49 protein-coding genes and 1 tRNA gene (2 of these 50 cut by a window edge) are annotated in these 57,671 nt (G+C 35.5%); 24 read left to right on the forward strand and 26 right to left on the reverse strand.

Going from position 1 to position 57,671, the window contains the following annotated elements; genetic code table 11:
- Positions 1-65: the beginning of a pantoate--beta-alanine ligase gene (gene panC / locus OMO38_RS11515; RefSeq protein WP_264750321.1), read on the reverse strand. 784 nt of this gene lie to the left of the window's left edge; only the first 65 of its 849 coding nucleotides appear in the window; its start codon is at positions 63-65; the stop codon falls past the left edge of the window.
- 168 nt (positions 66-233) lie between these two features.
- On the opposite strand from panC, the gene OMO38_RS11520 reads away from it, so the two are divergent.
- From OMO38_RS11520 to OMO38_RS11555, 8 genes are all read left to right on the forward strand, one after another.
- Positions 234-1,004, forward strand: a complete 771-nt coding sequence (locus OMO38_RS11520) for a glycogen/starch synthase (RefSeq protein WP_264750322.1) — start codon at positions 234-236, stop codon at positions 1,002-1,004.
- Between the two features lie 11 nt (positions 1,005-1,015).
- Positions 1,016-2,584 (forward strand): DUF4270 domain-containing protein, encoded by a 1,569-nt coding sequence (locus tag OMO38_RS11525; RefSeq protein ID WP_264750323.1) that lies wholly within the window; start codon positions 1,016-1,018, stop codon positions 2,582-2,584.
- Positions 2,585-2,611: 27 nt separating this feature from the next.
- Positions 2,612-4,465 carry a glutamine--fructose-6-phosphate transaminase (isomerizing) gene (gene glmS, locus OMO38_RS11530; protein WP_264750324.1) on the forward strand — a complete coding sequence of 618 codons (1,854 nt, stop codon included), beginning with the start codon at positions 2,612-2,614 and terminating at the stop codon, positions 4,463-4,465.
- Positions 4,466-4,572: 107 nt separating this feature from the next.
- Entirely contained in the window at positions 4,573-5,985 is a 1,413-nt protein-coding gene (porK, locus tag OMO38_RS11535) for a T9SS ring complex lipoprotein PorK/GldK (protein WP_264750325.1), read from the forward strand.
- A 63-nt stretch (positions 5,986-6,048) separates the two neighbouring features.
- The gene (porL, locus tag OMO38_RS11540) at positions 6,049-6,741 is read left to right on the forward strand and encodes a type IX secretion system motor protein PorL/GldL (RefSeq protein WP_264750326.1); all 693 of its coding nucleotides are present in this window, start codon (positions 6,049-6,051) and stop codon (positions 6,739-6,741) included.
- Between the two features lie 40 nt (positions 6,742-6,781).
- The gene (gene porM, locus OMO38_RS11545; RefSeq protein WP_264750327.1) at positions 6,782-8,374 is read left to right on the forward strand and encodes a type IX secretion system motor protein PorM/GldM; all 1,593 of its coding nucleotides are present in this window, start codon (positions 6,782-6,784) and stop codon (positions 8,372-8,374) included.
- Between the two features lie 22 nt (positions 8,375-8,396).
- Entirely contained in the window at positions 8,397-9,335 is a 939-nt protein-coding gene (gene porN, locus OMO38_RS11550) for a type IX secretion system ring subunit PorN/GldN (RefSeq protein ID WP_264750328.1), read from the forward strand.
- A 54-nt stretch (positions 9,336-9,389) separates the two neighbouring features.
- The gene (locus OMO38_RS11555) at positions 9,390-10,439 is read left to right on the forward strand and encodes an NAD(P)/FAD-dependent oxidoreductase (RefSeq protein WP_264750329.1); all 1,050 of its coding nucleotides are present in this window, start codon (positions 9,390-9,392) and stop codon (positions 10,437-10,439) included.
- A gap of 16 nt (positions 10,440-10,455) precedes the next feature.
- Here the strand turns inward: OMO38_RS11555 and OMO38_RS11560 are convergent, their stop codons facing one another.
- The gene (locus tag OMO38_RS11560; protein WP_264750330.1) at positions 10,456-10,833 is read right to left on the reverse strand and encodes a hypothetical protein; all 378 of its coding nucleotides are present in this window, start codon (positions 10,831-10,833) and stop codon (positions 10,456-10,458) included.
- Positions 10,834-11,079: 246 nt separating this feature from the next.
- Here OMO38_RS11560 and OMO38_RS11565 point away from each other — a divergent pair, with 246 nt between their 5' ends.
- The 6 genes from OMO38_RS11565 (at position 11,080) to OMO38_RS11590 (ending at position 19,100) form a co-directional block, all read left to right on the forward strand.
- Entirely contained in the window at positions 11,080-11,469 is a 390-nt protein-coding gene (locus OMO38_RS11565) for a hypothetical protein (protein WP_264750331.1), read from the forward strand.
- Positions 11,470-11,614: 145 nt separating this feature from the next.
- On the forward strand, positions 11,615-12,697 hold the full coding sequence (locus OMO38_RS11570) for an efflux RND transporter periplasmic adaptor subunit (protein WP_406567317.1): 1,083 nt from the start codon (positions 11,615-11,617) through the stop codon (positions 12,695-12,697).
- A gap of 73 nt (positions 12,698-12,770) precedes the next feature.
- Positions 12,771-15,968 carry an efflux RND transporter permease subunit gene (locus OMO38_RS11575; protein ID WP_264750333.1) on the forward strand — a complete coding sequence of 1,066 codons (3,198 nt, stop codon included), beginning with the start codon at positions 12,771-12,773 and terminating at the stop codon, positions 15,966-15,968.
- On the forward strand, positions 15,952-17,394 hold the full coding sequence (locus OMO38_RS11580; protein WP_264750334.1) for a TolC family protein: 1,443 nt from the start codon (positions 15,952-15,954) through the stop codon (positions 17,392-17,394). The genes OMO38_RS11575 and OMO38_RS11580 overlap by 17 nt, the downstream gene beginning before the upstream one ends.
- Before the next feature lie 132 nt (positions 17,395-17,526).
- The gene (locus OMO38_RS11585; RefSeq protein WP_264750335.1) at positions 17,527-18,180 is read left to right on the forward strand and encodes a hypothetical protein; all 654 of its coding nucleotides are present in this window, start codon (positions 17,527-17,529) and stop codon (positions 18,178-18,180) included.
- A 224-nt stretch (positions 18,181-18,404) separates the two neighbouring features.
- Positions 18,405-19,100 carry a hypothetical protein gene (locus OMO38_RS11590; RefSeq protein ID WP_264750336.1) on the forward strand — a complete coding sequence of 232 codons (696 nt, stop codon included), beginning with the start codon at positions 18,405-18,407 and terminating at the stop codon, positions 19,098-19,100.
- Between the two features lie 371 nt (positions 19,101-19,471).
- Here OMO38_RS11590 and OMO38_RS11595 read toward each other — a convergent pair.
- Both OMO38_RS11595 and OMO38_RS11600 read right to left on the reverse strand, forming a co-directional pair.
- A tRNA-Ser gene (locus OMO38_RS11595) sits at positions 19,472-19,558 on the reverse strand.
- A gap of 58 nt (positions 19,559-19,616) precedes the next feature.
- Positions 19,617-20,633: an asparaginase gene (locus OMO38_RS11600; RefSeq protein ID WP_264750337.1), complete on the reverse strand. Its 1,017-nt coding sequence runs from the start codon at positions 20,631-20,633 to the stop codon at positions 19,617-19,619.
- 83 nt (positions 20,634-20,716) lie between these two features.
- Here OMO38_RS11600 and OMO38_RS11605 point away from each other — a divergent pair, with 83 nt between their 5' ends.
- Complete coding sequence (locus tag OMO38_RS11605; RefSeq protein ID WP_264750338.1) at positions 20,717-21,388, forward strand: TrmH family RNA methyltransferase; 672 nt, start codon at positions 20,717-20,719, stop codon at positions 21,386-21,388.
- Between the two features lie 8 nt (positions 21,389-21,396).
- On the opposite strand, the gene OMO38_RS11610 is transcribed toward OMO38_RS11605, so the two are convergent.
- The 3 genes from OMO38_RS11610 to tsaD all read right to left on the reverse strand — a co-directional run bounded on the left by OMO38_RS11610 (position 21,397) and on the right by tsaD (position 23,714).
- The gene (locus OMO38_RS11610; protein WP_264750339.1) at positions 21,397-22,095 is read right to left on the reverse strand and encodes an RsmE family RNA methyltransferase; all 699 of its coding nucleotides are present in this window, start codon (positions 22,093-22,095) and stop codon (positions 21,397-21,399) included.
- Between the two features lie 40 nt (positions 22,096-22,135).
- Positions 22,136-22,546 (reverse strand): hypothetical protein, encoded by a 411-nt coding sequence (locus OMO38_RS11615; RefSeq protein WP_264750340.1) that lies wholly within the window; start codon positions 22,544-22,546, stop codon positions 22,136-22,138.
- Between the two features lie 151 nt (positions 22,547-22,697).
- Entirely contained in the window at positions 22,698-23,714 is a 1,017-nt protein-coding gene (gene tsaD / locus OMO38_RS11620; RefSeq protein WP_264750341.1) for a tRNA (adenosine(37)-N6)-threonylcarbamoyltransferase complex transferase subunit TsaD, read from the reverse strand.
- 4 nt (positions 23,715-23,718) lie between these two features.
- On the opposite strand from tsaD, the gene OMO38_RS11625 reads away from it, so the two are divergent.
- From OMO38_RS11625 to OMO38_RS11635, 3 genes are all read left to right on the forward strand, one after another.
- Positions 23,719-28,506, forward strand: coding sequence for a translocation/assembly module TamB domain-containing protein (locus tag OMO38_RS11625; protein WP_264750342.1), 4,788 nt, complete (start codon positions 23,719-23,721; stop codon positions 28,504-28,506).
- Positions 28,507-28,640: 134 nt separating this feature from the next.
- Positions 28,641-29,111, forward strand: coding sequence for an Lrp/AsnC family transcriptional regulator (locus OMO38_RS11630; protein WP_047446659.1), 471 nt, complete (start codon positions 28,641-28,643; stop codon positions 29,109-29,111).
- A gap of 68 nt (positions 29,112-29,179) precedes the next feature.
- Positions 29,180-29,569 (forward strand): hypothetical protein, encoded by a 390-nt coding sequence (locus tag OMO38_RS11635; RefSeq protein ID WP_264750343.1) that lies wholly within the window; start codon positions 29,180-29,182, stop codon positions 29,567-29,569.
- 302 nt (positions 29,570-29,871) lie between these two features.
- Here OMO38_RS11635 and OMO38_RS11640 read toward each other — a convergent pair whose 3' ends face one another.
- The 8 genes from OMO38_RS11640 to OMO38_RS11675 form a co-directional block, all read right to left on the reverse strand.
- Complete coding sequence (locus tag OMO38_RS11640) at positions 29,872-30,084, reverse strand: hypothetical protein (RefSeq protein ID WP_264750344.1); 213 nt, start codon at positions 30,082-30,084, stop codon at positions 29,872-29,874.
- A gap of 225 nt (positions 30,085-30,309) precedes the next feature.
- The gene (locus OMO38_RS11645) at positions 30,310-31,257 is read right to left on the reverse strand and encodes a transketolase family protein (RefSeq protein WP_264750345.1); all 948 of its coding nucleotides are present in this window, start codon (positions 31,255-31,257) and stop codon (positions 30,310-30,312) included.
- An 87-nt stretch (positions 31,258-31,344) separates the two neighbouring features.
- On the reverse strand, positions 31,345-32,196 hold the full coding sequence (locus OMO38_RS11650) for a transketolase (protein ID WP_264750346.1): 852 nt from the start codon (positions 32,194-32,196) through the stop codon (positions 31,345-31,347).
- A gap of 893 nt (positions 32,197-33,089) precedes the next feature.
- The gene (locus OMO38_RS11655) at positions 33,090-33,911 is read right to left on the reverse strand and encodes a hypothetical protein (protein WP_264750347.1); all 822 of its coding nucleotides are present in this window, start codon (positions 33,909-33,911) and stop codon (positions 33,090-33,092) included.
- A gap of 110 nt (positions 33,912-34,021) precedes the next feature.
- Positions 34,022-35,596, reverse strand: a complete 1,575-nt coding sequence (locus tag OMO38_RS11660; protein ID WP_264750348.1) for a sodium:solute symporter — start codon at positions 35,594-35,596, stop codon at positions 34,022-34,024.
- A 267-nt stretch (positions 35,597-35,863) separates the two neighbouring features.
- Positions 35,864-36,145, reverse strand: coding sequence for a GNAT family N-acetyltransferase (locus tag OMO38_RS11665; RefSeq protein ID WP_264750349.1), 282 nt, complete (start codon positions 36,143-36,145; stop codon positions 35,864-35,866).
- A gap of 1 nt (position 36,146) precedes the next feature.
- Entirely contained in the window at positions 36,147-36,545 is a 399-nt protein-coding gene (locus OMO38_RS11670; RefSeq protein ID WP_264750350.1) for an OsmC family protein, read from the reverse strand.
- A gap of 474 nt (positions 36,546-37,019) precedes the next feature.
- On the reverse strand, positions 37,020-37,550 hold the full coding sequence (locus OMO38_RS11675) for an NADPH-dependent FMN reductase (RefSeq protein ID WP_264750351.1): 531 nt from the start codon (positions 37,548-37,550) through the stop codon (positions 37,020-37,022).
- Between the two features lie 270 nt (positions 37,551-37,820).
- On the opposite strand from OMO38_RS11675, the gene OMO38_RS11680 reads away from it, so the two are divergent.
- A complete protein-coding gene (locus tag OMO38_RS11680) occupies positions 37,821-38,216 on the forward strand; it encodes a hypothetical protein (protein WP_264750352.1) in 396 nt (131 codons plus the stop codon).
- 56 nt (positions 38,217-38,272) lie between these two features.
- Here the strand turns inward: OMO38_RS11680 and OMO38_RS11685 are convergent, their stop codons facing one another.
- From OMO38_RS11685 to OMO38_RS11730, 10 genes are all read right to left on the reverse strand, one after another.
- Positions 38,273-39,172 (reverse strand): pirin family protein, encoded by a 900-nt coding sequence (locus OMO38_RS11685; protein ID WP_264750353.1) that lies wholly within the window; start codon positions 39,170-39,172, stop codon positions 38,273-38,275.
- A 78-nt stretch (positions 39,173-39,250) separates the two neighbouring features.
- Entirely contained in the window at positions 39,251-39,568 is a 318-nt protein-coding gene (locus OMO38_RS11690) for a GNAT family N-acetyltransferase (protein ID WP_264750354.1), read from the reverse strand.
- A gap of 123 nt (positions 39,569-39,691) precedes the next feature.
- Positions 39,692-40,567, reverse strand: a complete 876-nt coding sequence (locus tag OMO38_RS11695; RefSeq protein ID WP_264750355.1) for a pirin family protein — start codon at positions 40,565-40,567, stop codon at positions 39,692-39,694.
- A gap of 210 nt (positions 40,568-40,777) precedes the next feature.
- Positions 40,778-42,181: an MFS transporter gene (locus OMO38_RS11700; protein ID WP_264750356.1), complete on the reverse strand. Its 1,404-nt coding sequence runs from the start codon at positions 42,179-42,181 to the stop codon at positions 40,778-40,780.
- Between the two features lie 47 nt (positions 42,182-42,228).
- Positions 42,229-44,643 (reverse strand): erythromycin esterase family protein, encoded by a 2,415-nt coding sequence (locus OMO38_RS11705; RefSeq protein ID WP_264750357.1) that lies wholly within the window; start codon positions 44,641-44,643, stop codon positions 42,229-42,231.
- Between the two features lie 85 nt (positions 44,644-44,728).
- Positions 44,729-45,586: a GLPGLI family protein gene (locus OMO38_RS11710; protein WP_264750358.1), complete on the reverse strand. Its 858-nt coding sequence runs from the start codon at positions 45,584-45,586 to the stop codon at positions 44,729-44,731.
- 84 nt (positions 45,587-45,670) lie between these two features.
- A complete protein-coding gene (locus OMO38_RS11715; RefSeq protein WP_264750359.1) occupies positions 45,671-46,483 on the reverse strand; it encodes a hypothetical protein in 813 nt (270 codons plus the stop codon).
- A gap of 143 nt (positions 46,484-46,626) precedes the next feature.
- Positions 46,627-48,294, reverse strand: coding sequence for an asparagine synthase B (gene asnB, locus OMO38_RS11720; protein ID WP_264750360.1), 1,668 nt, complete (start codon positions 48,292-48,294; stop codon positions 46,627-46,629).
- A 319-nt stretch (positions 48,295-48,613) separates the two neighbouring features.
- Positions 48,614-50,278, reverse strand: a complete 1,665-nt coding sequence (locus OMO38_RS11725; RefSeq protein ID WP_264750361.1) for a GLPGLI family protein — start codon at positions 50,276-50,278, stop codon at positions 48,614-48,616.
- Between the two features lie 98 nt (positions 50,279-50,376).
- On the reverse strand, positions 50,377-51,582 hold the full coding sequence (locus OMO38_RS11730; protein ID WP_264750362.1) for an RsmB/NOP family class I SAM-dependent RNA methyltransferase: 1,206 nt from the start codon (positions 51,580-51,582) through the stop codon (positions 50,377-50,379).
- A 208-nt stretch (positions 51,583-51,790) separates the two neighbouring features.
- Here OMO38_RS11730 and OMO38_RS11735 point away from each other — a divergent pair, with 208 nt between their 5' ends.
- A complete protein-coding gene (locus OMO38_RS11735; protein WP_264750363.1) occupies positions 51,791-52,135 on the forward strand; it encodes a zinc ribbon domain-containing protein YjdM in 345 nt (114 codons plus the stop codon).
- Positions 52,136-52,408: 273 nt separating this feature from the next.
- Here the strand turns inward: OMO38_RS11735 and OMO38_RS11740 are convergent, their stop codons facing one another.
- The gene (locus OMO38_RS11740; protein WP_264750364.1) at positions 52,409-53,344 is read right to left on the reverse strand and encodes a sulfate/molybdate ABC transporter ATP-binding protein; all 936 of its coding nucleotides are present in this window, start codon (positions 53,342-53,344) and stop codon (positions 52,409-52,411) included.
- Between the two features lie 74 nt (positions 53,345-53,418).
- On the opposite strand from OMO38_RS11740, the gene OMO38_RS11745 reads away from it, so the two are divergent.
- The 4 genes from OMO38_RS11745 to OMO38_RS11760 all read left to right on the forward strand — a co-directional run.
- Positions 53,419-54,078 (forward strand): YceI family protein, encoded by a 660-nt coding sequence (locus OMO38_RS11745; RefSeq protein ID WP_264750365.1) that lies wholly within the window; start codon positions 53,419-53,421, stop codon positions 54,076-54,078.
- A gap of 534 nt (positions 54,079-54,612) precedes the next feature.
- On the forward strand, positions 54,613-55,623 hold the full coding sequence (pheS, locus tag OMO38_RS11750) for a phenylalanine--tRNA ligase subunit alpha (protein ID WP_264750366.1): 1,011 nt from the start codon (positions 54,613-54,615) through the stop codon (positions 55,621-55,623).
- Between the two features lie 88 nt (positions 55,624-55,711).
- A complete protein-coding gene (locus tag OMO38_RS11755; RefSeq protein WP_264750367.1) occupies positions 55,712-57,430 on the forward strand; it encodes a sensor histidine kinase in 1,719 nt (572 codons plus the stop codon).
- A protein-coding gene (locus OMO38_RS11760) for a response regulator (protein WP_264750368.1) crosses the window boundary here: on the forward strand, positions 57,427-57,671 show its start. It continues 400 nt past the right edge of the window; 245 of the gene's 645 nt are visible here — the first part of the coding sequence; it begins with the start codon at positions 57,427-57,429; its stop codon lies beyond the right edge, outside the window. Before OMO38_RS11755 ends, OMO38_RS11760 begins: the two co-directional genes overlap by 4 nt.

Here is a 57,671-nt window from a genome sequence, read left to right on the forward strand (position 1 = left end):
TTTCCCATTTCTCTTTGTCTTTCAATAAAGTCTTGAAGCGTTTTTTTGTTTCTTAGTACTTCCATAATTTATTTTAATAGCAATTCAAAAATACTAAAATATCTTGTATAAATTTTTAAGATTTAGCAGTTTGATTGTGATGATTATCGTAAAAAAATGTTAATTAGATTGATGTTGGATGTTTTTTTGTAATTTTGCAACTTATAGCATTATTTAAATTATATAAAAATTATATGCCCAATCAGAAAATACTGTACATTACCACAGAGATGTACCCTTATCAGGAAGACACCAATTTAGGAACCGTGGTAAACAAAATGGCACTTAAAATGCACCAAGAAGGCAATGATGTAAGAGTTTTTATGCCACGATTTGGACAGATAAGTGAAAGGAAATTCCAGCTTCACGAGGTAATCCGCCTTTCTGGGATGAATATTATCATCAACGATTTAGATCAACCCCTTATTATTAAAGTAGCATCCCTTCCGGGAGAAAGACTTCAGGTTTATTTTATTGATAACGAAGAATATTTCAAAAGAAAACAATATTATTTTGATGACGAAGGCGTAGCTTTCCCTGATAATGATGAACGTGCGATTTTCTTTGCAAGAGGAGTAATCGAAACGATTAAAAAATTAAACTGGGTACCTGATGTTATTCACCTTAATGGCTGGATGGCTTCATTTATTCCTGTTTATCTAAAAACATTCTATCAGTCTGATACTTATTTCAAAGACGCAAAAATTGTTCTGTCACTGTATAATGAGAAAGATGCTCCTTTAGATAAAGGTATTGCAGAAAAATTACAGTTTGATAATATTTCAGGTTTAGATGCGTTGAATAATCCAAGCTTTCAAAGTTTTGTGATTGAAAGTATGAAGTACGTAGATGAAGTTGTAAAAGGTGACGAATTTTTGGATGGAGATTTAGATGTTGCTTTCAATGAAACGACAACTTCAAAATCTGAATATCTAGACGTAGATTCTATCAATAAACTATATTAAAAGAAATTTTGATGATTTATAATATGAAAAAAGCCTTCACTATACTATCGATGGTGATTTTTGGCGGAATGCTGGTATACAATTGTGAACCAGATCCGGATTCTCTTGGCGAACAATTATTTTTGGACGGAGCAGCAAATGGTAATGAAGTTGCTTATGATGTCATTGCATATAATATTGATAATAAAGATAGTATACAGAGTGATGCTTCAAAAATTTTAAGTTCAGCAACCTTAGGTGCTTTTTCTACAAGCCAGTTTGGAATGCAGAAAGCGGCATATTACACACAATTGAGACTGCCGGCGTATGACCCTGATTTTGGGGCAAGTGCACAGGTAGATTCTGTGGTACTCGTTATTAAACCACAATATGCTTCAGATTCTATCACAACAACTACTGATGAAAATTATGTCTATCCAGATGGATCAGTAGCCGCAAAAAAAGTGGTAAATACATATCCTGCAACCAAATATGGTAAAACGAAGGCGAATGGAGGAAATTTAACTGTTAAGGTACATGAAGTTACTGAATTTTTAAATGGTTATAATGATATAGCTTATTCAAATACAGTTTATCAGACTGGACAAGAATTAGGTTCTAAAACTTTTAATGGTTCTGTAAATTCTATCGTTATAACGAAGGATTCTGATGCTAGTTCACTATTCACTTCAGAAGTTGGATTTAGGATACCATTGTCAGCATCTTTCTTTAAAACTAAAATTATCGATAAAAAAGGTCAGCCTGAATTAAAAGATGTTTCAGCTTTTATTAGATATTTCCGAGGTTTGAAAATATCTGTAACTGAATCTGATGGATATTTAGTGCAGTTTTCACCATCAACTGCTGAGTTAGTGATGTACTACAAATCTATTGATACAGGCGCTACTGCAAGTACTCAGAAGAAATATGCATTCTCGATAGGAACTGGAAATGTTCATATCGGAAATTATAATTATGAACGAAAGGACTCTGCGGTAGGAGCTGCGAATTTAGCCAGTAATACAGCAACTGGTGATGGTACTCTTTTCGCTCAAGGAATGGGAGGTAATTCGATTGGGGTTAAATTTCCTGAGGCTACAATTAATACCTTAAAAAATTTATATCAAAACAATAAAGCAGCAATTATTAGTGCAAAAATCAGAATTTTTACAGATAAGGTTGAATCAGCTAAATTCCCTAAGCCGTCTTTGATGACTATAGTGCAGAGAGATTTAGACGTGACAGATCTTGCTAACCCCAAAGTGACTACAGCTTTCACAAGTGATCTTCTGCTGTTATCAGGTACACCTAATTTTGCTTACCTTAAAGCTTATGATTTAGATAAAAATCCTGCATACTACGATTTTACAGTTACTCAATCGTTAAAAGATATAGTGGAATCTACAAAAGGATATGAATATTACAAAAATAGATACTTTAAGATAGACATTGGTAGTTTTTTACCTTCTTCTACAACAGGTGCTTTGGCGGGATATCAATATACTACGAGACCTTTTTCTTTAGATAGAGCTGTATTCAAAGGAACTGTGCCTAATGATCCTTATGAAATTAAATTAAGAGTTACTTACGGTACAAAATAAAAAAAATAAAAAACACTCAAATAAGTTATGTGCGGAATAGTAGGTTATACAGGTTTTCAAGATGCTTACGATATAGTTATTAATGGTCTTAGAAGATTAGAGTATAGAGGTTATGACAGTGCCGGAATTGTTTTGGAAGGTGAGAATAGTGCATTCGAAGTTGAAAAAACAAAAGGTAAGGTTGATGATCTTGTAAATATCTCAAGTAAGCTAAAAGGATATGCAAAAGTAGGAATGGGACATACCCGTTGGGCTACACATGGTGTACCAAGTGATAGAAACTCTCACCCTCATGTGTCAAACAATGGAAAAATTGCTATAGTTCATAATGGAATTATAGAAAATTACGATACAATAAAAATAATGCTTACGGATAAAGGCTTCACTTTCAAGTCAGAAACTGATACCGAAGTTTTAGTGAATCTCATCCAGTATTTTATGAATGTGAACGCTGAAACAGATTTTCCTACAGCAGTAAGATATGCTCTAAATGAAGTGTATGGTGCTTATGCAATTACCGTAATGCACGAAGATTATCCCGGGGTTTTGATTGTTGGAAGACTTGGTTCTCCATTGGCAATTGGAATTGGTGATAAAGAGTATTTTATTGCTTCTGATGCATCTCCCTTTGTTGAATTTACAAAAGAAGCTATATATTTAGAGGAAGGTCACATGGCCATTCTTTCTTTAGAAAATGGCGTAGATATCAGAACTATAAATGATAACTCTAAAATTGTTCCTGAAATTCAGGAACTTAAATTAAATTTAGAGCAAATCGAAAAAGGCGGATACGAGCATTTTATGCTTAAAGAAATCTTTGAACAGCCGAAATCTATTCATGATACCATGAGAGGTAGACTTCTCGTTGAAGAAGGAATTATCAAAATGGCTGGAATTTGGGATCATCTTGAGAGATTCAAAAATGCTAACAGAATCATCATTATTGCTTGCGGAACTTCATGGCACGCAGGTCTTATCGGTGAATATTTGATTGAAGAATTTGCAAGAATTCCTGTAGAAGTTGAATATGCTTCAGAATTCAGGTATAGAAATCCGATTATTACAGATAAAGATGTGGTGATCGCAATCTCACAGTCAGGTGAAACTGCAGATACAATGGCAGCTTTAAAACTTGCAAAAGAGAGAGGTGCATTTATTTATGGTATCTGTAACGTAGTTGATTCATCCATTGCAAGAATTACAGATGCGGGTTCATATACACATGCTGGTCCTGAGATCGGTGTGGCTTCTACAAAAGCGTTTACTGCTCAACTCACGATTCTGTCGCTTATCGCATTAAAATTAGGTAAGCACAATGGAAATTTAGGAAATGCAGAATTTATGAGCTTGGCAGCTGAATTAAGTGCTATTCCTAAAAAGATTGAAGAAGTTTTAGAAGCTACCCATGAGCTAACTCAGGAAATTGCAAAAGATTTTATCAGTGCAACGAATTTCCTTTACCTGGGAAGAGGTTACAATTACCCTGCAGCTTTGGAAGGAGCGTTAAAACTGAAAGAAATTTCTTACATCCATGCAGAAGGGTATCCTGCAGCAGAAATGAAGCACGGCCCCATTGCATTAATTGATGAGAATATGCCAATTGTTATTATTGCACCTAAAAAAGGTCATTATGATAAGATTGTGAGTAACGTACAGGAAATTAAAGCAAGAAAGGGGAAAGTTATCGCTGTTGTTAATAAGGGAGATACTCAGGTAAAAGCTATGGCAGATTACGTTATTGAGATTCCTGAGACTTCAGAGTGTTTTTCACCTATCGTTGCGTCGGTTCCTTTGCAGCTACTGGCTTACTACATAGCAGTTTATAGAGGTGCGAACGTTGACCAGCCAAGAAACCTTGCTAAATCTGTAACTGTAGAGTAAAAATACTTGCAAATAAAATAAATTTAGATTTTTTTCGTTATTCTAAAAAAAATCTTAAAAGTTTCTTAAAAAAATTATATATTTACGGCTTAATTATAAAAATTAACATGAAAAGGATATTTCTTTTATTATTGTCTGCGTCGGTAGCATCGGTATCTTGTTCAGGTGGTGGATCTTCTTCTGTAGGGAAGCCAGGAACAAAAGGGGAATTGATACCTAGAGAAAAAACAAAATCATTTGTTGCAGAAAGACCGTATGGTATGGTTGCCATTCCTGGTGGTTCTTTCGTTGCAGGTTTAGCTGATGTGGATTTCACAGACAGCCCTGAAAAAGCAGCATTGAAAACTGTAACTGTTTCATCTTTCTTTATGGATGAGGCTGAAACTACTAATGCAGAGTACAGGGTGTTCATTAACTACGTTAGAGACTCTATTGCAAGAACTATGCTAGCTGAAGCTGCCGGAGAAGGTGGTGAAGGTGGTGGTAGAGGTACAGGCATCGGAGACTATGCTTACCTTGCAAAAAAAGAAGAGAATCTTACTGCATACCAAGAATATCTTGAAGGTGCAGGTGGAAGAGACGGCTTTGATGATACTAAAAAATTAGACTGGAAAATTCCATTACACTGGAATACCTCTAAATATCCTGATGTTGAATATGCTGAAGTTTTAGAATCTATGTATTTACCGGCTTCTTCTAGAGTTGGTAGCGAAAGACTTCTTGACGTTAGTAAATTAAAATATAATTATAAGTGGGGAGATATGGATGTTGCCCTTGCTGAAAACGAAAGAGGTGTAAACTACCTTAGAAGTGAAAGCATCGCAATTTATCCTGATACTACAGTTTGGGTAAAAGATTTCCACTTTACTTATAACGAGCCATTGTTTGAACAATATTTCTGGCACAAAGCTTACAAAGACTATCCTGTGGTAGGAGTTACTTGGGATCAGGCTAGAGCATATTGTAATTTCAGATCTAAATTAAAGACTGATTACAATGAAAGCATGAAGAGAAAGAAACAAAGACCATTAACATTCCGTCTTCCGACTGAACTAGAGTGGGAATATGCTGCAAGAGGAGGAAAGCAAAATGCTACTTATCCTTGGGGTGGACCTTATTTGATGGACGACAGAGGTTGTTATCTTGCAAACTTTAAGCCAAAAAGAGGAAATTATATGGAAGATGAAAAATTAGGTACTTATACTTATACAGCTCCCGTTAAAAAATTCAAGAAAAACAGTTTCGGATTGTTTGATATGGCAGGAAACGTTTCTGAGTGGACAGCATCTGCATACAACAATTCATCATATGGTTTCTCTTCTACTTTAAATCCTTCTACTAAGGATAACGTAGATACCAAAAGATCTGTGAGAGGTGGTTCTTGGAAAGATGTTGGATATATGTTGATGACTGGTGCTAGAGATTTCGAAATGAAAGACTCTGCAAGAAGTTACATCGGATTCAGAACAGTACAGGATATCCCTGAAGCTGCTGTTAAAGCAAAAAGAATTAACAGATAAGAATTTATTCAAATAATTATTTTCAGAAACAATTTTATTTAACATTAAAAAAAACTAACTTATATGTTTAAGACTAAAGATGCTTGGATGAATTTCTTCTATTCATTCGGTGCTGCAATTGTAATTCTTGGAGCTTGGCTAAAAATTACTCACATTTCATTTGGCCCAATTAACGGTAACATCGCACTTACAGTAGGGCTTGTTACAGAGGCAATTATCTTTATTATTTTCGCTTTTGACCCTCCAGCAGCTGAAGAGTCTTACCACTGGGAAAATGTTTATCCTGAATTATTAGACAAACATGCAAACCCAAACCCATTACATTCTAATGTTTCTTCTAGAAATACAGTTGATCATTTTGCAGAATTAGAAAATTCTTTATCTAGTAAATTAGATAAGATGCTTCAGGACGCTAAACTTGATGTACAGTTATTCGACAGATTAAGAACAGGAATCGATAAGTTTTCAAGTTCAGTAGATCAAATCAACCAAACTGTTGATGTTTCTGCTTCTACTCATAAATACAACGATCAGTTAAACAAAGCTGCTCAACACATGGAAAGCATGAACGCTTTATACGCAATGCAGTTAGAAAGCGGTCAGAGACAATCTGAATTCGCTAAGAAGTATGTAGCTGATATGCAGAAATCTGCAGAGCATTCTGAGAAATTTAATCAAGAATTACAAGGTTTAACTACCAACTTAAACAGCTTAAACAGAGTTTACGGTGGTATGTTAACTGCAATGAAGTCATAATCCCGAACCATTAATTTAATAAAAAACTAAAGAAAAGAGAATGGCAAAAGGAAAACAGACTCCACGTCAGAAGATGATCAACCTAATGTATTTGGTGTTCATCGCAATGATGGCCCTAAACATTGATGTTGAAATTATCAGATCATATTATGATTCTACTAGAGCATTAAATGAAACAAGACATTTAACTGAAGATAAAAATCAGGATATTTTCGAAGTAACCTTAGAAGCAAAAGCTCAACAGGTTCCTGATACTTATGCTCAACCTTGGGAACAATATAAAGTTTTGAAAGGTAAAATTGACGGTTTAGTAGGTTCTGCTGAAGAAATTAAGGGAATTTTGAAGAAGAATTCTGAATTTTTTGACAAAGATCCTAAGACTGGAAAAGATATGGATGTCAGTGAGAATTTTTCTGCACTGAACAATAACGAGGCAACTACAGAATATTTCTTTAAGGAGGGTGACGAAAATAGTCCTTCTCCAAAAGCTTTAGAGCTTAAAAAGAAAATGGATGATGTCAGAGCTTATATTGTTTCTACTTTTGGAAATAACCCACAGTTATTGAAATTAGTTGACAGAGCAAACAGATCTATCGTTGCGGAGTATCCACAGGGTAAATCTCCAAATGGAAAAACTTGGTTTCAGAATAAATTCTATCACCAGCCGCTTATCGCTGCAATTTCAAACTTAGAGATTATTCAGAACGATGCAAGAAATGTACAGTCTGATGCATTAGCATTAATGCTTCAGGAGAAAGTTGATGCAAGCATTAAGTTTAATCAGTATGAAGCAATTGTTTCTGCACCTTCAGACATTCAGTCTGGTAAAAAAGCTGAAGCAGTTATTATGTTAGGAACTTATTCTAACAGTAATAAAATCAGCATCAGTGGTGTAAGCAGACAGGAGAACGGTAAAGGATATCTTCCTTTAAATACCGGAGGTCTTGGTGAGAAGAAAATTGGTGGTGTTATTACATTAACAGATGCTACAGGAAAAGCTCAGCAATTCCCTTTCACACATACCTATAATGTAATTGCTGGTCCTCAACAGGTAAAACTTGAGAAAGGTCTATTGCTTTCTGCGGATAAGATGAACGTAATGTATAGAGGATTAGAAAATCCAGTGACAGGATCTATTCTTGGCGCGGATAATTCTCAATTGTCTTTATCTGCTCCTGGTGCAGTTGTTAAAAATACTGGAAAAGGTAAGTGGAATGTAACTCCTTCAACAGGTAATACGGTACAGTTAACACTTTCAGGTGTTGACCCAACAGGAAGTAGAGTTTCTCAGGTATTTGAATATAGAATTAAAGGTATTCCTAGACCACAGGGTCAAATTAGATCAAAAGCTGTTAATAGTATGCCTGCAGAGTCAATCAAAAATCAGATTGTTACAGCAGCTTTACCAGATTTTGACTTCCCAGTTTCATTTACAGTTAATAGCTTTATTCTGAAACTTCCAGGTAGAGCGGGTACAATGATTCAAGGTAGTTCATTGTCTGCGGCTGAAGGACTAACAAGAAACTTAAGACCTGGTGATGTAGTGTATATTTATGATATTCAAGCAACTGCTACAGGTCTTGGAAATCAAAGATTGAAAGAAATTTCACCTGTTGTAATCAATGTTCAATAAGATTAATTTGTAAATTCATAATATGAAAAAATATATTAGCAGTCTTTTAGTTTTAGCTTCTGGGTTTGCATTTTCCCAAACGATTCTAAATGCTTCTTCCCCAGAAGAATTCAGACAGATGAGAGCTGAAAACATGAGAAAAGTGGGAGATACTGTTATTAGCAATAAAGTAAAACCACTTGAGTACGGTTTCGTAGATGATAAAGATATCCTGAAGAGTATGATGGTTTGGGAAATTATCGATATGAACGATAAGATCAATCAACCATTCTACTATGATAATCCAAATGGTTTATTATCTAAAAATACAAGATCATTATATCAAATTTTATTAGATGCTGCACTAAATCAGCAGATCGATGAAGTATATGATGACGAGAACTTCACTACAAAATTGAGTCCTGAAGGAATTCAGAAAAAATTAGAAAGTGTAAGATTAGATGATGAAGCAATCGAAATTATCAACTCTGGTAGACCATTGACTGAGGCTGAAAAGCAACAATACACAGATTATATTAAAACTACAACTGAGAAAGTTAAAGTTCTTAAAATAATGGGAATGTGGTTCATTGATAAGAGAGATGGTCAAATGAAATATAGACCACTTGGTATTGCTGCAATGGGTCCAGATCCAACTTCAATCGGAAGAGTTGGTCCAGACGGGCAACCTTTAGCTGGCGCTGATGAATTAGTAGATCTATTTTGGGTATACTATCCAAAAGCCAGAGATATCTTAGCAAATAATTATGTTTTCAATAGAAAAAACTCATCTGCAGATTTATCTTTTGACGATATCATCAATGCTAGAAGATTCTCTTCTGTAATCTATAAGTCTTCAAATGGTTTAGGTGATGGAGTTATCAAAGACTATATCCCTAGAAATGCTGAAGAGCAGTTGCAGGAAAGCGACAAAATCAAAGAACAGATTCTTCAAATGGAGAATGATATGTGGAATTACTAAATTTCACTTGATATTTATAAAAAACCTGAGTACTTTTACTCAGGTTTTTTTATTATGAAAAATGTAGATTATATTATAGTAGGCGATGGGTATGCAGCCTTATTTTTTGCCCACCAACTTACCAGAAATAAGAAGTCATTTGTTATTTTTTCTGAAGGCAGGAAAAGTGCATCACAAATATCTGCAGGAATTGTAAACCCCGTGGTTCTTAAGAAATTCACTACATTCTGGCTGGCACAGGAGCAGTTAGATTTTCTTAAAACTTCTCTTGATGAAATAGAAGAATATACAGGTGTAAACTATTTGATTAAAGCATCCATTCACAGAATTTTTCATGATGAGAATGAGCAGAAATCGTGGCTTAAAAAATCGCAAAGTGAAGAACTCGAAGGATTTTTAGATAAAAATTTCGAACACTTAGAGGTAGTTAAAAATGATTTTAATACAGGAATAGTAAAACAGTCAGCGAGATTAAATGTTCAAGGCTTTTTTAATGATCTCTTAACGTTTCACCAAACTAATTCCCGACTGATCAGTGAAAAATTTAATTATCACGAATTAAATGTTGCAGAATCGACCTATCACGATTACAGGTTTAAAAATATAGTTTTCTGTGAGGGAATGGGAGTTAAGAATAACCCCTACTTTTCAGATATTCCGGTGATTCCAAATAAAGGTCATCATATTAGAGTGAAACTTTCTCAGCCAATTCCTGAAAATTTGACCATCAAAAAGAAACATTTTTTATTTCCATTAAATAATGGAATGTATTTTTATGGTGGAACTTATGATAGAGAACAGCTTCATGAGCATATTGATGAGTCTGCCATTGAACAACTAAGGAATGGTTTGTCTGAGTTTTACCCTTTAGATTTTGACATAGAAGAAGTTCATTTTGGTTTCAGGCCTACCGTCAAGGATCGGAGGCCAATTGTAGGAAGGCATCCTGTACATGCCGATTTATATGTTTTTAATGGTTTAGGTGCTCGGGGAATTCTCAACGGTTGTTATTTCTCCAAAAGTTTATATGACCATATTGAAAATAATAAGGATCTGCCTAAAGAAATTTCTCTAGAAAGATTTCCCAACAAAAAAGACGCTTAGTGAAGCGTCTTTTTTGTTATTGTGAGGCCATCTTTGTGTCAGCCTGATTTTTTTTCCCGTGAAATAAAACCATATCCACATCTTTTTGAAGAAATGTAACTTCTGTCTTGGTATTCGTAAACAGATATTTATTGTCTTCAGTTGAAAAACCTGCTGTTTCATGATTTTTTTTCAACTCGTAAGTTCTACCATTTAGATGCACAGTGACAATATCTTTGGTATTATTCATAATAATTTCCATTTCATCGCCGTGACGATCTGAAACAGTTTCTTTCGTAATTTCATCCTGAGATTCCGGTACTGAAGCTGCCATGGTGACATCAAGGTCTTTTGAAGAGTGTTTACACGCTGTAAACGAGAGGATTATAAAAAATCCGAGAACTAACTTTTTCATTTTGAATTGTGATTTTAAAAATTTTCATGTATGTTGTGATGGTGCGGTAAAATTACAATTATTTTTCTTTAAAATATGTTAATTTTTAATAATTTAAACATTTTTACTAGTGGTTTGGGATGATAATTTTATGTTAAATGTAATTTCTGCTTCTGTCATACGCTTTTTCAGCTGAATTCAAGAAGAGTTAAATTTTGTTAATAGTGAATTGACTATTAAAATCTACACTTACCTTTGCCACTTCAAATGAGAAACTACATCGTATACTTTTTGACCAGCCTTTTTTTGCTATTCGTAGTAGAGAGCAAGCTTAATGTCAAAACTTTATACAATGACTTTTCTGGTCATATTTCTCACAACTATCCTGAAAAGCCGGATCAATCGAATCATTCCGTACAGAAAGTCTCGCTACAACAGTCATCCGACAGCAATGATAACTTTTCTTTGGAATTGGCCGAGGATGATTTTCAGTTATCGGATACTATGCAGGCAATCGTTGTCTTCGCAAGTGTTTTCGGGTTGATCTATTCATTTGGTCTATTATTTAAGAAAAGGGTTAAACCTTCTATTTCTGAATTTTTACAGCATTACAAATCTGTAAAAACGTTTATTCTGATCCGTTCTATCAGAATCTAAAATTTCATTGTAGCTACTATTTTTTGTTCCCAAACCGGGAATGAAAAGCTTTGCATTGTGTTTATTCTGATTTCACAATGTAGATATTCCCGAATTTTTTATTCAAACTAAACTTTTAACGATTTTAATAATACTCTCGATTATGATGAAAAGAGTTGTCTCAGGCGTTATCTTAGGCGCTACACTTTTACTTGCAAGCTGCAACGAAAAAAAGGAAGAAAAACAAGAAGATTCAGTGTATCCGGTGACATCACCTGTAAAAATGGATACGATTATTAACAAAGATTTTGTCGCTCAGATTCAGTCGGTGAAAAACATCGAAGTTCGAGCTCAGGAGAAAGGTTTCCTCGAGAAAATATATGTTGATGAAGGTCAATATGTAAGAGCCGGACAAACACTGTTCAGAATTATGCCGCAGATTTATCAGGCAGAGTTGCTGAAAGCCAGAGCAGAGGTAGAACAGGCTTCTATTGAACTGAAAAATGCAAGTACGCTTGCCAGCAATAATATTGTTTCAAAAAATGAAAGATTAATGGCGAAAGCGAAGTTGGATGCTGCCAATGCAGAGATGAAATTAGCGCAAATCCATCTTTCCTTCACAGATATTAAAGCTCCATTCTCCGGAGTGATCGACAGAATTCCATTGAAGTTGGGAAGTCTGGTTGATGAAGGTGATCTTTTAACAACACTTTCAGATAACACTAATATCTACAGCTATTTCAATGTTTCAGAACCGGAATATCTAAATTATCAGACTCATGTCGCAGATCGCGGAAGCCAAAATGTAAGTTTAATGATGGCTAATGGCGAGATGTTTAATCAGCAGGGAGAAATTCAAACTATCGAAGGTCAGTTTGACAATGAAACAGGTAACATTGCTTTCAGAGCTAAATTCCCAAATCCTGAAAAGCTTTTGCGAAATGGTGAAACAGGAAAGGTCAGAATGACTTTACCACTAAAAAATGCTTTGATCATTCCACAGAAGGCAACCTATGAAATTCAGGATCAGAAATATGTTTTTGTGATTGATCAAAACGGCGTTGCTAAATCTAAAAACATTAAAGTTTCTTATGAGCTTCCCGATATCTATGTTGTTTCTTCCGGAATTTCTCCAAATGAAAAAATACTGTTAGAAGGCGTTCAGAAAGTAAAAGACGATCAGAAAGTGAAAGTGAAATTTCAGGATCCGAAAAAAGTTCTTCAGAATTTAAAATTAAAAGCAGAATAATAGTACATGATAATTGATAAGAGATCATTGATCTATCATTCAAAATTCATCATTAATAATTTATAATTATTGTATGTTTAAAAAATTCATTCGCAGACCTGTTCTGTCAATTGTAATCTCGCTGATTATTGTTTTTATGGGAGTTTTATCTTTAATGAAACTTCCAATCACTCAGTTTCCTGCGATTTCTCCACCCAAAGTTAATATCACGGCTACTTATCCGGGAGCCAACAACGAATTGTTGGTCAAAGCAGTAGTCATTCCTTTAGAGCGCTCATTAAATGGTGTTCCCGGAATGAAATACATGACTTCGGATGCCGGGAATGATGGAGAGACTTCCATTCAGGTAGTTTTTGATTTGGGGACTGATCCCAATGTTGCTGCAGTAAATGTTCAGAACCGTGTTTCATCTGCAGTAAATAAACTTCCACCTTTAGTTGTACGTGAAGGGGTAAAAATTACCCGTGAAGAACCGAATATGCTGATGTATATTAACCTGTACAGTGACGATCCTAAAGCCGACCAGAAATTTCTTTTCAATTACGCAGATATTAACGTAATGTCTGAACTGAGAAGGGTGAGCGGAGTTGGTTTTGCCGATATTTTGGGAACTCGTGAATATGCAATGCGTATTTGGTTAAAACCCGACCGTTTAACAGCTTATAATATTTCAGCAGATGAAGTAATGGAAGCTCTTAACGAACAAAGTCTAGAAGCATCGCCTGGAAAAACCGGGGAAAGTTCCGGGAAACGTTCTCAGTCATTCGAGTATATCTTAAAATATCCGGGACGTTTTAATAATGAAAAAGACTACGGAAATATTATTCTTAAAGCTAAATCGGCAGGAGAATTTTTAAGATTAAAAGATGTTGCCGATATAGAATTTGGGTCGTCGATGTACGATATTTATTCTACATTAAACGGAAAACCGTCTGCCGCAATTACAGTAAAACAGTCTTACGGATCCAACGCAAGTGACGTTATCAAAAATGTGAAAACCTTAATGGCTGATCTTGAGAAAACCAATTTCCCGAAAGGAATGCATTATGACATTAGTTATGATGTTTCAAGATTCCTGGATGCCTCGATTGAAAAGGTAGTTCATACTTTGTTTGAAGCCTTTATTCTGGTAGCGATAGTGGTGTTTTTATTCTTGGGAGACTGGCGTTCTACGTTGATCCCTGCGATTGCAGTTCCGGTTTCACTGGTAGGAACTTTCGCGGTGATGTCCGCATTTGGAATTACTTTAAATATGATTTCGCTTTTTGCATTAGTCATGGCCATCGGAGTCGTCGTCGATGATGCAATTGTGGTGATTGAAGCCGTTCACGCCAAGATGGAAGAGAAAGGGCTTTCGGCATTAAAGGCGACTGAAGAAGCAATGCATGAAATCAGCGGTGCGATTATCGCGATTACGTTGGTAATGGCGGCTGTATTTATTCCCGTGGCATTTATGTCGGGTCCGGTTGGAGTTTTCTACCGTCAGTTTTCGATTACAATGGCATCATCCATTATTCTGTCTGGAGTTGTGGCATTGACTTTAACTCCGGCTTTATGTGCTTTAATTTTAAAAAATAATCACGGAAAAGCGAAGAAGAAAGGTCCTGTCACGATTCTTTTAGATAAATTCAATAACGTATTTACTAAAGGTGCCGGGAAATATGAGAACTTACTGAAGAAAACCGTCACTAAAAAGTTCATCACACTTCCTTTGTTATTGATTTTCTGTGCGTGTACTTACTTTTTAAGCAATTCATTGCCTTCAGGATTTATTCCGGGTGAAGATCAGGGGATGATCTATGCAATTATTCAGACACCACCTGGTTCAACGTTAGAAAGAACCAATCAGATTGCGAAAGAACTGTTGAAAGAATCTGAAGATATCGATGGAGTACAGTCTGTTTCTTCACTGGCCGGCTACGAAATTCTGACGGAAGGAACGGGTTCAAACTCAGGAACATGTTTGATTAACCTTAAAAGTTGGGAAGACCGTTCAGAATCTGCCGCGGAAATCATTGAAAAGCTTGAAGAAAAAGCCAAAAATATTCCGGGAGCCAATATTGAATTCTTCCAACCTCCGTCAATTCCTGGGTATGGAGCTGCAGGTGGATTTGAATTGAGACTTTTAGATAAAGCAGGAAGCGGCGATTACCAGAAAATGGAGCAGGTGAGTACTGATTTTGTGAAGGAATTAAAAAAACGTCCGGAATTAGGTTCTGCGTTCACTTTCTATTCTGCAAGTTTCCCTCAGTATATGCTTAAAATAGATAATGATCTGGCCGAGCAGAAAGGTGTGAGTATCGAGAAAGCGATGGATAATCTTTCTACCTTAATCGGCTCGAACTACGAAACCAGTTTTATCCGTTTCGACAGACCCTACAAGGTGATTGTTCAGGCAGGTCCGCAGTATCGAGCATTGCCAAGTGATTTGTTGAAATTATATGTGAAAAACGATAAAGACCAGATGGTTCCGTATTCCGATTTTATGCATCTGGAAAAAGTATATGGTCTTTCCGAAATCACGAGACACAATATGTACAATTCTTCTGAGGTGAGCGGAACTCCGGCTCCGGGATACAGTTCCGGACAGGCAATCAAAGCCATTCAGGAAGTTGCCGATAAAACATTACCAAGAGGCTTCGGAATCGACTGGGCAGGAATTTCCAAAGATGAAGTGGGCCGTGGAAACGAAGCTGTCTACATCTTCCTGATCTGCTTAGGATTTGTTTATTTAATTCTTTCGGCGCAGTATGAAAGCTTTATTCTTCCTCTACCAGTGATTCTTTCACTGCCTACCGGTATTTTCGGAGCGTTTTTATGCCTTAAATTATTAGGATTGGAAAACAATATATACGCCCAGGTTGCGATGGTCATGCTGATCGGACTTTTAGGTAAAAATGCTGTATTGATCATCGAATTTGCCGTTCAGAAAAAAGCAGAAGAAGGAATTCCTGTCGCACAGGCAGCCATTGAAGGAGCAGCAATCCGTTTCAGACCGATTCTGATGACTTCATTTGCATTTATTGCCGGATTAATTCCTTTGGTAATGGCAACCGGACCGGGAGCGGTGGGGAACAGAACGATTGGTACCGCTGCAGCAGGAGGAATGCTTTTGGGAACCGTTTTCGGATTGATGATTATTCCCGGACTGTATTACATTTTCGGAACCATTGCCGATAAATCCCGACTGGCAAAATATGAAGAAGAAAATCCGTTAACCGAACAAACAGAACCTTACCAACACGATGATAAACATGAAGATTTACAGTAAATATATAGCAGCCATCGCCTTATCGCTTGTTTTAGCAAGTTGTAAAGCGCCAATGGCAACCGTTATTCAGGACGAAGTAAAAAATAATATTCCTGAAAATTTTAATCAAAACGAACAGCAGGACGAAAATACCAACAGCGGAACTACGCCCTGGAGACAGTTTTTCACAGATCCTAATTTGGTAAGTTTAATCGAAACCTCTCTGAAAAACAATCAGGAGCTAATGATTACGCTTCAGGAAATAGAGATCGCAAAAAGCGGAATCGTTGCCAAAAAAGGTAGATTAAGTCCATCGGTCAGAGCAGGACTGGGAGCCGGAGTGAGTAAAGTCGGCCGTTACACGAGCGAGGGAGCCGGAGATGCCTCCACTGAAATTGAACCGGGAAGAGAAATTCCCGATCCGCTGGGTAATTTTGAAGGTGGCTTAATGGCCAATTGGGAAATAGACATTTGGAAGAAACTGAGAACAGAAAAGGATGCAGCCGTTGCCCACTATCTTTCAACGGTGGAAGGTAAGAATTTTGTGCTTTCAAATCTGATCGAAGAAGTGGCTGATAATTATTATGAATTGTTGGCACTGGATAATCAGTTGGATATTATTCAGCAGTATATCAAACTGCAGACAAGAGCTTTGGAAATTGCTAAAATTCAGAAGCAGGCGGCGGCTGCAACCGAATTGGCTGTGAAAAAATTTGAAGCCGAACTGGCAAAATCAAAAGCTACAGAGTACACGATCCGTCAGCAGATTACCGAAAAGGAAAATCAGATCAACGCGCTTTGTGGACGTTACCCTCAACCGATTGTGAGAACGAAGGAAAGTTTTATGTCGATTATTCCGCAGACTGTTTATACGGGAATTCCATCTCAGTTATTGGCAAACCGTCCGGATATTAAGCAGGCAGAACTGGAATTAAAAGCAGCTAAACTGGATGTTGAAGCTGCAAGAAAAGAGTTTTATCCATCGTTGGAAATCTCAGCAACCTTAGGATTGGAAGCTTTTAAACCTTCTTATCTGGTTAAATTGCCCGAGTCAATCGCTACAAGTTTAGTTGGAGAATTGGCAGGACCGCTAATCAACAAAAGTGCGATCAAAGCTAATTTTCAGACAGCAGATGCAAAACAGATTCAGGCTTTGTACGAATACGACAAAACCATTCTGAATGCCTATCTTGATATTTCAAACCTGATGTCTAAAGTGAAAAATATTGATCAGTATTATCAGTTAAAGTCTCAGGAAACGCAGGCTTTAGATCAGTCCATCGATATTGCCAATCAGCTTTTCAAAAACTCGAGAGCCGATTATCTGGAAGTTTTGTTGAACCAGAGAGACGCTTTAGATGCAAAAATGGAATTGATTGAAGCCAAAGAGAAACAGTTAAGTACCGTTGTCGATATTTACAAAAGTTTAGGCGGCGGCTGGAAATAAGTTAGTTTTTTATTCATATATCATTATTTCAATCGTGAGTCCGGTTCTGTTTTCAGAGCCGGGCTTTTTATAATATTAATGTAATTTTTTTAAATCGTCATATTTGATTATATTAGAGGTAAACCACCTCTAATGTCAGAATTTATTAAAAAAATTATTAAAGTAGGAAGCCTTGAAAATATAACTAAGTTGTATGAACAAGGTGAAATTTTTTGCAGTACGATGAAATATTTTAAAGATTGCGAAAAACCAGATGCAAGATTTGATAGACTTGAAGGTTCAATCGAAATAAGTCAATTTACAACATTAACAATTTACAATGATAAAAAAGAAATCATTTTATCAAAAAATAGTAGTCCTAAAACGATACCATTGAAAAAGGGTTTTTTATCTAAATTTGATTCTAAAATTCAAGGTAATTTTTTTTGTTGTACTGCTATAACTGATGAAAATGAAAACTGTTTTCTTGATTCAAACTTAGGGGCGTACAAGATTGATGAAAGATTTTTAGAATTTGGTGATACAATGTTGATAATAAATAATCCTACTCATTTTATTTTATCAATGCAAGAAGAGATACGAAATTTAGGTTTTACAAATAACGAAAGTTTAGTCGAATACTACGACTCAAATATAGATAATATGCAGCTGTCAATTTTTAAAAAGGATAAAAACTATGAATACCAACAAGAGCTGAGATTTTATATTGAAAATGATAATGGAAATCCAATCAAATTTTATATCGGCTCACTAAAGGATTATTCACAGATAATAAAACTGAAATAAAACTGAGGATGTCCTGAGATTCAAAAATCTAAGAATAAAATGGATGATTTGAATGTACGCTTGTTGATGTGTATTAAAAAATTTATTTCTTCGTGGGAATGATAGCGCAGAAAATAAATATTTCAAATTTTTTATTATTTTTCAAATAATTGAATTTCCATAATAAAACACGTCGAGTTTTGTCGCATTACACCTATAGCTTTGCAGTATAAAATCTTAAGGCTATGGAAATCCCGTTTTATTTAGGTTTCAGAGAATTTGAAAAAAATTATTACAACAATCTTGAACTTTGGTTTGAGCAATATCACAATACGAGCGAGACCGATTTTCTTAAAAGTCTTGTCGCACTCTACAAGCCCTATTTAAGTTACAGTTTCACAGCAGACCAACTTCAGGCTGATGCAACCGTTCAGGTGAAAAACTGCTACTTTTCATCATTGGAGAACTATGGAATCTCATTCAATATTGACCAGGATTCAGAACATTCAAAAACAAAACTTAATCAGATCTCAGAGGCAAAAACCATTTCTATGATGGAATATGCGCAATGTGTTCTCGATAAAATCAATGCGTATTTTCAACAACGTCGGATTTCAATGAAAGAAAATGAAACCGTGCTGGATTATTTCAATCATTTCGAAATCATTACGCTGAAAGAAAAAAACGGATATTGCCTGAATTACGATCAGCATCAGAAAACGCTACCTTTCTTAAAAGCCTATCTGCCACATTTTGGAAGCACAGTCGATATGTCTCTGTACAGGAATTTTTACTTTTCGGTGGTGAGAATTGCCGAATTTATAGACCAAAAGCTTAAGGCTATCGAAGCATTTGATCAAAGCATCTACAGCGAATTGAAATCTGAAGCTATGTTGAAAATCCATATGAGAGGGCACAGTTTTCTTACGATTTGCAACTGATTTTTTCAGGAGCTTAATCCCGCTTGTAATTTATATTGAACAAGGTCGAAGTGTTATATCATTCTCGCCAATGCTTGTTCTGCACAGCCAATTTTTAAAAAAGATTTCTTTACAATCCGGACTACGTTAGAAGTCTTTCATTAAACACCAAACATTCATACATCATTATATTGTTGGAATGCATTTTATTGGAGTGTATTTCAAGCAGAAATCCAGATCATTGATCTGGATTTTGTTTTTTTAATAAAATGATGATGTATATTATGTCGGAAAAATGTCTGAACAAATACTTGATTTGTTAGGTTTTTTAGAATTTTCAATAAAGTCTAAGATGTTTAAAATAAAAAAAGCGTTGAAAATCAACGCTTTTGCAGAGAGGAAGGGATTCGAACCCTCGATACAGTTACCCGCATACTACCTTTCCAGGGTAGCTCCTTCAACCACTCGGACACCTCTCTATGTTTTGAAGACTGCAAAAATAGGCTATTTTATTGAATTACCAAATTCTTATTTTCTTTAGTCACTAATTTCACCACAAATATTTCTCGAGAAATTATCCGCAAAATTTCCGCTGTAGTTTGGGTTGTTGATCAGGTGCATGGCTTTCGTAATCGCAGATTCTGCCGTCATATCTCTTCCGCTGATGGCTCCGATCTTTGCAAAAATGTTGCTGTTTTCGTATTTACCAAATGAAATTCCGCCAGAAATACACTGGCTTACCACTACGATTTCAGTTCCGTTACTTCTGATTTGTTGCAAGGTTTCCAAAGTCTTTTCACTGCTGAAAATCGTTCCTGAACCGAAAACCTGCAAAATCAGGACTTTCATTTTTGGAATTTCTTTAAAATGATTCAGTTTCATACCCGGAAAAATTCTCCAGAACAAAACGTCCTCAGAAATATGCTCGTCTACATGAAACTCAATTCTGCCATCACAACGGAAGAGATTGTCTTTGTCAATCTTAAGATGCACTCCCGATTGCCCGAGAATAGGGTAGTTCGGACTTGCGTATGCGTCAAAATACTCCGCAGAATATTTTAAAGTACGGTTTCCTCTTAATAATTTATACTCAAAATAAATCGCAACTTCCTGAATGACCGCTTCATCCTGTTCGTAAAGGCTTGCATAATAAAGACTTGTCAGAAGATTTTCTTTTGCATCAGTCCTCAAGTCTCCAATGGGAAGCTGTGAACCGGTAAGAATAACAGGTTTTGTTAAGCCTTTCAGCATAAAACTCAATGCTGAAGCGGTGTACGACATCGTGTCTGTTCCGTGAAGAATCAAAAAACCATCGTATTTTTTATAATTATCAAAAATATAATTGGCAATAATTCTCCATTCTTCTGGTCCCATATCAGATGAATCGAGCGGTTTTGCGAAAGGATGTACGAAAACTTCACATTCCATGAGTTTCATTTCGGGCATTTTCTCAAAAATATTTCCGAAATCAAAGGCGCGGAGACTTCCGGTTTCGTAATCTTTTTCCATACCAATCGTTCCACCGGTATAAATCAGAAGGACTTTTCGCTTCATTTTAAATTTAAATTAAAAGTTTTGAGTTTCTTTTCAGGTTCAGAATTTCAAAATTACGTTAATTTGCAAAGATTAGAAAATAGATGGAAGATTTAGCAAAAACTTACGAGTACCTGAAGCAGTTTTTAACGGATGAAAGATTACAGAAAATTGAACATTTCGCTCCCGAAAGTTCAGATTTTGTACTTCCTGTTTTGGAAGATGTCTATCAGTTCAGAAATGCTGCAGCCATCGTACGGTCTGTTGAAGCTTGTGGTTTTCATAAAGTAGTGGCCTTACAGGAAGAAAATAATTTCGAACCCAATCTAAAAGTCACGAAAGGAGCCGACACTTGGGTTGAAGTAGAGAAACTTCCCAGAAACATGGAATCTTTCCAAAAAATTAAAGATAAAGGCTATAAAATCGTCGTCGTTTCTTTGGAGAACAACGCTACAATGCTTCCTGAGTATGAAATTACAGAACCGATTGCTCTTGTCTTCGGAACTGAAATGGAAGGCGTTTCTCAGGAGATTTTAGATTTTGCAGATGAAACTTTGGCGATTCCGATGTACGGTTTTACCCGAAGTTTTAATGTTTCTGTTGCCGCTTCGCTTTGTATGTACGAACTGAAGCAAAAATTGCTGAAATCTGATATTGATTATAAACTTAACGAAGAAAAGCTTCTGAAAATGAAAATCCGTTGGGCGGTGAATTCTATGAGAAGTGGGGAGCAGATTTTGGCGAAATATCTAAAAGATAATAGTATTCAATCGTAAAATCTGTCTTAGAAAATCATCTTATTATAATTCCAGGCAGCTACAAAAACTCCCGCCGTTTCGGTTCTCAATCTCTGATTTCCCAATGAAACTGCTTTAATGCCTTTCTCGGCCAAAAACAGAATTTCTTTATCTGAAAAATCGCCTTCGGGACCAATCAGAAAAGTACAGCTTTCTAATTTTGGAATTTCATTGAGATTGATTCTTTCTAAATTTTCATTGCAGTGCGCGACAAAAGTGGTTTCTGCATCTACATTTTTCAGGAAATCAGCAAGTTTAATCAAATCATTAATGACGGGAAAATGAAATCTTAAACTTTGCTTTGACGCGGCAATTGCCTGTTTTCTCAGTTTATCAATGTTCAGATTTTTACGCTCTGTTTTTTCGGTTTGAAGAATTGTGATTTCAGAAATTCCCATTTCCACCGCTTTCTCAACGAAAAATTCGATCCGGTCAATATTTTTCGTTGGTGCAATCGCAATATGTAGTTTAGGATTGAAATCTGTAGTCTCATTTTTAATTTCGACAACTTCAATTCCTGCTCTTTTTCCTTCAATCACTAATTTTCCGGAAGCAACATTTCCTTTTCCGTCTGTCACATGAATTTCCTCGCCATCTTTCATACGAAGAACTTTCACAATGTGCTGCTGCTCTTCGTCATTAATGATTGCTGTTCCGTTATTGATTTCTCCAAAAAAAAGTTTCATTGTTGTATTTTAATAAGAAAAATTAGAAAGTGGAGTGATTTTAAAACGTAATTTCATTATCACTTAAAAACGCAACTCCGGTTTTTATGGTAGTGTAAACATCACCATCACAGTCTCTGTAAGAGCACATATAGATTTCTTCAACCCATTTATTATTCATAAAAATCAAATTCAAATATTCGTTTTTTCTTAAATTATTTTTGATGGATAAATAATCTCCTTCTTTCGGTTCGTAAGTAAAACTGAATACATTTTCTGAATTAATTTTCTCTATAATTTCTTCCTTTACATTCTGAACATATCCTATTTCTGAACTTACCATTAAATAATCTTCGTCCTCAGATTTTTCTGTCACTTCATTTTTTCCGGTAATGGTTTCTAAAACCCAGTAATATTTTGAGTTCTTTTTAGAATGTGTTCCCAGTACTTTTTCTTCTAATAATACTTTCATCTGTTGATGTTTAATGTTTTTTAAAGCCTAAAACTTTAATATAATTGAAAATTATTTCTGTTAATTGTTAATCAAGAAAGACTGTGCATTTACATTTTGCCAACTTTTGAATAATCTTGTTATCCAATTTTTCTTTTGTTGGCTACTAAAATTACAAATCGTATTTCGAGGTCGCTGTTGTTCTTAGATCTGTAAATTCTCCTCTTTCAAATTTCAACTGTGCAACCATTGCAATCATTGCCGCATTATCAGTCGTATATTCAAATTTAGGTATGTAAATATTCCAGCCTAATCTTTCGTGGTTATCCTGCATCACTTTTCTTAATGCTGAATTGGCAGAAACTCCACCTGCAATGGCTACTTCTTTTATATTTAAATCTTTCGCTGCTTTTTCCAGTTTATTCATTAAAATTTCAATGATGCATTTCTGTACCGAGGCACAAAGGTCATTCATGTTTTCTTTAATGAAGTCAGGATTTTTCTTTACCTCTTTTTGAATGAAATATAAAACTGAAGTTTTAATTCCGCTGAAAGAGTAATCGTAGTTTTCTAATCGAGGTTTATTGAATTTAAATGCATCAGGATTTCCTTCTTTTGCCAACCGGTCGATAATGGGTCCAGCCGGATAATCTAGGTCGAAAATTTTTCCGATTTTATCGAATGCTTCACCTGCTGCATCATCGGTAGTTTTGCCTATGATTTCCATGTCAAAATAATCCTTTACCAGAACAATCATGGTATGTCCGCCGCTCACCGTAAGACACAAAAAAGGGAATTTTGGCGGCACAGGATTTGCATCGTCGATGAAGTGCGCCAAAATATGCGCCTGAAGGTGATTGACTTCTATCAAAGGAACATCTAAACTCATAGCCAGAGACTTAGCAAAAGAGGTTCCCACAAGGAGAGAACCCAAAAGTCCGGGGCCACGGGTAAAGCCTATGGCAGAGATTGCATTTTGTTGTATATTTGCTTTGGTTAAGGATTTTTCTACTACAGGAATAATATTCTGCTGATGAGCTCGTGACGCAAGCTCAGGAACCACGCCTCCATATTCTTTATGGATTTCTTGGTTTGCGGCAATATTTGAAAGAATAGAATTTCCTTTGATAATGGCTGCTGAAGTATCGTCACAAGACGATTCGATACCTAAAATTATAGAGTCACTCATAGTAATGGCAAAGTTAGAGAATAATAACGAAAATGAGCATAAAAAATCAGTAGCTGAAAACTTAGGTGATCAGGTACAAAAGACGGTTGATAATGTTCAGGAGACTGTGAAAGAGGCTTCTGAGCTTGCTTCTGATGCCATTAATCACCCGATAGATACCGCTCAGGAATTTGGTAAGCAGGCCGCAAAAGATGTGACAAGCTATTCTTGGTGGGCGAAATTATTACTCATTCTTTTCTGGACCGTTTTAGGTATTGTCGCTTTTGTTTTTATAGCCATCAATCTTCCCGTGACTAAAAGATGGGCTGCTGATCAGGCACTGCAGATCGTCAACAGAGATTTTAAAGCTAAAATGTCCACAGAAAGTGTAGAGGTTGATTTCTTCGGAGATGTGACGATCAAAGGTCTGAGAATCAAAGATTATAAAGATTTAGATTTCATCAAAGCGAGAGAATTTAAAGCCAATTCAGACTGGTTTTCTCTGGCAACAAATGTGGGCAAGAACAATTCTTTAAGTTTTAATGGTTTAAGGCTCATAGATGCTGACATTAAAGTGATTACTTATAAAGGTGACAGTATTTCAAACTTCATCCGTTTTACTAAACTTTTTGACAGCGGAAAGAAAAAAGATCCTACAAAACCTCCTTTCCAGTTAAATTCAAGATTAGAAATTTTAGATTCCAAAGTTTCGATTGTGAATCAGAACTCTCCTGGTGAACCGGGAAAATGGCTGACAGCAACCAATGTGAATCTGATTGCTCCAAGATTAAAAGTAAACGGTGTCAATATCACAGCAACGATAAATAATTTTACATTCACCACGGAAAGATGGGGCAAAGCACACTTTGTAGACACTTTCTCAACGGATTTTTCAATGACCGAAGACTATCTTTTTCTGAAAGATTTAACCTTCAATACAGATCATTCGCTTCTTCAGGGAGATATTAAATTTAATTTAAATAAAGGTTCATGGGCTGATTTTACCAATAAGGTAAAATGGGATATGAATCTGAAGCTGGGAAGCCAGTTGAGCGGTTATGACATTTCATATTTTGTGACCAACTGGGATAATTATGTTCCTTTCAATATTTCCGGAAAGATGGCGGGGCCGTTAAATAAATTTACTTTGGATAATTTCCTGATCAGAAATCCTTCGGTAAATATCGCCACTCAGAAAATGAGTATTACCAACTTACTGAAAGGTAATTTTTTAATTGAAACCAATAATCTTTCTGCCGATTTCACATATAAAGATCTGAAAGCCATGATGCCGAAATTCATTTCAACCAAAATGAAAAACTTCGCTGACGATTTCGGAAAATTAAAATATAACGGAGATGTAAAAGTGACTCCAAAACAGGTCTACGTATCATCCGGAAATCTGATGACCGGAATAGGCCAGGCGAAGATTTCTAATTTTTCGCTTACAGATTTCAGCACGACAATGCCTAAATATAAAGGCTATGCAGAAGTAAGAGACTTAAATACGTCTGTGATTACCAAAAGTAAAACAGTCGGTTTGATTTCTGGAAAATTTAATATCGACGGTCAGAGTTTCGATGTCAATACCATGCGCATCAGGACGCAATCTCAGATTTCCAGTATTGATATTATGAATAAGGAGATCAATAATCTGAATCTGGATGGTCTGCTTGATCACAGGAAATACAACGGTTTGATTACCGTCAATGATGAACAGGCAAAAGCAACTGTAAAAGGCCTGATCGATTTCAGTACTAAAAGAATTTCGGCAAATATTGATGCGAATGTTACGCATCTGAATATGAATTACTTCACCGACAAGCCGGGAAGTCAGATCGTGAGCGGTCAGGTCAACGGACAGATGTCGATGACAGATCTGAATGATTTAAATCTGGACGTGGAAGCAAACAATATCAATTTTGCAACGGCTACACAAAGGTACCAGATACCGAATGCTAAAGTAAAGACATTTATAGAGGCTGGAAACAGGGTGATTGACGTCAATGCTCCGGGAGCAGTGAATGGTAAGATTTCAGGACGGTACAATCTTGCAGATTTAGCGGGAATGGTAGAGAACGGTTTAGGAAAAATCTTAGTGGGTCCTCCGCCGAGAAAACTGTATCGTGGACAGAATTTTACGATGAACTTCGATGTTCAGCAGGGACTGGTAAGTTATTTTATGCCTGATCTTAAACTTCCTCAGGGTGCTACGGTTGAAGGAGAGTACGATGGAAATTCAAATAATTTAATTTTAAATCTTGATGCAGCATCTTTAAAGTATGTGATGACCAAAAAAGAGGAAATCACCGATGCAGACATGGCACTGGCAAATGCAAATCCTGATTATAAAATTAATGAAAGAGAAAATATCACAAGAGACAGTGCCTTGGTAGACAGTGTTATGGTGAGAATCAATACTGCAAATCTTGATCAGCAGCTGTATGCGAAAATAAAAAGAGTAGAATACAATAAAAATATTCTGAAAGACATTCTTCTGACAGGGAAAAATGAGAACAACTCAACTCTCAGAATCGCAACCAGCTTTAAGCATGGAAGTCCGGAAGACGAACTTGATGATAATCTGAAGAATTATGCAGTAAACTTTAATCAGTCAACAAACCCGGCAGGAGATTATATTTTCAGGTTTGAACCTACAGAAGTTAATTTTAATAATGTTAAATGGTCAATTGACACTAGCCCCGAACTTGATCATTATATCAGTTACCGTAAAAAAACAAAAGATTTTGAAATTAGAAATCTTAAAATTTACTCTGATAAAAGTTCACTTTTAATCAATGAATCGATATTTAAATCTGCTAAAGATTTTTATGTAGATGCCGAGGTTCAGGATTTTGCGATTGAAAAAATTCTGGAAATGCAGGCGGGAGGAAATCCTATGGATATCAAAGGTTTGGCCAATGGTAATGTGAAGATTAAAATGGATAAAAGCACACTGCAGCCGTTAATAGATCTTACAGTTGATGACATTATGATGAATGGAAATGATATGGGAGATCTTACCATCTCAGCGGTCAATGGATATTCACTGAACGTGTATGACGTCGATGTAAAAGTAACTTCGGCAGGAGTCATTGGAAATAATAATCTTCACTTAACAGGAACGGTCAATAATAATACAGCTTCGCCTACGATTGATCTCACAGCAGAACTTCGTGAGTTCGATTTAGCATTCACCCAACAGTTTGTGCAGACGGTCTTTGGAAATTTAAGAGGAAAAGCAACCGGAGATTTGAAAATTAACGGAACTCTGAAAAACCTGGATTACAGTGGAGATATCGGATTGAAGGAATTTGGTTTAAAACTTCTGTTTACGGGAGTAGATTATTCGTTTGACGATACAGTAATTCCACTTTCTAAAGGTTTGGCAATTTTGAATAATATTGGAGTTCACGATGGCAGAACAAATTCGCAGGGAACAATCTCCGGAGCGATACAGTTTGAAACTTTATCATCGATGGGAGTCAACTTAGTAATGAGAGCTGATAATCTATTAATGCTGAACACCACTCAGAAGGAGTATGATCTATTCTGGGGAAGGGTTTACGGTCAGGGAGACCTGTATGTTGACGGACCGGTTTCGGCACTGAATCTTTCAACACCGAATATGAAAGCACTGAACGGAAGTACATTTACTTTTAACTCAAGCTCTACTTCTAATGTTGAAGAATTTAAAATGCTGAGATTCCTGAAAGAAGGAAAAGACGGTTTGGTGACTTTAGAAGATAAGAAAAGAACCGGAGCCAATATGAATATTGATTTCAGCCTTGATGTTGACAAAGGAACGACAGTTAATGTCTTGGTAGGAGATGATGTTGGAAATATTACCGTGAAAGGAGTAGCAGATGATTTGAGATTCCAGATGGGAAGACAGGGTGCTATTGCGATGAACGGATCTTATATGGTTGACAGCGGAACTTTTGTTTCTAAAGCAATTCTTAACCGAACTTTCCAAATTCAGAAAAACAGCAGTATACGTTGGGATGGTGACGCAATGAAACCGGCTCTGGATATTTCTGCAAATTATGTGAGAATGGTTTCGAATGCCGGCGAATATTTAAATATGGGTCAGTTGCAGCCCATCAGTATCTTATTGCAGGCAAATATTACCAATACACTGAATGATCCAAAAATCGCTTTAAATGTTACGGCGTTGGATGTTTCCAGTCAGGTGAAAGAAACTTTAGCAGCAAAAATCAATCAGACGGAAGGTGAAAATGTTTTGCAGTTTGGATCTATCTTATTGCTGAATATGTTTAATGTTACCAACACTGGAGGCTTGGCCTTTGATGCGGTAGGTGTTGCGGAATCTTCAGGATACAATATGCTTCTGAAACAGTTGGGTTCTGTTCTTAATACGATGAGCAGTGAATTTCAGATTGATTTGAATTACGTTAAAGGTGACCAGTATTCAAATACCGGAGACCGTGCAAATGCAGGTGTTAGTTTTGATCTTTCTCCACGAGTAACTGTGAAAACCGGCTTGGGGATTCCTTTGAATAAAACGGAAGCTACTGATGCCAATTATCTTTCCGGTGAAGGATCTATAGAGTATGATATTTCTAAGAAGAATGACGGAACGCTTCTCTTAAGAGGGTATTCTAAACCTACAAATATTGGAATGGGAGTAGGAACTGTAGGGACAAACGGATCTGCAAATCAGGCGTATGGTGGCGGTATCGTATGGAGTAAAAGCTTCAATTCTTTCTTCAAAAAGAAGAAAAAAGATAAAAAACAGACTCCTGCCAATAATCAAATAAAAACAGATTCCGTAAAATCAACGGTTAAATAATCTGAATCCTTGAATGATTTTTATCATCCGTGTTAATTATTGTTAATGTTTGATATATTTTTTTTAGTTAATATATTTTTCTTAATTTTGTAAAAAATTTATCGATTTTTTAGGAAAAATATAATTTCACTAATATGAACTATCAACTGGACGAAATAGACAAGAAAATTCTTGATTTCTTAGTAGAAAACACAAGAATGCCTTTTACAGAAATTGCAAAACAGATGGATGTATCTGCGGGAACAATACACGTAAGGGTAAAGAAAATGGAAGATGCAGGTATTATTTTAGGATCATCTCTTAATTTAGATTATGGTAAATTAGATTACCACTTCACAGCTTTTATCGGAATCCTTTTAACAAAATCAAACCGCACTCAAGAGGTTTTGAAAGAGTTAGGAACAATTCCAAACGTAGTAGAAGCAAGCGTTATCTCAGGGAAATACAACATTTTCTGTAAGGTAAAAGCTAAAAATACTGAAGACGCGAAAAAGATTATTTATCAGATCGACGACATCCAGGATGTAATGAGAACTGAGAGTATGATCTCTATGGAAGAGTTTTTGAGCGATAAAAACAGATTGATCAACGCGATCTCAATTTAATCAAATTTTAGACGATATAAATACCGAAGAACTTATGAATTTATTCATAAGTTCTTTATTTTTGCACCATGGAAAAGGAATATAAAGAATACAGTTACTTTGATGAAGACCCGAAAAAAGGCTGGGGTTTTATTTTGGCCTTGGCTGCATTACTGCTGTTTACTTTTATGGGAATCGGATTAGATTTTGATGAATATCTTCAGCACAAAATGCTGAATATTCCGTCAGGATATTTCTACTTAATTTTTTCTATCGATATTTTAATGATTGCAGGTATTGTACTGATGTATCTGTACAGAAAAGTCGGCATCTTTCTTTTTCCTGTGATGCTTGTTCTGCACTTCTTTATGCATAATTATTATCTGTCTACATTTTTATATTCTGATGTGACAAATCTTTTTCTCTTTACAGGTTTCGGAATGTTGGCGATCATCCCAAAGTGGAAGTTTTTCAGATAATCAGTTTAAAATATTTAAAAAAAAATCCACTGTATATTCAGTGGATTAATTATTTTATTTACAGTCATCTTTTTTATCTTGTAATAATATTCTTAGTCCATTTTAAAGGAACCGTTGTTTTCTGATTAAGAAAACGTTTTCTTACACTGTCTAAATCTGCAGAAAAAGATACTCGAGAGAATACGGTGCGTTCTGTGATGAAATATAATGAGTAAATGTAACTGTTTTGGAATCATTTATTGATACTCCTTCTCCGTGAAAGATTGGAGTTACTAATTTTCCGTTTTTGCATCGGCCTTTCTCTAAGAACAGTATTCTGCTCCAATGAATTTTTGATTAATACCGCTTTCTATTTCATACACTTCATATGTGCTTCCGAATGTACCGTACTCGAAAACCTTGTTTTTGCTTCCAACTTTTAATGCAGGATGATAAGATTTTGTTACTTTAAAAGTTTTTTGAGAAATAAAATAGCCTTCTACCGCACTATGTAATCTTGGATCAAAATGATTCAAAAGTTCACTGAATGGAGTGTGTGCAGGATCATACGCTTTAACTAAATGACTTCCCGCTAGAATGAATAAAATTCCAAAGGATAAGGCTATTTGTTTCTTAGTTATGTATTGTTAGTTTATTAAAGTAACAGACAGCAATTCACAAACCCAAGAAATATTTACTATTAATTTCAGAAAACAAAAAAACACGCCCGAAAGCGTGTCTAATATTATTTAAAGAAGAAATTATTTATCTAAAATTCTCTTCACTGCCTCAATAACAGCAGCAGAATCAATTTTATATTTTTTCATTAATTCAGCAGGAGTTGCAGATTCTCCGAAAGTATCGTTAACGGCTACAAATTCCTGTCTTGTAGGTCTTTTTCTTGCCAACATTCCGGCAACAGATTCACCTAAACCACCAAGATAATTATGCTCTTCAGCAGTTACAATTTTACCAGTTTTTTCAACTGATTTTAAGATGATTTCCTCGTCTAACGGTTTAATCGTATGGATATTGATGATCTCGCATGAAATACCTTCTTTTTCAAGCTCTTCTGCGGCAAGGAGAGATTCCCAAACCAAGTGACCCGTTGCAACAATCGTTACATCAGTTCCTTCCTGTAAAAGAATACCTTTTCCAATTTCGAAAGGCATATCTTCAGGAATAAATACAGGAACTACCGGTCTTCCGAATCTTAAGTAAACAGGACCTTCAAAATCAGCAATAGCCAAAGTTGCCGCCTTTGTTTGATTATAATCGCAAGTATTAATTACAGTCATTCCCGGAAGCATTTTCATCATTCCGATATCTTCCAAAACCTGGTGTGTTGCACCATCTTCTCCCAACGTAAGACCTGCGTGAGAAGCACAGATTTTTACGTTTTTGTTAGAGTAAGCAATCGACTGACGGATCTGGTCATACACTCTTGAAGTTGAGAAGTTGGCAAAAGTTCCTGTAAAAGGAATTTTTCCTGTGATGCTCAAACCTGCAGCAAGACCCATCATATTAGCCTCCGCAATACCTACCTGGTAAAATCTTTCAGGAGCTTTTTCGATGAACTTTTCCATTTTCAATGATCCTATAAGGTCTGCACAAAGCGCTACTACATTAGGGTTTTTGTCAGCCAATTCTGCCAATCCGGCTCCGAATCCTGAACGTGTATCTTTTTTTTCTGTATATGTATATTTCATGTGAAGTTTAAATTTATGATTGATAAATGATGTTTGATAATTGATACAAGTGAGAAATCATTTATCAATTATCACTGATCATTCATGTTAGTAATCAGCCGGAGCTTCTAAGTACAACTGTTTGAAAGCGGTATCCAACTGCTCATCACTTGGAGCCTTACCGTGCCATGCATGAGTTCCCATCATATAATCCACTCCGTTACCCATAATGGTGTGAAGAATGATTGCAACAGGTTTTCCGTTTCCGGTTTCTGTTTTTGCTCTTTCAAGAATAGCGATTACGGCTTCAAGATCATTACCGTTTTTCTCTTCCAAAACGATCCATCCGAAAGCTTCTAATTTTGCATGAAGATTTCCTAATGAAAGAACGTTTTCGGTGCTTCCGTCAATTTGCTGTCCGTTATAATCGATGGTAGAAATGATGTTGTCAACTTTTTTACCTGCTGCATACATAAAAGCTTCCCAAACCTGACCTTCCTGCAATTCGCCGTCACCATGTAGAGTGTAAACCAAAGATTCATCTTTGTCTAATTTTTTACCCTGAGCAACACCAAGCGCTACAGAAAGTCCCTGTCCCAGAGATCCCGAAGCAACTCTGATTCCTTCCAGACCTTCATGAGTCGTAGGGTGACCCTGTAATCTTGAATTTAATTTTCTGAAAGTCTTTAATTCCTCTACCGGAAAGAAGCCGAATCTCGCTAACGTAGAATAGAAAACCGGAGAAATATGCCCGTTTGAAAGATAGAAATGGTCTTCATTTTTACCTTCCATGGTAAATGGTAATTTGTAGTTCAGAATTTTACCATACAGTGCGGTAAAATATTCTGTACAGCCTAAACTTCCACCAGGATGACCTGAATTTACAGCATGAACCATTCTCAAAATGTCTCTTCTGATTTGTGTTGTAAGAGATTTCAGCTCTTCAATACTTTTACTCATATAGTAGGATTTATTTATTAGAATTGATATATGCGAATTTACAATTTTTTGTCGGCTTACGGAAATTGAAAAATCCGGAGTTGGAGTTCCGGATTTCTGTGGGTTTTGAAAAAGATTTTTTATGTTTACTAAACCTTCAAGGTTTAAGATTCTGAAAGATTGAATTTTTTATTTGTGTTCGTAGGATCAGGCTTTATACCTATAAACTCTTGATCAAATAAATATTCTCAGCCAAAATTTAAACAGTTCACTGATTTTATACTTTTCATACGCACTCCTTCTATGTTTCATTTATGATCGGTATATGATCACTGTATGCTCTCTGAAAGTCTAAAATCGATTAGAAAAAAATTAAACAGTGGTGTGAATTTTTAGATTTTGTGAATTATTTTCATGTGCAGTTTCTCCGTCGTCGCTCCGTCATCCCTCCGTCGAAAGTTTGATGGTGTTTTTGAGGAGGAAAAATTAAACAGCAGTTTTTATTAGTTTATAAATTAAACCTTGACACGGTTAGATAATTTTTACCAGCTTATGGAAATTGAAAAATCCGGATTTTGAATGAGATTTTTATGTTTACTAAACCTTCAAGGTTTCTAAAACCTTGAGGGTTTGAAAATTTATAATGTTTTTGACTACCGCAGCCCGACTTGAGTGGAGCTCTTTTTGTAAGCCGGGAAAGTGTGGTGGCACAAAAAAGCGAGAGCCCTTCGGCAAACTCAGGATAAATTCAGGCGGAAAAGCTGCCCAAATATTTTTAAAACCGTGTGTTTTTAAAGTTACTAGTGACTAAATTTTTTATTTTTATCAATAGAATCGGGCTTTAGCCCGATTTCATTTTTGTACGCAGTGAGTTGGCTTTAGCCAAAACTTAAGAAATTTAATCATTATTTTTTTTAATAATTACATCTGAATTCTGCTATTTTAGGATAATTTTTTTCGTTATAAGTGTAAGTAAATGTTTTAGTTTCATACGATTGAGGAATATCATTTACAAAATGCCTCTTAGAGTATTTCGTGTAATTATTTTGTGAATACCGAATAAAAATATAATCTTCAAATGGAACTTGTAAATCTTTAAAAGGATTTTTATATGAGTCGTAATCTCCATATTCAGTAATTGTTTTACTAATGTAATTTGGTACAGAAACAGAACTGGAAACTTTAGTAACAGATTGAACGTTGTCATTTGCTCCGTACACTACGGTTGTGATTTCATTTAGATCTAAAATATTATTACTGTCATAATGCTTACCTATAACTGATGTTATTTTGTTATCAGTGTAGCTGTACTCATATTTCCATTTTGAACTTAAGTTATCTGCAATATTAGTAGTAACACGATCTTTTGCCACTAATTTTCCATTTGTATAGGATAAGTATTCTATCAGTTGAATATTATAAATGTTCGGCTGTTCCACTATTTTAATGGGCAGATTACTGATGCTATAAATAATTTCGGTCGTGCTTTTTATTTGTGTTGTAAGCGGTTGAGAAACGTTACCCTGAATAATATCAAAATCTAATTTTTTAATAATATCATTTTGTGAATTATAAATAAACTCTGAAGTGAATAATTCCTGACCATACAATGGGACGACAACGGGATTGAATTTTGTAATAAAACATTTCTTCTCAGTTTCAATTTCGTCATTTGATGAGTTGTCGCAAGAATATATACTGAATAATATTAAAAATATATAAATTGATCTTTTCATGAAATTAAAGTCATATGTAAGTTTTACGTATAATTTGTCTGTGATCTCTCCGGATTTCAAACTGAACAAAACATTTTCGTAAATGAAAAACTGCTAACTAAATATTTTAATTAAACCAACTTCAGATAATTCTTATTCTTCACCAAGTACAGTCCAACAAACGTCAGCAAACCATTCAGAATAATTAATTCCACACCAATCCTGTAATCAGTGTACGCAGTTACCAAATAATTAATAATATACGTAAGAACTGGCGCTAGAAGTGTTACGGCAAGAATAGAATATTTTGTTGAGATTTTAAATTTGGTAAAGATTCCGAAGGCAAATAACCCTAAAAGTGGTCCGTAAGTGTAACCTGCAATTTCCATGATGAGGTAGACAATTGATTTGTCATTCATCGCTTTGAAGACCATAATCAGAATAAAGAAAACCACTGTAAATGTCAGGTGAATTTTCATACGAAGATGTTTTTTCTGCAGTTCTGTACGGGTTTTGTCTTCATTTAAATTTAAAAGATCGACACAGTACGAACTTGTCACGGCTGTCAAAGCACCATCCGCAGAAGGGAATAAGGCGGAAATCAAACCAATGATGAAAATAACAGAAATTGTCATCGGGAAGTAACCGTTAAGTGATAACGCCGGGAACAGGTCGTCGCCCATAATATTTTTCACGTTTCCTGCGGCATCTTTAAATCCGAAAACATTGGAAACCACTTCTTTTCCATCGACTATACTTGTAACTTCCGAGTATCCCGCACCGTTTTGCAGCGCAAACAGATAAAGTAAACCGCCTAAAAACAGGAATGCCAGATTCACAAAAAGCAATGTTCCTGCGAAAGTCAGCATATTTTTCTTGGAATTTTTCAGATTGTCTACGGAGATATTTTTCTGCATCATTTCCTGATCAAGACCTGTCATAGCGATGGTAATAAAGATTCCACCGAGAATAGTCTTGAGGAAGAATGTTTTGGAATTGGGATCAAAATTAATGAAATGGGTATAGTTCTTCTGTTCCAAAACGGCGTAGGCTTCGCCAAAAGATAGATTTAAATTGGATAAGATATAAACGATACAGGCAATCAAACTGATAATCATAAATGACGTCTGCAGAGTATCGGTAATCACAATCGTTTTTACACCGCCTTCAAAGGTGTATAGAAGAACCATTAATAAAAGTACCAAAGCCGTTACCCAAAACGGAACCCCTAAACCTTCCAGTAAAAATATCTGTAGGACATTTACAACAAGATATAATCTGGCTGTAGCGCCAATCGCTCTGGAAACAATGAAAAACACTGAACCGATTTTATGAGCTTCTACATTAAATCTTCTGCCTAAATACGTGTAAATGGAAGTTAGATTCATCTTATAGTAGAGTGGGAGGAGCACTGCCGCCACAATAAAATAGCCGATGAAAAATCCGATGACCATCATGTAATATTCAAACCCGCCGAAAATATATTCGCTTCCGGTCATTTTCCCAACCGTTCCCGGTACGGAAATAAAGGTGACACCGCTTAAGCTGGTTCCTATCATCCCGAAGGCAACGAGCCACCATTTGCTTTTCTTGTTACCGATAAAGAAAGACTGGTTGTCAGAATTACGGCTGGTAAAATAGGAAATCACCAAAAGCCCTACAAAATAGACAAATACAAACAGCAAAAGTACAGTTCCTGGATTCATGCTTTAAATTAAATTTCAGCAAATATAGTTTTTTTTGGGAAGCGGAAGCGGGGTGATGGAAGATGGAAGTCGTGTCCCACAGATTTCACGGATTTACACACATCCTTCACGGAGTTATTCAGGGGAATAAAAAACCACGAATGCACGAATATCTTCTAAATTATTCAGATAAAATTCGTGCATTTGTGGCAATTTTAAAAAAGGTATTCTCAATCATCTGAGAAATCTGTGGGAACAATTCTTAGCGTCCACATCCATCACCCAGCTTTATAACACATCTCTCAAATCCTCATTTTTCTGAAAAGTCGCTTTTGCAAACGGGCAAAGCGGAATAATTTTTTTATTGTTTTCTCTGGCAAATTCTACAGCTTTGATCAGCATTTCCTTTCCTACGCCTTTTCCGTTGTAAGCTTCTTCCACTTCAGTGTGATCGATGATGAATCGGTCTTCTCCAGCCCAAGTGTAAGTCATTAATCCTGCTTTCTGTCCGTCAATTGAAGCTTCAAAGCTTCCGTGTTTCTCGTCGTTGTTTTGTTTTACTTCTATCATATTATGAAAATTTGGTTTGAATTTCTATTTCGTTAAGTAATATTTTATGTACCGGACATGCATCCGCAATAGCATGAAGTCTCTTCAGCTGTTCTTCACTCAGTTCACTTCCTTCAAAATTAATGTTTCTTTTAAAAATTGCCAATTTTGTAAGCGGAAAATTTTCCAGTTCTACTTCTACATCTATGTTTTCTACGTCCCATTCTTTTCGGTCAATGTACATTCTTAAAGTTGCGGCAGTGCAACTTGCCAAAGATGTGGCGAGGATTTCAAAAGGATTAAAACCTTTGTTTTGTCCGCCTTTATCGGTGGGTTCATCGGTGATTAATCTGTTTTCACCAGCAATCACTTCCGTGTAATATTTGGTTTTGCCTAAGCTAGCTTTTACGGTTACAGCCATGTTTTTTATAGGTATGAGTTATGGTAATGAGTAATTTATGATTGATGATTGATGATTGATGATTGATGAAAGTTTCCCACAGATAACACAGATTTCCACAGATTTAATTACCGCCTGTAAAAAATCTTTGATTTTTTAATCTTATGTGTTCTTCCTCAGCAAATCAGTTCATCTAAACTAATGTGATTGATGTGTTTGACGCTTTTGTGACTTTGTGGTTAATTTTCTCTGAGATTTTTTGCGATATCTGGTTGTGTAGTTGGAATTTCAGCTTCTATCAATCTGTTCCACAGATGACACAGATTTCCACAAATCTATTTACCGCCTGTAAAAAATCTTTGTTTTTTTAATCTTATGTGTTCTTCTTCAGCAAATTAATTCATCTAAACTAATGTGACTGAAGTGTTTAAAGCTTTTGTGACTTTGTGGTTAATTTTCTCTGAGATATCTGGTTTTGTAGTTGAAATTTCAGCTTTAAGCAATCTGTTTTTTAAAATTTTCAATTTTTTCGTTTAAATCTTTTAGCATTTCAGGATTGATCACACCGCTTTCCAAATCAAAATTCTCATAAAATTTAGGCAGTGAAAAAGTTTCTTTCACATCAGCCGCAAATTGAGGAAAGAAAGTTTTTGCCGTATTCATCACGTTTCCGCCACCGAAGCCGCCTGGTGAAGTCGACATCAAAAGCATTGGTTTATTCTGAAAAACTTTCACATTAATCCTCGAAGCCCAGTCGAAAACATTTTTAAATGCAGCAGAATACGAGCGGTTATGTTCTGCCAGAGAGCAGATGATCACATCGCATTCTTCAATCTGCTTCAGAAAGTTATGCGCTTCTTCAGGAAAACCTTTTTTCTCAAGATCTACGGAGAAAACTGGCATGTTGAAATCATTTAGGTCAATAAAATTGATTTCATTTTCCTGAAAACTTTTGAGAACAAATTTTACAAGTTCTCTGTTGATGGAAGTGGAAGAGGTGCTTCCTGCAAATGCGAGTATTTTCATTATTATTTTTTTTATAAAACTATTGAAAATTAATTAAGTGGAAAAAAGGACACGGTGTTTACTTCTTCTGGATGTAGTTATTATTGAAATCAATTTAATGATAATAATTTATTGTGTTGATTTTGTAAATAATTCCTCGAATTATAGTGATTGCCTGTCTATTTTTTATGCTATGCATTGTTTTATTAAATTTTTTAGACTTAAATATATTTTTATTTAAATTATTCGTAAATTAATTTATATTTGTAATGCAAATAAAATCAAACATTTATGAAAAAAACTATCCTCATGTTGGGTGCTGTTGCGCTAATCTGCGTTACAGCATGCAAAGAAGACGCCTTAAAAACTGAGCGCGCCAAAACAGAAAGCTCTGTGGGCTCAGAAGAAAAAGTTTCAAACGGATCAGGTGTAACTGTTGACGGAGTACAAGTCCCGAAATTCAGCAACCCTGAAGTTCAGCAGTTTGCCACTGAATACGCAAAGATGGTTTCTGAAATGTCCGCAGCATCAAGAGCAGGAGATGTAGCCAAAAGTCAGGAGCTTACGGCAAAATCGCAGGAGTGGACTGCGAAAAATGCATCTTGGTCAGCCAAAATGACTCCCGAAGATTCTAAACTTTGGACTGATTTCATTACAGAACTTTCTGAAGCTGAAAGAAAGAATTAGTTTTTAATTCTAAAAAAGCAAAGCCTCTTATAAAACAAGTGGCTTTGTTTTTTGTATTATTTTCTGTTGAGAACAGCTTTCGGCAACGGAACATATTCTTTGTCATCTCCCGGAATCAAAGGAAAAGCTTCATAATTCTGATCATTCCAGTCTACTTTTGCTTTGTCGATTAATTCTTTATCTGAATTCACGAAATTCCAGAAGATAAATCGTTCTTCATCAAAAGGCTCACCGCCAAAGAGATAAACCGTCGCATTTTCGCTCATTTCAAACTCACAAAGTTTGGTGTTTTTTGCAATCAGCAATTGTTTCGAACCATACGTATTGCCGTCAGCATTCACGGTTCCGTCCAAAACATACATTGCTGCTTCACCGTAAAGATCCTGTCCGATGCTTATTTTCTGAGCGGTTTTGGTTTTAATTTCAATAAAAAACAATTTGCTGTGAACCGGAACCGGAGATTTTTTTCCAAATGCTTCGCCTGCAATCAATTTAAACTGAACTTCACCTTCTTCCCACACCGGAAGCTGGCTGGCTTCGATGTGATGAAAAGTTGGTTCGGTCTGCTCCAGATGTTTGGGAAGTCCTACCCAGATTTGAAAGCCGTGAAGTTTTTTGTCGGTCGTTCTCAAATATTCCGGTGTTCTTTCTGAATGTACAACGCCTTTACCGGCGGTCATCCAGTTGACGGCGCCAGGTTTTATTTCTAAAGCACTTCCGATGCTGTCTCTGTGAAAAATTGATCCTTCGAGAAGGTAGGTTAAAGTTGAAAGTCCGATATGCGGATGAGCAGGAACGTCAAGATTCTGATAGTCTTTTAATTCCGCTGGTCCCATGTGATCGATAAATACGAAAGGTCCAACTGCTCTTTTTTCACGGAAAGGCAATAATCTTCCGACTAAAAAATTTCCGATGTCTGCTGATTTTTCTTCTATGATAAGTCCGATGTTTGACATGATGGATTTGGTTTTTTTGTTTTTGAATGAAGCTAATTTAATCAAATATTTCTTTTGCTGATTGCTGTTTACGTAAATTTAAATTTTATCGTAACCCTCAAATCTTTCGTCAACAATGCGTTTCCAGTCTGGGTTTTTTCGGATAAATGCAAAAACGTATGGGCAGAATGGAAGCAGTTTTTTACCGCTTTCTTCGATGTACATTAATGTTTTTTCAACAACCGCTGCAGCAGCTCCGGTTCCCGCCAGTTCAGGTTCGGCTTCCGTATGAATGAGAGCAATCTGCTGACTCGTTTCTTTACAGTCAATAAACGCAAAATGACCGTTGTATTCTATTTCAAATCTCTTTTTTTCTTCGTTTTTTACCAATAGGATGTTTTCAAATTCCGGTTTCATGATTTTATATATTTTAAAGGTGTTTAAATGTGATTCTTATTTTTACAAAGCTTTTCGGATAATATGCTTGGATTCTTACCAAAAAACAACCGTTAGAAATTAAAATTAATAATTTAATAGTGATTAATCTTCCAGATACCCGAATTTTCCGGTATTGAAATCTTCAAAAGCCTGCATAATTTCTTCTCTTGAGTTCATAACAAACGGTCCGTGAGGAAAAATCGGTTCATTAATCGGTTCACCGCTGATTATGAGTACAATTGAATCTTCGGTAGCTTCTACGGTAAAGCTTTCGCCGTCATTTTTGAATAAAACAAAATTATTAACCGGCGCTTTTTCTTCTCCATTGATAATGATATTTCCTTCGATAACCAAAGCTGCAGTATTGAAGTTGGCGGGGAAATTAAATTCTGCCTTTCCACCTGATTTCAATTTGGCATTCATCAGATTAATTGGAGTAAAAGTAGATGCCGGACCTCGGTTTTCCTGGAATGATCCGGCGATAACTTCAATGAAACCATTTTCACCCAAATCTACTTTTTTCATTTCTGAATTGGAGATCGCCTGATATTTTGGTTTGCTCATTTTATCTTTTGCCGGAAGATTTACCCAAAGCTGAACCATCTGAAAGATTCCGCCCTGCTTAGACCATTCTTTTTCGTGATATTCTTTATGAAGAATGCCGCTCGCAGCCGTCATCCACTGTACGTCGCCTTCTCCAATGATTCCGCCTCCTCCTGCGCTGTCATGATGTTCAACTTTTCCCTGATAAGCAATCGTTACCGTTTCAAAACCTCTGTGTGGATGTACGCCGACACCTTTTGGTGTTTCGGATGGATTGAAGTGAAATTTTGAGTTATAATCCAACATAATGAACGGATCCATTCTTTTCATATCGAGCTTCTGTGCGCTTGGTATAAAATTATGCACCCTAAAACCATCGCCTACGAATTGAGCAGGCTTTGGTGAAATAATCATTTCTACTTTTTTAGTTGTCATAATATGTCTGTTTTAATTTTAAACAAATTTAGGACAGCAGAAGTGGATTAACGTTGATGTGTGTTAAGTTCGGATTTTGAGTGGGAGGGAAGGAGAGTAAGAGAACGAGAGAGTTTGAGAGTCGGAGAGTTGCTTGGAGTTTAAAAATTTTATATTCTCATACTGTAGACGAATACCCTCAAACGCTTAAATGCTCAAACTCAACCGCTCCTACGATTCGGATTTCATGTTTTTTCCATCTGAGACGTGGAGTCTGCGGAAAACCAGGCTTGATAAGATGGTTAAAATTCCGACGGTGAGAAAGGTGTAGCGGAATGCATTGTGAGTTTCGTGAAGGATGAGTTCCGGGCTGTTTTCGTAAATTTTTAAAACAATTAAACCAAATGCAATTCCAAAACCTATGGCCAACTGCTGGTTCACTGAAATCAGGGAATTCCCGCTGCTGGTCTGGAAATTTCTTAAGTCTGCAATTGAAATTGTATTCATAGAAGTAAACTGAATCGAGTTGAAAAATCCTAAAATAGCGATTACCGGAACGAACCAGAAGATAGAATCATTGATATTGGGAATTGCTAAACAGCAGATTAAAGTTCCGATCACAAAAGTGTTGACCATCAACGTTTTTTTGTAACCGTATTTATTTAAAATCCGGATTACCGATGATTTGCCAAACATTGCAGTTAGGGCCATCGGTGCAATAATCCAACCTGACATTACTGCCGATTGGCCGTAAGCGATCTGAATCATTAAAGGAAGCAGAAGCGGAACGGAACTGATTCCTAATCTTGTTGCAAGATTTCCTACAATTCCAACACGGAATGTACGTACCTGAAATAAATTCAGAGGAAAAATTGGGTTGTTGCCTCTTTTTGCATGTCGGTAATAATAGTAGAGAAACAGAAATCCTAAGATGAAAACTAATAAGACGGGTGTGATATTCTGCATGTCGCCGAACAGTTCCAGTGAAACGGAAAGCAGCAAAGAGGCTGCCGCAAAGATCATAAAACCTTTCAGATCAAAATCGGTGTCACGCGAATTGTAATTCGGCATATATTTTAAACCCAAAACAATTCCTAAAAGTCCAATGGGAATATTAATTAGAAAAATCCAGTGCCAGGAAAGATAATCAACCATGTAACCTCCCACCAACGGACCTAAAACAGGACCAATCAAAGCAGGAACGATGGCGAAGTTCATAGCTTTGAGCAATTCGTTTCGGTTAAAAGTTTTAATTAAAGCTAATTTCCCGACAGGAGTCATTAAACTTCCGCCAACTCCCTGAACGACGCGGGAAATAACCAAATGCGTCAGATTCTGTGAAAGTGCACAAAAGATAGAGCCCAAACTGAAAAGCACCAAAGCGAAAATAAAAACTCTTCTTGTTCCGAAACGGTCTGCCAAAAATCCGCTTGCCGGCATAAAAACGGCTAACGTCAGGACATAACTGATGATGGCGTTCTGCATATTCAGCGGAGATTCATTCAGATCTCTTGCAATTGAGGGTAGGGAAGTATTTAAAATTGTAGAATCCAGCATCTGCATAAAAATAGCAGTTGCTAAAATTAAAGGAAGAACTTTTTTTACGGTTTGGCGGGGAGATATAGTTGTGGGCATGTAATTAAATTATCTTTGAACTTAAATCTTAAGCTTAAAATTTTTAATTATTTGAAGTTACAATTTTCGAACCGATAATTTTCATCTTCAATATAAAAGTTGGCATTATCCCAGAACACATTATTTATTTTTGGTGAAAAATGTTCTTTTAACTTAATAATCGGCCGATCATATTTTGTGACCTGATTTGTAGTGATATCTTCAGACATGAGATAAAAATTACCATAAAAAGTGGCAATAACCTGACTGTCTAAGATATAGTTTTCTTTGTCAATCTGTTTATAGAAATTAAGAAAATATTTTCCGTCAACTTCCTTGTAGGTTTGAATGATTTGATGAAATGTCTGCGAAGGATATTTAGAATTTTTATACTGATGCATTTTTCTTGCGATACAATGTTCATAACGAATCACGGCAAATGTCTCAGTATCTATATAAATCGTTCCAGACGAAGCTTCCGGAGCAGGATAACCATATCCTGTGGAATAAACTCCGGGAGAATTGTTGATGAAGTCAATTTGATACGCTTTCTTACCGTTATATTCGATGACTTTTTTGCTGGTTAAACTATAAGATGAAGTTCGGTATAATACATTGGCTTTACTTAATATAACATCCCGATTAAGCTGTACCCACAAACTTCCAATACCGCTTTCTTTACTTCTTTCGGAATTTTCTGTGTGGCTCTTGTACTGTAAAATTTCACCGAAAATATTTTTCTCAACATTATTGGAGCTGTTTATACCATCTTTATTAAAAATTTCGACTAAAGCTTCTTCGCTGTATTTTAAAATATCTTTTTCATTATAACGCTTGTCGCTTACATAAAATCTCTGATTGTAAGGTGTTTGGATGTAATTATGCTCAACATTATTTTTAGCCTTTTCCAAAATTTCTGTTGCCGACAAAGCTTTCTGACTTTTTAAAACAATCTCTTCAATCTGCGTAGTTTTTTCGGTAGATAATTTTAAATAAATATTGTTTTGAAATTTCAAAGATTCAACACCAATAGAATCATTTTGATAGCCAACTGCAGAAATTATGAGATAATCATTTACTGATGATGATTTCGAAATAGTGAATTCTCCCATTTCATTTGCAACGACACTCTTATTGTTTGACTTAAAGTAAATATCGGCATAGGCGATAGGCTTTTTTGTCTCTCCATCTAAAATTCTCCCTTTTATTTTGTTGGATTCCTTGATCTGAACGTTATTTTCATTAAGTTTTCTGTAAGAGATCATTTCCGGAACAAACATTTTTGGAATGTAATAAATGCCGTCATATACATTTTTCCAGTTTAGTGAAATAGGAAGATAGCCTAAAGTTGACGTGTAAAATTCATCTTTAGAATAGGTTTTAAGATCAATCAAAACGGATGGACTTGCTTTAGAAAACAGATCATATTCCAAACTGTTTTGCGGAGGTGTCAGAATACGCGTTTCTTTGTCATGCATTCCCAAATAATTTCCGGAGTAAGAGGTGAAAGCTAAGGAGTACAGCAGATCTCTGTATTGCTTTTTTAAAATTCCACCGAATGGCAAAGCTTCATTTAATTCATTAATATTCTTAATCGTTTCTTCTAAGGTAACCTCATTATGGCCATTTAATTCTTTTTCTTGCTGATGAAGTTTTTTAAGATATTCAAGACTTACATCAGTAAGTTTAAATGTACTTAGATTGTTGGCGATATGATAATTGGCTGCCCAAAGAATGAGTTTTTCATTTTGTAATTCTTTCTGGAGAAAAGTGAAGTTTTCTGCCATTTGCTGATCTCTTGGGTTCTGAACTGGAAAACTTTCACCATTCAATTTTTTCAGAGTGTAATCTATTTCAGACTTTGAACTTTTAAAAGTCTGCTCAATAACTTTTGTTTTAAAATCTTTATCCTTTATTGAAGCCAATGCTTTGAGGAATTGATCGTAGACAGAGTACATCCTCTCAATCTCAGTGTTATTATTTTTTAAATATTCTAAATCCTGATAAATTAGAGTTTTATCAACAAGCTGATATTCTTTTTCAGAAAAGGAAATATTGTTTCTTCTGAAAACATCTTTTAAATCATTTAAATAGTGTTGCTGAAAAATAGTGCCTTCCTGACAGTCAACGCCCAAGATTTTCATTTCCGGATTCTGTTTCACGTAAGATAGAAGTTCCTGAAAAGCTTTCGTTTCAGACCAGCTGGCAAAGATGCTTTGGTTGTAAGAACTGATATCCGGATTGGAATGATACAATTCCCATGCTTTAAAATTATCATAAAAACCAGCTTCAAATAAAATGGTTTTGAAGTGTTTTTCCTGATGTAGCTTTTTAATCAAATTTACTTTTTCATCAAACACCGCTCCGTCACCATGGGTAGGCTCGCCCAACAAAACGTATTGGTGGCTGTCCGTAATCTGTGCTTGAATTTTTATAGAAGAAAAGGTGGAGATCAGGACAATGGTTAAAATATTTTTCAGCATGAATTGTGTTTCAGATGTGTTTTAGTTAATATTCGTCATTATAACGATGAATGAGAATGTTTCATATCGTTACACTAAAAAAAAACTATTCACAGGCATTTATTAATTCCACTGGGTTTTCAAAATTCTGTAAAAATAATTTCTGCTTTTTATCAAAATTTTCTTTGAATCCTCTGTCGCCAGGATTACCGTCAATACTCATACTGGTGATCCATCCTTCATTGGAAGTATTTTGAAGTCCAAATATCGAAGAAGGTTGTTTTTTGTAATCTTCCCAAACTTTAGCCCATTTTGCAGACGAAGTTTTTATTATGTTGTTTGTACCGAAGTTTCTTTCTGAAATATCATTTGTTTCTTTTGTGATCGATTTCATTTCGTAAATAAATTCGTTTTCGGAATCATTGAGTTTTAAAATCAATCCGGGCAATCCATGAAATTTATAAGGTCCGTCCTGAACGGGAATTTCTGTTGTGAACCAAGCAGTCCATTTTCGGCCGCCAAACTCAGTACTTGCTTTTTGAACAGGATAGCTCAAATAAATATCCTTTTCAGAATTTATTTTCCACTCAAATGTACATTGGTTTTTTACGATGAAAAGTTTGTCGTAAAGCTGTTTTTCAAATAGAACTTCGTTGTTAATGTAATTTTTTAAAACAACATCGTTGAATTTTGACTGACCATATTTGTAGTCAAAGGATAGACTGCCCAATCCTTTTTTCTTAAATTCTTTCAAAGCTATTGTTTTCGTCGAATCATTTTTAAATTTTATATAAGACAGAAATTCAGATGTTTTGTTGTCATGAATTAATAAAGCAAAATCTTCCTGAAGATATTCAGATGCTTTTTTCTGCGGTTTCCATTTGAAATCATAGACTGCTTTGTAAGACTGTGCTGATATAAAAACAGACAAAAAGAAAGAGATAATACTGAATTTAATTTTCATAGAAAGGTGATTTTTTCTGATGTGAATATAAATAAAAACCCCGAAAAAATACTTTTCCGGGGCAGTTATTGTAAGCTGTTAACTTTATTTTCTAGGCTTTTCTACTCCTATCCACGCTTCACCTTCTCTTTTCACCTGGCTTAGTGTGAACGTTTCAAAATCATCTGTTTTATATTCGATGTTGTCTACATTTCGCTCAAATGGCATGATGTAGAAGAAGTCTTTGTCTGTCTTGTCAGCTTTACTTCCTTTTTTCACAGTCGGCATATATTTTTTCTCGAATTTGTATTTTGGTAAATACTGTTTCAGAGAAGCGTAAAATTTCTTGTCTTTTTCGTTTGGAATGATGTCAACGATTTTAAATTCGTCTTTTTTCTTGTCCACCCATAGATAATAGTTGGTTTCTTCCATTGTCTTCTTGTTTAAAGAAGCAAAACCGAAAAATTCTTTTGGTACAAGCTGTTTTATTTTTTCTGCGTCAACTTTAGTGAAATATTCACCCTGAGAAGGATCTACATAAGTTTCCAAATTAAGCAGCAATACCTGATTGTTTTGGAAGTTTTTGTTTTTGAAATACTGGTCTAAAGATAATTCTGCAGTTTTTCTTAATTCTTTTCCTCTTTCATCCAATTTCTTTGTGGGGTTTTGAGGATTTACTTTTTTTACAAAATTATATAAAACCACTGGCTTGATATCCGCAAGGTGAGGGAAGGTTTTCAATTGCTCAGCTTTTACCAACCAGTAATATTGCTGATAGTAATCGTCTTTATCAACGGGTTTTACACTTTTATAGGTAAGCGCAAGTTTTTTAGAATTAAGATATTTTCCATATTTACCTTGTCCAAAAGCGAAGCTTACAGATAGTAAAGCAAATAAAATAGTAATGTTTCTTTTCATTTTACAACAATGATTATTTTAATTTTTCAAATATAATTATTTATTAGATAATAAGTTTAATACTTAGTTAAATTATCTAAATATTATTGATTTTATTGAATAAAAAATCCTGTAAGAATACAGGATTGATAAATTTATTGATTTTAATAAGAAGTTTCATGTACTTTGACGGCTCTTCCGCTGGGGTCATTCATTTTTTTAAACGCTTCGTCCCATTCTAAAGCTATCGGAGTGGAACATGCTACCGAAGGTACCGAAGGTACCGTAGCTGCTGCCGTTTCACTTGGGAAATGTTCTTCGAAAATAGTTCTGTAGCGGTACTCTTCTTTGTTTTGAGGAGTATTTAACGGAAATCTGAATTTTGCATTTGCCATCATTTCATCGGTTACATATTTTTCTGCAACATCTTTCAGAGTGTCAATCCAAGAGTATCCTACGCCGTCTGAGAACTGTTCTTTCTGTCTCCAGGCAATAGATTCGGGTAAAAGATCTTCAAAAGCTTTTCTCAAAACCCATTTTTCTATTTTTCCTTCTGCTTTATTGATCATTTTATCCTGTGGATTTACGTTCATCGCAACATCCATAAATTCCTTATCCAAAAACGGAACACGTCCTTCAATTCCCCAGCTCATCAAAGCTTTATTGGCTCTCAAACAGTCATATAAATGAAGTTTCCCAAGTTTTCTCACGGTTTCGTCATGGAATTCTTTGGCATTTGGAGCTTTATGGAAATATAAATATCCACCAAATAACTCGTCTGCGCCTTCACCTGAAAGAACCATCTTAATTCCCATTGATTTAATCACTCTGGCCAAAAGGTACATCGGCGTGGAAGCTCTGATGGTTGTTACATCATACGTTTCCAAATGATAAATAACATCTCGGATGGCATCAAGGCCTTCCTGAACGGTAAAGTTAACTTCATGATGAACCGATCCGATGTGTTCAGCTGCTTTTTTTGCGGCCGCTAAATCTGGTGAGCCCACCAATCCAACTGCAAAACTGTGTAATCTCGGGTACCATGCTTCCTGTGTGTCTCCACTTTCAACTCTCTGTCTTGCGTACTTTGCAGTCACTGCAGAAATAATGGAAGAGTCTAAACCTCCGGAAAGTAAAACTCCGTAAGGTACATCGCTCATCAACTGTCTGTGCACGGCATCCTCCAGTCCTTTTCTGATCGCTTGAATATCTGTAACGTTATCTTTTACCGCTTCAAAATCTTCCCAATCTCTTTTGTACCATTGTTGAAGTTCTGTTCCTTCAATATTATAAACGTAATGTCCCGGAAGGAAAGTGTCAATCTTTTTGCAGACACCTTCCAACGCTTTCAGTTCAGAAGCGATATAGTAATTTCCATTTTTGTCCCAGCCTTGATAGAGTGGGCAGATTCCCATATGGTCACGGGCAATCAGATAGATGTCGTTTTCAATATCATAGAGTGCGAAAGCGAAAATACCGTTCAGCTTTTCAATAAAATCTTTTCCGTATTTTTGATACAGTGCTAAAATAACTTCGCAGTCAGACTGTGTTTGAAACTCATAATCTGGAAATTCTTCTTTCAGTTCGCGGTGATTGTAAATTTCACCATTTACCGCTAACACTATTTTGCCGTCCTTAGAAAATAAAGGCTGTTTTCCGGAAGTTGGATCAACGATGGCAAGTCTTTCATGAGAAAATAATACTTTTTCATTTTGAAAGACACCACTCCAGTCCGGACCTCTATGACGGATTTTTTTAGACATTTCCAAGACCTGAGATCTTAATATTTCTGTTTGTTGTTTTGCATCAAACAAGCATACGATTCCACACATTTTATTTTTATTTGAAGCTAAATTACGAATTGTGCATAAAATTTAAAATAAAAATTTAATTAAAGTTAATATTTTTAATCAATTCGTTTAAATTAAATAAAAATATCATTTTAGTCGGCGTTTTAGCTATATGATGGATTGATATTTTTCACACGCTTCAGTACAGTGTAAAATCCGTTGAAACAAAAAAAGTTGTAAAATATTGATCTATGATAATTAAATATCCAAATATTTTTCATTCCTTTGTTGCTCGAAATAATTTTTTTTCATCATTTGTGTTTTTACCTCCTTGTAATAATATTGCAAGGAGGTTTTGTTTTTACTCAGATCCAAGTAAAGCACCTGAAATATTCCATGCGCTGAAGCTGGTTCCTTCAGGTTCTCCCTGAGGAATTTTGACCTGAATCGTATGTTTTCCAGCTTTTAAATTTCCCAGCTGAATGTAATTTGGGTTGGTAATGGTTCCCGGGCACCAGTTTGATCTGCTGAGGTCTGATGAAGAAAGTCCATCCGGAAAATTTCCCGATGCAGGATTATACAGACGGTAAGATCCGCAATCGGTTCTCCACGGAGTAAATGAGAAAGTCATTTTTCCATCTAAATAAACAGAATTGGGTTTAGGAATAAATTCGTCACCATTTTCCCAGCCGCCGTGACCAGTTGTGATGTATCTTAATTGCGCATCTTTTAAATCTTTATTTAAAGTAAATTCTACAAATAATCCTTTGTCATTATTAAACATTGTCGCATAATCCTGTCCGGCCATTTCCATAATATTGGTCGTGTTAAACAGCGGAATTACTTTGTTATTTTTGTTGACCATCTGATCACTTTTGTGAATGGTAATGTCTAAACTTATCTTGTGGCCGCCTTTGTCATAATTTCCTATGAAAGTTCCTACCCAGATTTCTTTTTCAGAAAGAGATGGTTTCAGTTCAGTAATGTCCTGTCGAAAAGGACTCACCGTCTGCCATGTTTTATCTTTTAATTCTAAATTATTAAACTTATTGATTCCGAAAGCGGTGAAAAATCTCATCAGTTCTACCGTCGGCTGATAATTTTCGTTTGAAATAATTCCAAAATACTGCTTCCCGTTTCCATTTTCATAAAGCGGCAGAGTCTTTACTCCTTTTTCTAATCCGTCAAAAAATGTCTGTGATTTTTCTTCCGGAATGAAAAATACCGTTCCCGTTCTATCGTATGCATCACCATTGGATTGTTGTTTTAATTCCACAAAAACATTTTCACCCTGAGATATTTTTGGAAATTTAATTTTCTTTAAAATAATCGTTCCGTTTGCAAATCTTTTGATGTTTTCATCAGATTTCGACTGGTCTGAGAAATTGATAATTTCATTTTCAAACACTTTTAATGTCGTAAATCTGCTTTTCCAGAGTAAATCTTTATAGCTTAAAAGATCGGTTGTAGTAGTAGGTCCATTAATGATATTTTCAATCCCGGATTTTTTGATTTTTTTGAGAGATGTGGCTGTCGTCGCAGAGTTTCCGTTTCGTTCGATTTCTAAAACTAAACCTAAATTTTGTCCGAGACTTGACGGCCCGCCTTTCAGTTTCAAATCATTAGTATACCAAACTTCAATGGTGTTTGAGTTGATTTTGGTAACTGCCTGCTTACAGGTGTAGCCCAAAATTTTCTTGGTTTTGCCGGTGAATTCAAAACTTTGTTTAGCAATTGCTTCCGAATCGGAAGTTGAGATGATTTCTCCCGGCTTTAAAAATCCATAAGAAACAATTGTGTTGGAAGGTTTTTCAATTTTGCTGATTTCAAATGGATATTCGTTTTTCTGCTCTTTTGTCTTCAGATTTAAAATGTAATTTTCACTGTCATTCAACCAAACAATGGTTGGGTTTTGATTTGGCTGAACTTTTCCGTTGTAAGAACTTGTATATTGAATTTCGTAGGTCTGCGCGAAATTTAAAACTGATAAAACTGTGAAAAAACTGAGTAGTAATGATCTGATCATGATATCTTGGTGGTTTTTACAAAGGTAAAGTTTTGATTTATTTAATAAAAAAACTACTCCAAAAAATAGAGTAGTTTGTATGTCTTATTTGAAAAAAATTAAGCTAATCTTTCAATCAAAGCCATGTAGAATCCGTCATATCCTTGGCTTGGCATTATCTTTTCGTCTTTGATTAATTTAAAATCAGGGTTGTTTTTCAAAAATTCTGCAACCTGTTCATTGTTTTCTGAAGGAAGAATAGAGCACGTTGCGTACACCATTTTTCCGCCTTTCTTAAGGATTTTAGAATAATCCTGGATGATCTGCTGCTGTTCTTTTTTAATTCTGTCGATGAACGCCTGATCGATTTTCCATTTACTGTCTGGGTTTCTTTTTAAAACTCCCAAACCAGAACACGGCGCATCAATCAAAAGTCGGTCTGCCTTCTCGTGAAGACGTTTAATTACTTTGTTGTCAGAAATTACCCTTGTTTCGATATTGTGAGCTCCAGCTCTTTTTGCACGGCGCTTCAGCTCAGCCAATTTCCATTCGTAAATATCTAATGCGATAATCTGTCCTTTGTTGCCCATTAAAGCTGCTAAGTGAAGCGTTTTTCCACCTGCGCCAGCACATACGTCAACTACTCTCTGGCCTTCTTTTACATCAAGAAAATATCCTATTTTCTGAGACGTTGCATCCTGAACTTCAAACAATCCGTCTTTAAAAGCACTCGTCAGAAAAACATTCTTTTTCTCTTCCAACTGCACAGCATCTGGATAGTTTTTTACGGTGTAAGCAACAACATTTTCATCGGCAAGATCAGAAATCAACTCTTTGGCGGAAGTTTTCAATGAATTTGCTCTTAAAACTGTCGGAGCCTGCTCGTTCAAAGCCTTCATTTCTTTTTCCCATATTGGTCCCAATTCTTTTTCCAAAGTTTCAGCCAACCATTCAGGAATAGAATGTTCGATAGATTTTGTAGGAACGGTTCCTTTTTTCAGTTTGGTCGTGATATCGGCAATTTTGATGCCTTCAAATTCTTCAAATCTTTTGTAGTTGGTTTTACTGTAAAGACAGTAGGCGACAATTAATTTATAAACGTTGTTGGGTTTTACACTTTCGCCCATATAATATTCAAGGCGTCTTTTCCAACGGATAATGTTGTAGAAAATCTCCGAAACAACTGCTCTGTCCTGGCTTCCCCACTTTCTGTGAGCCTTTAAAAGTCTTTCGATTACTTTATCGGCATATTTATTTTTCTCAAAAAAGGTTTCTTGTAAAGCATCGTGAATTCCGATGGCCAAGTTTCTGTGTATTAATTCCATTGTTGCAGTATGCTGTTTGAACTTGCAAAAATACGAATTTAAGTTGAGAGTTAGGAGCTTATACGTATGAGTTATATTAGTAGGAGACTTTGATTTAATTTTCCGGATTAAATCATTTTCAATTTAATATAAATTGATTTTTGATATTGTCTAACTTTCAGTTTGAAACTTGTAATTCAAAAAAATTACCTTTGCAAAAAATAAAAATATGAGTGATGTAGTTATTTGCCCAAAGTGCAGTTCAGAATTTACCTATGAGCAGGATGATTTGATGGTGTGTTCTCAGTGTTTCTACGAATGGAATCCTAAAGAAACTGCTGCTGAAAATGATAATTCAGGAAAAATTCTAGACGCTAACGGAAACGAACTGCAAGACGGAGATTCTGTAGTAGTTGTAAAAGATTTACCGGTAAAAGGCGCTCCGAAACCTGTAAAAGCGGGAACTAAAGTTAGAAACATCCGTTTAAGACCAGACAGCGATCATAATATTGATTGTAAGATTGATGGTTTTGGTTCGATGGCTTTGAAATCAGAGTTTGTAAAGAAAGCGTAGCTGCTTCTGGCGATTGGCCTTTGGCATCTTGCTTACATACGCGATAGTCTAAGGCTAAGTGCCAATAAAAAAAGGAAAAGATTGGACAGTGTAAACTTCCGAGACTTCATTGCTGGAGAAAGCTAATTTCAGTCTATTGGGTGGAAGAGAATTGAACCAAAAGTTTCCTTATGTTGTTGCTGATTCAAATGTAATAATAATATTGAAAATCAGACAGATAAAAATAATTTATTTATCCACAAACTAACAGTAAGGGTGCTGACAATATGTTAATTATTGGAATGATATTTTCAGAGATCCGCTGATCTTTTCTTTGGTATGAATGATCAGTTTTTTATTTTTTGAATTCAATTTATTCCAGTAATGATTTCCTGCAAATCGGCTTTCTAAAACTTCCGCGTCGGCACCAATTTCTGAAATCTTAATCTGCTGCGGGTAATATGCAAAATTTGAAATTTCAAAATCTCTCATTTCAGATTCAGAAAAAATATTGACCTCGCCGAAAAGTTTGGCAACGTAAACGTTGTATGGGTTTTGATATGTTTCTTCCGGAGGATCATTCTGTATCAATCTTCCGCTTTCCAAAATGACAATCTGGTCTAGCCACGGAATGATATCCTGTAATTCGTGAGTAGATATAATCAGAGAAATATTTTTTTCCTTTACGTATCTGAAAAGCTTTTCCCGAAGTTCAATTTTTCGTGCGTAATCGAGATGGCTGAAAGGTTCATCCAGCAAAAGTAATTTAGGTAAGACAGAGAGCGCTCTTGCAATGGCAACTCTTTGTTTTTGTCCGCCACTCAGGTTTTTCGGCAATACATTGGCGTATTCTACCAACCCTACAACTTCTAGAAGTTCATAGACTGTTTCTTTTTTCTTGGCTAAATTAATATTAGAGAGAAATTTCCCCACGTTGTCAGCTACGGTTGCATAAGGCATCAGGTCAAAATTCTGCGCTACAAATTTCATTTCTGCTTCTCCGGGAACGAGATTTCCTTTTGGTCCCATCAGTTTTGTGCCTTCAAATATAATTTCGCCCTGGTCCCAATTGAGAAGACCGTAGATCAGGCTTAGCAATGTAGATTTTCCGCAGCCGCTTTCACCAGCCAATGCAATTATTTTTCCTTCATCCAGTTTGAGGTTGAAGTTCTGGAACAAAGGCTTTTCCTTTGTGTGTGAAAAATACAAATTGTTTATCTCTAGTAGCATAAGGCAAAAATACGGTTTTTAGAAAACACTGGCATATTTTTAGTAATTTAGCAGTGACTTAAAATTTACTTATAATGCAAAGAAAATTATTTTCCCTGGCTATTCCTGCGCTTTTTGCTGCCGTTGTAGCTGTTTCGTGTCAGAAAGAAAAACCGGTTGCGAGCGATGGTAATGAGGTGACGACTACAAAAGACGGAAACCAATACGTACTGGATACTTTGAACAGTAGAGTGGAGTGGAAGGGATATAAAGTTTTTAAATCTGAAAACACCAGTCATTTCGGAAAGATTACTTTTGAAAGTGGTGATGTGACTGTAAAAGAAGGGAAGCTGGAAAGCGGGAAATTTGTTGCAGACATGAATTCTTTAACGTCTGAAGATCTTAAAGATGACGCTGAAAAATTAAATAAATTGAATGGTCACCTAAAGAGCGGAGATTTCTTCGAAACTGAAAAATTTCCAACGGCTTCTTATGAAATTACGAAAGTGACTCCATCTGCAGAAGGTGATTATAATACGCTTTTGGATGGTAATTTGACGATTAAAGGTATTTCAAAACCTGTTCAGTTTAAAGCAAATGTTTCAGTAAATGATGGTGTGGCAAGTATTGCAACAGAGCCCAAAGATATTATGAGAGAAGAATTTGGCGTTAAATTTCAGAGTCCTGCTGAAAATGGTGTGATCAAAGATGAGGTGAGTCTTCAGATTAATGTGAAAGCATTAGAAAAGAAGTAATTGAGCTTATATTTAAATATAATGAAAAGGGCGATTTTATTACTCAGTATATTTTGCTTCCTCTTTTTACTTGGGATGATCGTGCTGTCTTATTTCGCTTATTCTAACAATATTATTCAGTTTGCAGTAGAACTTTTTACAATTCCTGTCATTTTATCCGTTGGTTTTGCATTTGTCTTTAGCTTAATCAATGTTCTTAAAAGAAAAAATGAATATCAGTTGATTTTAGTATTAAATAGTCTCACTCTGTTAATGATTGTCTTTGCAACCATTGCGGATTACAACTAAATAATTTTTGTGAAAAAAATATATACGTGATTCTAATGATTTTAGATATTCTTCTTCATCAATTTTCATATATGGCTATCTTCAATGATCACTCATTCAATATACCACCTATCAGAAAAAAGCAAAGGTGATTTCTAAAAAAATATTACAATCTGTCTAAATGAGTGATTTTTTTATGATGAATTCAAAACTTTTTTAATTGGAAAACCTTATTTTTGCAGATACATTTTTGAAAGGGTTAAAACAATGACAGAAAAGATAGAAGAATTACTGATCGAAGTAAACGGCTTCAGCGCAACATCCAAAGATGAGATTGAGAACTTCAGAATCAAGTATAATGGTAAAAAAGGGGTTTTAAATGATTTCTATGAATCATTGAAGACGGTTCCTAACGACCAGAAAAAAGATTTTGGACAGAAAATCAATTCTTTGAAGCAGGCTGTGGCTGCCAAGTTGGAAGATTTTAAAGCGTCTTCTGAATCTTCTGTAATTCTTGAAAAGGAAGACCTTACAAGACCTGCTTTTCCTTTAGATTTAGGTTCCAGACATCCAATTAATTTGGTGAAGAACAGAATTATCGATATTTTTAAATCTATCGGTTTTGCTGTTGCAGACGGACCTGAGATTGAAGACGACTGGCACAACTTTACAGCATTGAACTTACCGGAATATCACCCGGCGAGAGATATGCAGGATACTTTTTTCATCGAGCAGAATCCTGATATTTTGTTGAGAACACATACATCATCGGTTCAGATTCGTTATATGGAGGAAAATCAGCCACCAATCAGAATTTTATCTCCGGGAAGAGTGTTCAGAAACGAAGCCGTTTCTTCCCGTTCTCACTGTATTTTCCATCAGATTGAAGGTTTATATATTGATGAGAAGGTGAGTTTTGCAGATTTAAAGCAGACAATTCAGTTTTTTACCACAGAACTTTTCGGAAAGTCAAAAATCAGAATGAGACCTTCTTACTTTCCTTTTACCGAGCCAAGTGCAGAGATTGATGTGTATTGGGGATTAAACTCAGAGACCGATTACAGAATCACAAAAGGAACGGGATGGCTGGAAATTATGGGTTGTGGAATGGTAGATCCAGCAGTTTTGAAAAACGTGAATATTGATTCTGAAAAATATTCAGGTTATGCTTTCGGAATGGGAATTGAGAGAATTACAATGCTTCTTTATCAAATGAGCGACATCAGGATGTTCTTCGAAAATGATATACGTACACTAGAACAATTTAAGTCATTATAATCGATTTATAATTAAAATAAATTCAAATCCTGTAAATCTAATTTTTACAGGATTTTTTTATACATTTAGAAGATAATTTACACAAAGAATGTCTAAGAAATCGCTGAGTTTTAAACTGAGGAAAATTGTTCTTTTCTCGCTCATCACTTGTATCTTACTGATACAGATTACCATTGCTGGATTTTTTTACAACGAATTTATCAACAGAAAAAATCTCACCTTTATTGAAAATCAGCTTAAAGAAGTTCACCTACTAGAGAATCTGACTGATGATTCGAGAAAAGAATTAATCACTGCACAGGATAATTTCCAAAAATATGTGATGAGTCAGGATGAGGAATATCTCAAATCTTACTTCAACTCTGTCAATAAACTCACCAAAAATTTAGACAGTATTAATCAGTATAAATATCAAAATCCCAGACTGAAAAGTATTTTTGCTTCTCATAAAAAAGAGGCTGGAGAAACCAAAAACCTGAAGTTGTTGGTAGATTCTACATATCAGTTTTCAACAAATTCAAATTTCATTGCGCGTGAGGAACTGCCAAAAGCCGTAAAGTATAACCTGAAATATGATTTTGATAAGTTTGAGGTTCAGACCAAGACATTTTCAGATACCATAAAGAAAAAAGGGCTGTTCGGCCGGTTGGGTGATGCTATTTCCGGCAAGGAGAATGTGCGTAAAGACAGTGTCGTCGTTACGGTAAAAGGCGGAAAGCCATTGGATGTTCCTACAATTAAAGGCGAAGTTGACAGTATCGTTAATTCAATTAATAATCATTATTCTAAAGAAATTCAGAAAATTCAGCTGAGTGTAACCAAAAATAAAGATAACAGCGGTAAATTTTACACAACCTTCAGTAATCTGTTGATTTACAGTAATCAGTTGATGAGTATTTATGAATTCGCTGTCAAAGATTCGAAGGCAGACTTAGAAAAAGAATATGCTGAACAAAATTCAGAAAGTAATAAAATACGAAGGTATTTGGTTTTGGGACTGATGTCTTTAATGTTTATTGTTTCTGTACTGATTATGTACTTTACAAGAATAGCTTTTATATATGAAAGAAAACTGAATGCTGCCAATCAGCAGATCAGTGAAAACCTGAACTTTAAAAACAGAATCCTGGGAATGCTGAGCCACGAGCTGAGATCGCCTTTAAAAATTATTGGAATTTTCATCAACAGAATCAATAAAAAGACGAGTGATGAAAGTATTAAAGAATATTTGAAATCCATAAGTTTTACCAATAATACTTTGCTGATGCAGGCCAATCAGATTTTGGAGTATACTAAAAATCAGCATGTTGAAAATAAGTTAATTCCTGTGGTTTTTAATCTTAAAAATGAAATAGATTCAATTTTAACATCGATTGAACCATACATAGAAACGAGAAATAATAAGTTTGTCATTCAAGAAAATATAGATCCGAATATTGTGGTTTTTTCTGATAACACCAAGATCAATCAGGTTTTCATGAATATTCTGGGTAATGCCAATAAATTTACAGAAAACGGACAAATCACTGTAGACACTTCTGCCGAAAGGAAGGATGAAAATACAGTTACCTTAACAACAAGAATCAGTGATACAGGTGCCGGAATTTCAAAATCCGATTTAGAAAAAATATTTGAACCGTATTATCAGGGAGTCTTGTCAAATGAAGTAGAAAATTTAGGAGCAGGATTAGGACTGAGTCTGTGTAAAGAAATTGTAGAACTATATGGTGGAACTATTTCTGTAGACAGCGAAAAAAATGAAGGAACAACAGTTTCATTCGTTATTAATTTAAAATTAAATCAATGAGTTTATCAGATGAAAAGTCTTTAACGTTTTTGCTTGCAGACGATCACAGCCTAATCAGGCAGGGACTTTTGTTTGTGATTGAAGATATTTCAACAGACAGCAATATTTTTCAGGCGTCTACTTTGCAGCAGGTTTTAGAGGTCGTCAAAACGAAGGAGATTGATATTGCGATCATCGATGCTCATTTTCCTGACGGTAACAGTCTTTCGATTTTACCTGAGATCAGAAGTTTAAAACCTGA

Origin of the sequence: Chryseobacterium kimseyorum, assembly GCF_025971945.1 — a bacterium.
Taxonomy (GTDB): Bacteria; Bacteroidota; Bacteroidia; order Flavobacteriales; family Weeksellaceae; genus Chryseobacterium; species Chryseobacterium kimseyorum.

Excerpts from the sequence above, each read along its gene's own strand:
- OMO38_RS11520 (WP_264750322.1), top strand. The coding sequence starts at position 234 with ATGCCCAATCAGAAAATACTGTACATTACCACAGAGATGTACCCTTAT.
- OMO38_RS11525 (WP_264750323.1), top strand. The coding sequence starts at position 1,016 with ATGATTTATAATATGAAAAAAGCCTTCACTATACTATCGATGGTGATT.
- glmS (WP_264750324.1), top strand. The coding sequence starts at position 2,612 with ATGTGCGGAATAGTAGGTTATACAGGTTTTCAAGATGCTTACGATATA.
- porK (WP_264750325.1), top strand. The coding sequence starts at position 4,573 with ATGAAAAGGATATTTCTTTTATTATTGTCTGCGTCGGTAGCATCGGTA.
- porL (WP_264750326.1), top strand. The coding sequence starts at position 6,049 with ATGTTTAAGACTAAAGATGCTTGGATGAATTTCTTCTATTCATTCGGT.
- porM (WP_264750327.1), top strand. The coding sequence starts at position 6,782 with ATGGCAAAAGGAAAACAGACTCCACGTCAGAAGATGATCAACCTAATG.
- porN (WP_264750328.1), top strand. The coding sequence starts at position 8,397 with ATGAAAAAATATATTAGCAGTCTTTTAGTTTTAGCTTCTGGGTTTGCA.
- OMO38_RS11555 (WP_264750329.1), top strand. The coding sequence starts at position 9,390 with ATGAAAAATGTAGATTATATTATAGTAGGCGATGGGTATGCAGCCTTA.
- OMO38_RS11560 (WP_264750330.1), bottom strand. The coding sequence starts at position 10,833 with ATGAAAAAGTTAGTTCTCGGATTTTTTATAATCCTCTCGTTTACAGCG.
- OMO38_RS11565 (WP_264750331.1), top strand. The coding sequence starts at position 11,080 with ATGAGAAACTACATCGTATACTTTTTGACCAGCCTTTTTTTGCTATTC.
- OMO38_RS11570 (WP_406567317.1), top strand. The coding sequence starts at position 11,615 with ATGAAAAGAGTTGTCTCAGGCGTTATCTTAGGCGCTACACTTTTACTT.
- OMO38_RS11575 (WP_264750333.1), top strand. The coding sequence starts at position 12,771 with ATGTTTAAAAAATTCATTCGCAGACCTGTTCTGTCAATTGTAATCTCG.
- OMO38_RS11580 (WP_264750334.1), top strand. The coding sequence starts at position 15,952 with ATGAAGATTTACAGTAAATATATAGCAGCCATCGCCTTATCGCTTGTT.
- OMO38_RS11585 (WP_264750335.1), top strand. The coding sequence starts at position 17,527 with ATGTCAGAATTTATTAAAAAAATTATTAAAGTAGGAAGCCTTGAAAAT.
- OMO38_RS11590 (WP_264750336.1), top strand. The coding sequence starts at position 18,405 with ATGGAAATCCCGTTTTATTTAGGTTTCAGAGAATTTGAAAAAAATTAT.
- OMO38_RS11600 (WP_264750337.1), bottom strand. The coding sequence starts at position 20,633 with ATGAAGCGAAAAGTCCTTCTGATTTATACCGGTGGAACGATTGGTATG.
- OMO38_RS11605 (WP_264750338.1), top strand. The coding sequence starts at position 20,717 with ATGGAAGATTTAGCAAAAACTTACGAGTACCTGAAGCAGTTTTTAACG.
- OMO38_RS11610 (WP_264750339.1), bottom strand. The coding sequence starts at position 22,095 with ATGAAACTTTTTTTTGGAGAAATCAATAACGGAACAGCAATCATTAAT.
- OMO38_RS11615 (WP_264750340.1), bottom strand. The coding sequence starts at position 22,546 with ATGAAAGTATTATTAGAAGAAAAAGTACTGGGAACACATTCTAAAAAG.
- tsaD (WP_264750341.1), bottom strand. The coding sequence starts at position 23,714 with ATGAGTGACTCTATAATTTTAGGTATCGAATCGTCTTGTGACGATACT.
- OMO38_RS11625 (WP_264750342.1), top strand. The coding sequence starts at position 23,719 with ATGGCAAAGTTAGAGAATAATAACGAAAATGAGCATAAAAAATCAGTA.
- OMO38_RS11630 (WP_047446659.1), top strand. The coding sequence starts at position 28,641 with ATGAACTATCAACTGGACGAAATAGACAAGAAAATTCTTGATTTCTTA.
- OMO38_RS11635 (WP_264750343.1), top strand. The coding sequence starts at position 29,180 with ATGGAAAAGGAATATAAAGAATACAGTTACTTTGATGAAGACCCGAAA.
- OMO38_RS11645 (WP_264750345.1), bottom strand. The coding sequence starts at position 31,257 with ATGAAATATACATATACAGAAAAAAAAGATACACGTTCAGGATTCGGA.
- OMO38_RS11650 (WP_264750346.1), bottom strand. The coding sequence starts at position 32,196 with ATGAGTAAAAGTATTGAAGAGCTGAAATCTCTTACAACACAAATCAGA.
- OMO38_RS11655 (WP_264750347.1), bottom strand. The coding sequence starts at position 33,911 with ATGAAAAGATCAATTTATATATTTTTAATATTATTCAGTATATATTCT.
- OMO38_RS11660 (WP_264750348.1), bottom strand. The coding sequence starts at position 35,596 with ATGAATCCAGGAACTGTACTTTTGCTGTTTGTATTTGTCTATTTTGTA.
- OMO38_RS11665 (WP_264750349.1), bottom strand. The coding sequence starts at position 36,145 with ATGATAGAAGTAAAACAAAACAACGACGAGAAACACGGAAGCTTTGAA.
- OMO38_RS11670 (WP_264750350.1), bottom strand. The coding sequence starts at position 36,545 with ATGGCTGTAACCGTAAAAGCTAGCTTAGGCAAAACCAAATATTACACG.
- OMO38_RS11675 (WP_264750351.1), bottom strand. The coding sequence starts at position 37,550 with ATGAAAATACTCGCATTTGCAGGAAGCACCTCTTCCACTTCCATCAAC.
- OMO38_RS11680 (WP_264750352.1), top strand. The coding sequence starts at position 37,821 with ATGAAAAAAACTATCCTCATGTTGGGTGCTGTTGCGCTAATCTGCGTT.
- OMO38_RS11685 (WP_264750353.1), bottom strand. The coding sequence starts at position 39,172 with ATGTCAAACATCGGACTTATCATAGAAGAAAAATCAGCAGACATCGGA.
- OMO38_RS11690 (WP_264750354.1), bottom strand. The coding sequence starts at position 39,568 with ATGAAACCGGAATTTGAAAACATCCTATTGGTAAAAAACGAAGAAAAA.
- OMO38_RS11695 (WP_264750355.1), bottom strand. The coding sequence starts at position 40,567 with ATGACAACTAAAAAAGTAGAAATGATTATTTCACCAAAGCCTGCTCAA.
- OMO38_RS11700 (WP_264750356.1), bottom strand. The coding sequence starts at position 42,181 with ATGCCCACAACTATATCTCCCCGCCAAACCGTAAAAAAAGTTCTTCCT.
- OMO38_RS11705 (WP_264750357.1), bottom strand. The coding sequence starts at position 44,643 with ATGCTGAAAAATATTTTAACCATTGTCCTGATCTCCACCTTTTCTTCT.
- OMO38_RS11710 (WP_264750358.1), bottom strand. The coding sequence starts at position 45,586 with ATGAAAATTAAATTCAGTATTATCTCTTTCTTTTTGTCTGTTTTTATA.
- OMO38_RS11715 (WP_264750359.1), bottom strand. The coding sequence starts at position 46,483 with ATGAAAAGAAACATTACTATTTTATTTGCTTTACTATCTGTAAGCTTC.
- asnB (WP_264750360.1), bottom strand. The coding sequence starts at position 48,294 with ATGTGTGGAATCGTATGCTTGTTTGATGCAAAACAACAAACAGAAATA.
- OMO38_RS11725 (WP_264750361.1), bottom strand. The coding sequence starts at position 50,278 with ATGATCAGATCATTACTACTCAGTTTTTTCACAGTTTTATCAGTTTTA.
- OMO38_RS11730 (WP_264750362.1), bottom strand. The coding sequence starts at position 51,582 with ATGGAATTAATACACAGAAACTTGGCCATCGGAATTCACGATGCTTTA.
- OMO38_RS11735 (WP_264750363.1), top strand. The coding sequence starts at position 51,791 with ATGAGTGATGTAGTTATTTGCCCAAAGTGCAGTTCAGAATTTACCTAT.
- OMO38_RS11740 (WP_264750364.1), bottom strand. The coding sequence starts at position 53,344 with ATGCTACTAGAGATAAACAATTTGTATTTTTCACACACAAAGGAAAAG.
- OMO38_RS11745 (WP_264750365.1), top strand. The coding sequence starts at position 53,419 with ATGCAAAGAAAATTATTTTCCCTGGCTATTCCTGCGCTTTTTGCTGCC.
- pheS (WP_264750366.1), top strand. The coding sequence starts at position 54,613 with ATGACAGAAAAGATAGAAGAATTACTGATCGAAGTAAACGGCTTCAGC.
- OMO38_RS11755 (WP_264750367.1), top strand. The coding sequence starts at position 55,712 with ATGTCTAAGAAATCGCTGAGTTTTAAACTGAGGAAAATTGTTCTTTTC.